Source organism: uncultured Butyricimonas sp. (genome assembly GCF_959596855.1).
Taxonomy (GTDB): domain Bacteria; phylum Bacteroidota; class Bacteroidia; order Bacteroidales; family Marinifilaceae; genus Butyricimonas; species Butyricimonas muris.
In genome coordinates this window covers 1-43,074 of the sequence record NZ_CAUFYA010000046.1, presented here as the reverse complement: position 1 = coordinate 43,074, position 43,074 = coordinate 1, and the positions used below count along the sequence as shown (strand labels likewise).

The following is a 43,074-nucleotide window of genomic DNA, read 5'->3' as shown; positions in this document are numbered from 1 at the left end:
TCCATGCTCCATAATATTCGTAGAAATAAAATTCACCGACAGTGAATGATGCCTGTGGTTTTCCAAGTTGCGTGATAAAAAATAAACCGGGAAGTTATTGTGTTGTGCAATAAACTTCCCGATCGGTGTATAGTTCAAATTAAAGTATCCTTAAAAATGGTGGAAGACCCTAGCAATCTTCCACCGCACTCTCTGTCTTTGCTTTACACCAACTCAGCATCACGCCGATTTTTGAAAATTCTAGTTTGTCTGAAAGTGGATATTCATTTCACTTCATGCTTTTAACAGTTTGAGTCAAAACTATGACATATCCCGAAAGTAACGGGAATAAGCGGCAATTTCCGTGTAAAGTCAATGTAACAAAGAACGCCCTTTTGACAAAATAGTGTCAATATTGGATAACAAAGAAATAAATAATTTTTGTTATTCGCAACAATAAGCATATAAAATTGTCAATATTCGGCATTTTTTTTAGCGAGGGGTATTATTTATCTTAACGTGTAATTGTGGTGGTTGATAGTTTAATATTTGATATATCGGTATTTAGGTGAAATTGGAAGTGTCCGTTTATTGGTTGTGTTACACGAGTATATTTGATAATATTAAGAATTTTCGTTGAATAGTTTGGTGCAATGTTGGATTATTGTATTTGTTTTTAATATTGCTGGCTTTATTGATACCGTAATTCTTGATAGCCGGTATTGTAATTTTACATTCCATGTGCTGGAATCTGTATTTTAAATTTTAAGATAAGATTCGTCTTTAGAGAGGGAAAGTCCGTGAACGGGTGAAATTTATTATAACTAAATTATTTGCCCTACGTTTATATGAGGTATTCTAACTAAACTAAATACGATATATGGCAGATGCAGTAGGAGTCTCCAAGAAAGGAGAGAAGAAGAAAATTATATTCTTGATTATTTTTATTATCGTGGCCATTGTTGCTGTTGTTCTATGGTGGCTGAATTACAGGAAGTATATTAGCACGGATGACGCGAATCTCGACACGTACCGGATCGGTGTTTCGTCACAGGTGATGGGGCAGGTGACCCGCTTGTACGTGATGGAGGGGGATACCGTGCGGCAAGGAGATCTGCTGCTGACTCTTGACGATAGCGTTGCTTTGGCTCGCGTAAGTCAAGCAGAAGCGCAAAGAGAACAGCAATTGGCTCAACTTGCCTCACGGCGGGTGAGCCTCGTGACGGCTCGTAAAGAGTTGAATATTGCCCGGTTGACCGAACAGTTGAACCTCGAGAATTATCAACGGGCGAAGGCGCAGTACGAGCGTAACGTGATTCCGCTCGAGAAATATCAAGACGTGGAACAGGCATGGAAAGCTTCGAAATTGCAGACAGAGATAGCCCGTGACCGTTTCCCCGCGGTCGAGGCGGAATTGAAAGCCGCGGAGGCCGCGATACGTGCCGTGGAGGCGACGATTGCCTCGGCACGTGCGGAGTTGGGATACTATCGGGTGTTGGCTCCCGCTGACGGAATCGTCGGCAAGAGGTGGGTGTTGCCGGGGGATATGCTCGAGGCGGGACAGACGGCGTTTACCTTGAACCGGGGAACGGATATCTGGGTGGCGGTTTATCTTGAAGAGACGAAGTTTAAAGAGATATACTTGGGACAAAAAGCCCAATTCACGCTGGACGCTTACGACAAACTGACTTTCGAGGGGCGGGTGTATTATATCGGGGATAACACGGCGTCGGAGTTCGCTCTCGTGCCGCCGAATAACGCTTCCGGTAATTTCACGAAAGTGACGCAGCGTATTCCTCTGAAGATTTCTATTGACAAGGTGGAGGGGGACGACGGGCAGAAAGCCCGGGTCAAACTGGTATCGGGAATGTCGGCAACCGTTAAAATCGTGAAGGAATGAGCGAAACTGCTGTTGCCGGGGGAGGAAGTTATAAATGGCTCGTGTTGCTTAACGTGATGCTTACCACCTTTATGGCGGTACTCGATTCGACGGTGGTCAACACGGGACTGCCCGTGATTATGGGTACGCTCGGGGCTTCGATGAATAGTGCCGAGTGGATTCTCACGGGGTATATGCTCTCCATGGCAACGATACTTCCGGCGGCGGGGTGGTTGTCTGACCGTTTCGGGTACAAGCGCATCTTTGTTTTCTCGTTGGTGGTCTTTACCGTCGGTTCGTTCATGTGCGGGAATTCCACGGCTATCGGGGAACTCGTGTTCTGGCGTATTATCCAAGGCGTGGGAGGCGGGTTGCTGATGCCCGTGGGGATGGCGGTCGTGACGACCGTTTTTCCCGTTGAGCAACGGGGGATGGCACTCGGTTTTTGGGCGATAGCTTCGGCGGCGTCCGTTTCGTTCGGGCCGCTTATCGGGGGATATCTTGTGGATAACCTGAACTGGAATTATATCTTTTTCGTGAATATACCTATCGGGATATTCAGTATTATATACACGCTGATCGTGCAACGGGAGTACAAGACGGGAGTGAGCAAAAAATTTGATATTCCCGGGTTTATCACTTCGGCGATCTTTCTGCCGGTATTCCTGTACGGGTTGTCGGAGGTGACGTCGAGCACGAACACGAAAGGGTGGTCCAGTCCCCTCGTGTTGGGGTGTATGTGGGTGGCGGTCGTGAGTTTCGTGTTGTTTCTTTACACGGAACTGACCGTGAAGAATCCCATGATTAACTTGAAGATATTCAAGGATCATAATTTCTCGTTGGCGAACTTGATCGTGTTTATTTTCGGTATCGGGATGTTTGGGAGTACTTTCTTGATACCCTTGTACATGCAGGATTCACTGGGGTATTCGGCTTACCAGACCGGGTTATTCTTTTTGCCCGTGGGATTCCTGCAGGCGGTGGCGTCGCCCATGGCGGGAAATATGACGCGGTGGGTGAATCCCAAGATTGTGATTATGACCGGGCTGATACTCCTGTGTAGCAGTTTCTACATGAACTACTCGTTTTCCTTTCTCACGGACAAATGGTATATTATGGTGAGTCTTTATTTGCGGGGTGTTGGGTTGGGTATCCTCTATCCCCCTTTGCTGAACGTGTCATTCCGGCAAATCGGTAACCGGCAGATGGCACAGGCATCGAGTGTCACGAATATCGTGCGGCAAATCGGGGGAAGTTTCGGCGTGGCGATGTTCAGTCACTTGTTGACTCAACGACAGACTTATCACACGGAACGCTATCACGAGGCGATAGCTTACACGGGGCAGACCTATTCGAATACGGTTGACGGGTTAGCCCGTTTCTTTGCCTCTAACGGGGGATTGGGACATTCCGAGTCGGTCAGTTACGCGAAAGAATATATTCTCGAACACGTGGATATGGAGGCGTATATTAGCGGGATCAACGATGTATTCTACGTGGCATTCGTGATCACGATACTTGCGATTATTCCCATGTTCTTTTTGAAAACAAAATGAATGATTATATGAGACGTATATTATCTGTTATTGTAATGTTGTCGGCTGTTTTTCAGGCAGGTGCTAAAAACGGTTACCAGCCCCATCTTGACCGCTTGAAGATGAATTATACCGCGGGTGTTACTTTGCGCATTCCCATTTACGATGGCGGTAACCGCCGGAGTGAAAAAATCATCGGTCAGTCCCGCACGGCTCAAGCCGATGCGGCTATCCGTCTGTTGGAAAAACAAGTGGAAAACGAGATAGTCGCCTGTTATAACGACCTTCATTCCTGCAGAACGAAAATAGAATTGCTTGCACTCCAAGTAAAGGTGGCGGAGGAAGCCTATCGCCAAGCGGAAGTGAACTATCGGGAAGGCGCGATCACGAATCTCGAATTGCTAACCAGTTCTACCAATGTCACGAATACCAAACTGCAATTGGAACAGGAAAAAATCAATTACACGCTCATGTACTATCAGTTGATGGTGGCTATCGGGAGAACGATAATCTATCCATAATCCAGAATAATACCGTCTGGTATGCCTTGTCCTGTTCGGACATGAGCGCGTTTATTTTTAAGTCTGTATTTTTTTGCAGTTCGTTGTACGGGACTAAGTCAAAGAAATTTCTGCTAATATCTTCACTCATTTTTTGTATTAGCAGTGGAAGGATGATGTCACCCATTTTTATCAAGGTTTTATATTCTTCAACTTCTTTGGAAGCATCAGAGCGGCTGCTTAATTTTACTCTGTGATTTGTATCGCAAGCATGTTTCCAGTCTTTATATCGTTTTTCAAAACGTTGACGAGTGGAGTCCGGGATTTCAGAAACCGCTTTCTCTATAACTTTTTTGTCCTTGGCGGTAAATGTCCATTTGTTTTCACCAAAAGTTAATAGAGAAAGTAAAACCAGAATAGATGTAATAGCTGTTTTCATAGTTGTATGTTTTTCTTATACGTTAAAGCAGTTGAACGAGTAAACCGTTTTATGACGATACACCTCGCCCGGCTTGAGTAATGTCGCGGGGAACGAGGGATGATGAGGACTGTCGGGGAACATTTGTGTTTCTAGGGCAATGCCCGAATAAGCCCCGTAATGTTTACCGTTTTTACCGTTTGGCACGTTGATGTGTTTGCCGGTATATACTTGCAGTCCGGGGTAGTCGGATAGAATGGTGAGCGTGATCCCGTTCTTCGGGTGGGACAATTCAGCCATGAGTTGCGGTACACCGAGGTCCCCGTACACGTAGCAATCGTCCAACCCGTCTTCCTGTAAGGCAAGGAAAAGCGGTTTGTTGAAATTGAAAGCGTACTTGTTTTCTGCAGGGAGGATATTGCCCGTGGGAATCAAATCGGGAGTTGTTTCGAGATAGCGTTGGGAATACAGGTGCAACTCGTGATTTCCTATATTCTCGTCATCCGGTTTGAGGTTGAAGTAAGGATGTTGCGTGAGGTTCACGTGGGTGGCTTTGTCGCAGGTTGCCTCGTGAATGACCCGAAACACGTTTTGTTCTATCGAGTACCGTACGGTGACATCCAATGTCCCGGGAAAACCGCCCTCTCCGTCTTGATCGGTAAGGCGAAGGATCAAGTGTTCGTCATCCGGTTGCTCGACATCCCAAATTCGCTTGTCAAATCCTGCCGAACCGCTATGCAGGCAATTCCCGTTGTCGTTTTTATCTAAAGAGAATGTTTGCCCGTTTATTTCAAAAGCGGCATCTTTTATCCGGTTACCATAGCGTCCGATAAGTGCGCCGAAATACGGGTAATTATTCAGGTATGCGGGCTCGGTGTATTGTTCGACAGTATCGAACCCGAGTACGACGTCCGTCTGCTTCCATTTGCAATCACGGACAAATAGATTTTTGATGATTCCGCCGAGGTTACAGACATGAATCTCAAGGCACTCGTTTTTCAAGATATATTCTTTCAGTTTCATGGTTCGTGATTTTTATCGAGTCATAAAAGTAAGCAATAGACGACGATTTTCATTCATGTACCGTCAAAATTTTAAAGAAAATACTTTAACTTTGTAAACAATGGTCGTGCAAAAGCTGTCAAAGCTCTTGTTACGTGTCATTTTAAACTCTAAATTTTAAATTCTACACCATGGATACAAGCGTGTTGGAACAGAGATTTCAAGAGATATACGGGGGAAAGGTGGAACATCTTTATTTTGCCCCCGGACGGGTGAATCTGATCGGAGAACATATTGATTATAACGGGGGACGGGTGTTCCCTTGTGCCTTGAGTTTCGGGACTTATTTATCGGTTGCCCGTCGGGGTGACCGTAAAAGCGGTTTTGCCAGTATGAATCTGCCGTATCAGGGCGTGTTGGATGAAAGTGCTTTCACGGGTAAACCGAACGAGTGGGTGAAATATCCCTTGGGCGTCATGAAAGAATTTGCGAACCGGGGATTCAACCCGTGGGGTTTCGATATATTGTATTTCGGGGATATTCCCAGTGGTGCGGGGCTATCTTCTTCCGCCTCGATGGAGGTGGTGACGGCGTATATGCTGAATGATCTGCTAGGAGCGAATTTAGACACGGTCGAGCTGGTAAAAATGTCCCAGCATGCGGAAAACGATTTCGTGGGGATGAATTGCGGGATTATGGACCAGTTTGCCGTGGGAATGGGAAAGAAGGAACATGCCATCGCGCTGGATTGTGCCACCTTGGATTACGATTTGATACCCTTGAATATTAACGGCTACAAATTGGTGATCACCAACTCGAACAAGAATCACGATTTGGTGACTTCCAAATATAACGAACGGCGAAGCGAGTGCGAACAAGCGTTGGCGGCTATCAACCGGGAAGTGAAAACCGCTCACCTTTGTGATCTCAGTCCCGTGACATTCGAGAAACTGGCGTATCTTATGCCGAACGATACGGTGTATAGAAGGGCTCGTCACGCCGTGACGGAAAACGAACGGGTAAACGAGGCGATCGAGGTGCTCCAAAAAGGTGAGCTGACTCGCTTCGGGCAATTGATGAACGACTCGCATCGTTCGTTGAAAGAGGATTACGAGGTCACTGGCAGGGAGATGGATACTCTGGCGGAAGAGGGGCAGAAACTGCCCGGAGTGTTGGGTTCCCGTATCACGGGCGGCGGTTTCGGCGGTTGCACGGTGAGCCTTGTGCAAGAGGATAACGTGCAGGATTTTATCGAGAGGCTTGCCGGGATTTACCATGACAAGATCGGTTTGAATGCCGAGTTCTACGTGGCGGATATTGGCGACGGGGTGCGGAAAGTTTACTAAAGTACAAACCTAAATAATTGGAAAGATGTTGAACACGAATTTTGAATTCTGGGATTATCTCATTTTCGGGCTATATGCCGTTATGATTATTGCCGTGGGTTTGTGGGTTTCGAGGGGAAAGAAAGGCGTACAAAAGACAACGGAGGATTATTTCCTCGCTAGTAAATCATTGCCGTGGTGGGCTATCGGGGCTTCTCTGATAGCGGCTAATATCTCTGCCGAGCAGTTTATCGGGATGTCCGGTTCGGGCTTTGCCGTGGGGTTGGCTATTGCTTCCTACGAGTTTATGGCCGCCTTGACGTTGATTGTCGTGGGTAAGTTTTTCCTGCCTGTTTTTATCAAGCAAGGGTTATACACCATCCCGGAGTTCGTGGAGAAGCGTTTTTCCAAGAATTTGAAAACGATACTTGCCGTTTTTTGGATTGCTTTATTTGTTTTCGTCAACTTGACATCCGTGCTTTTTCTCGGGGCAAAAGCGATAGACACGATTATCGGTACGGGCAACGGGGACTTGTTTATCCCTTCCATCGTGTGCCTTGCTTTCGTGGCGGCCGCTTATTCCATATACGGGGGACTGTCGGCAGTGGCTTGGACGGATGTGATTCAAGTCGCTTTATTGATTATCGGCGGTGTGATTACAACTTTGATAGCCTTGGATAACGTGTTGCCCGGCGGCGGAGTGGTGGAAGGCTTCAAGCACGTGGTGGATACGGCAGAGGACAAGTTTCACATGATTATTTCCAAGGATAACCCGGAATTTAAGAACTTGCCCGGAATCGCCGTTCTGGTAGGAGGTCTGTGGGTAGCGAATTTGTATTACTGGGGGTTCAATCAATATATCATCCAGCGTACACTGGCGGCGAAGTCATTAAAGGAAGCCCAGAGGGGAATAGCTTTCGCGGCATTCTTGAAATTGATCGTTCCGTTGATAGTGGTTATTCCGGGCATCGTGGCTTTCGTGATGTACACGGAGACAAAAGATCCCTCGGTAACGGCGATGTTCGAGATGACGGGTGGTAATGACAAGGCTTACCCGTGGCTGATCGGAACTTTCGTTCCCACGGGATTAAAAGGATTGGTTCTTGCGGCTTTGGCGGCGGCGATCGTGTCTTCGTTGGCTTCCATGTTAAATTCCACGTCTACCATTTTCACGATGGATATTTATAAACCTTACATAAATCACGGTGCTTCCCACAAAAAGTTGGTAAACGTGGGACGGTTAACTGCTGCTGCGGCTTTGATTATAGCCGGTTTTATCGCTCCTTTGATGGCGAATTTCGATCAGATGTTTGTGTATATTCAAGAGTACACGGGATTGGTGAGCCCTGGTATTCTGGCAGTGTTCCTGATGGGATTGTTCTGGAAGAAAACGACCAACCGGGGAGCCATTATCGGGGTGCTGGTTTCTATCCCGGTAGCGTTGTTGCTGAAATTCTTGCCGATACAAATGCCATTCCTCGATCAGATGATGTACACCTTCCTGTTGACGATGGTAACAATCGGTATGGTTAGTCTGGCAACCTGTGAAACCGACGATGACCCGAAAGGCTTGGTGTTGACTTCCGAGTTATTCAAAACAGATAAAGTATTTAATATCTGTGCCTATATTATCTGTATTCTTTTGGCGGTGATATATACGTTGTGCTGGTAGGAGAGAATTAAAAAGCCCCGCCGGAGCGGGGCTTTGTTTTTATAGTTGGTTTACAACTTCAACGTTGTCCATTCCCATTTGAATAGCCTCGATGTTCATCGGGATCATCTTGTGGTGACGGGCGGGCAATGATTTTGCTAACCCTTTTTCCACGTTATCCAATTTCACGATCGGTTTTACTTTCAAGAAGCCACCGAGAACGATCATGTTGAATACTTTCGGGTTACCTTTTTCAGCTGCGATGGCTGTTCCCTCGATTTTGTAGATGTTGATATCTTTTCTCGTGGGATTGTGGGTAATACCGTTCGGGTCGTAGATCAAGACACCACCGGGTTTTACCATGCTCTCAAACTTATCCATTGATTGTTGGTTAAGAATGATGGCAGTATCATATTTGGTTAAGATCGGGGAGCTGATGCGCTCGTCACTCAGGATGACGGTTACGTTGGCAGTACCACCGCGCATTTCAGGACCGTAAGACGGCATCCATGCCACCTCTTGATCTTGCATAATTCCGGAGTAAGCGAGAATTTTTCCCATGGAAAGAACTCCTTGCCCACCGAATCCTGCTATAATGATTTCTTCTGTCATAATTAGTAAATTGAAAATTGAAAATTGAAAATTGAAAATGATGATTGACAATCTTCAAGTTTCTTGTTATTGTTTTAATTCGTCTAATTTGTAAACTGCGATTGAAAATTGAAAGTTGAAGGATATTCATTTTCAATTTTCAATTCTGCATTTTCAATTATCTTTGATGTCTCCTAACTGGTATTTCGGGAACATGTTGTCAACCATCCACTTGTTGGCGTCAACCGGGGTCATTTTCCAACCGGAGTTACAAGTACCGACGATTTCCACGAAAGAAGTACCTTTTTCTTTCCGGGTATTCTCGAATGCCTTGCGGATAGCGGCTTTTGCTTTGCGCACGTTAGCCGGGGTATGTACCGACTGACGGGTTACATAGCAAGTTCCGTCCAATTGAGCGAGTAATTCGGTCAATTTCATCGGGAATCCGTTCAACTTGGCGTCACGTCCGTAAGGAGTGGTAGCGGTAACCTGTCCCAGAAGGGTGGTCGGTGCCATTTGTCCCCCGGTCATACCGTAGATAGCGTTGTTGATAAAGATCACCACGATGTTTTCACCACGGTTGCAAGCGTGCATGATTTCCCCGCATCCGATAGATGCCAAGTCACCGTCACCTTGGTACGTGAACACGTAACGATCCGGGTGAATGCGGCTGATTCCGGTAGCAACGGCAGGTGCGCGACCGTGAGCTGCTTCCGCCCAGTCAATGTCCAAATAATTGTAAGCGAGCACGGAACATCCTACCGGAGATACACCGATGGTCTTGTCCTGAATACCCATTTCTTCGATCACTTCCGCCAAGATTTTGTGAACCACGCCATGGGAACATCCCGGGCAGTAGTGCATCACGTTGTCGGTAAGCACGGGAGTTTTCTTGTAAACAATATTCTCCTCTTTTATTATATCTTTTAATTCTACTGACATAGCTTATGCTCCTATAATTTGTTTTTCAAGTGCTTCAACGATCTCTTCCGGTGTCGGGATCACACCCCCGAAACGTCCGTAGTGTTCTACCGGGATGTCATGGTTTGCCACGTTCAATCGAACGTCTTCAATCATTTGTCCGGCACTCATCTCTACAGTCAAGATACCCTTAACTTGTTTTGACAGGCGAGCCACTTCTTTTTTCGGGAAAGGATAAAGCGTGATCGGGCGAAGGATACCCACTTTGATTCCTTTTTCACGACACAGTTGTACGGCCTTTTGGCAAATACGGGAAGCTGATCCGTAAGCCACGAACAGGTAGTCTGCATCCTCGCATTGGATCTCCTCGAAGCGAACGTCGTTCTCTTCCATTTCCTTGTATTTAGCCTGAAGTTTGTGGTTGAATTTTTCTTGTTTGTAAGAGTCAAGTTCAAGAGAAGTAACCGTGTTGTGGTAACGATGCGGTTTCTTTCCGGTCAATGCCCAACTGTCGGACATTTTTTCGATCTCTTCCTCTGTCCAGCGAGCTTTGGGTTCGCTCAATTGAACTTTTTCCATCATCTGTCCGATAACACCGTCGGCAAGGATCATGGCGGGATTGCGATATTTGAAAGCGAGGTCAAATCCAAGACCCACGAAATCATTCATTTCTTGCACGGAAGCGGGAGCAAGCACGATCAAGTGATAGTCACCATGACCACCACCTTTGGTTGCTTGGAAATAGTCACTCTGTGCCGGTTGGATGGTTCCCAATCCTGGGCCTCCGCGTACAACGTTCACGACCAGACACGGTAACTCGGCTCCTGCCAAGTACGTGAGTGCTTCTTGCATTAGCGACATACCGGGGCTGGATGAAGATGTCATAGCTTTTTTACCGCAAGCGGCGGCACCGTATACCATGTTGATGGAGGCCAATTCACTCTCGGCCTGCAACACAACCATTCCTGTTTCCTCCCACGGTTTGCGTGCCATGAGAGTTTCCATGACTTCGGATTGCGGGGTAATAGGATAACCGTAGTATGCGTCACATCCGCAACGGATTGCGGCCTCGGCTATTACCTCATTCCCTTTCATTAATTTTACTTCTGCCATTTTTGGTAGTTTTTATTCTTATTCTACATTCATTTTGTAAACGGTAATTACCGAGTCAGGGCATACCAGCGCACAGCTGGCACATCCAATACATGCTTCCGGATTTACCATCTCGGAGTAGTTGTATCCTTTACCGTTTACCTCTTTTGCCAAAGCAAGAGTTTTGGTAGGACACGCGACCACGCAAAGGTTGCATCCTTTACATTTTTCTTTGTCAACGACGACAGCGCCTCTAAATTTTGCCATAATTGAATAATAGGTTATGATTTATAAATAAATTCTCTATTTCTCTTCTAGTTTGTAACGCATTTACGGGATAAAATTACAAACTTAAATTGAATCTTGAAATAGTTTGTTACCATTTTAACATTGTTTTGCTTTTATCCCGAAATTGTTTTCTTTCAAGGCTTGAATCAATTGAAAATTGAAAGTTGAAAATTCAATTCTCCATTTTCAATTATTTGTGGTCCGCGGCGAAACGTTTCAACCGTTCTTCTAGGTCGGGCATGCGTTCGAGTCCCGTTTGGGATACGCAAGCGCGCAAACCTTGTTTTTTTGAGCCGGTATCCCGCAACGGAATCGCGGATATGCCATAATACAGGATTGCTTTTGCCAACTCGCCACCGGAGAATCCCGGGTAAATCAGCGTGAAGTAGAATCCGTCGGCAATCGGTTCCTCCAGATCCCGATCGTACACGATCTCGAAACCGTATTTGGTAAAGAGTGTTTTCATGGCGTTAGCCCGCTCGGCGTATTCCCGTACCCCGTCGAGGATGTTGATACGCCCCTCGTTGGCAGCCTTCAGAATTGCAGCCATAGCGTACTGGCAGGAGTGGGTGGTTCCGGATGACAGGGTATAGATGATGCGGTTTACAATCGTGTACCCGAGTGTGCCCATTCCCCCGAAACGGTCGTGCAGGTTGTCGTACTTGCGGTTGTAAAGGGCGTCGGAAATACACATGATACCCAGACGTTGTCCTGCGTAGCTGAATAATTTTGAACCGGAGATCATCACGATATAGTTGTCCGTGTATTTGCCGACTGTGGCTTGGAACGGGGCCTTGCCCGGTACGGAAAGATCACGGCGGAAGTCCATGGCGAAGTAAGCGAGGTCTTCCAGCACGATCACGTCATATTTGGTGGCGAGTTCCCCGATAATTTTTAATTCTTCGTCCGTGAAGCAAATCCATGCCGGGTTGTTCGGGTTGCTGTACAGGATGGCGGAAATATTTCCCTTGGAGAGGTGTTCTTCCAGTTTCTCCCGGAGTTTTTCCCCGCGGTAGTTGTACACGTCGAATGACTCGAACGGTTTACCGATGACCTGCATCTGTGTTTTCTGCACGGGAAAGCCGGGATCGATGAAGAGCACGGTGTCTTTTCCCTTCTTGCATTCGGTCACTGCCATAAAGGCGGCGAAACAGGCTTGCATGGAACCCACCGTGGGAATGATGCCTTCCGGTTTGATGTCAATGTCCATGAAGTTTTTCACGAACTTGGACCCTTCTTCCTTGAATTCCTTGTGTCCTTCCAGCATGGGATAGAATTGGGCACATCCGGCACGTAAAGCCTCTATTTCGGCGTCAATGCCGATCTTCGAGGGAGCCAATCCCGGTACACCCATTTCCATGCGGATGAATTTTTCCCCGCATTCGGCTTCAACCATGTTTACAACTTTCACGATGTCGCGTATCGTGGCATCTTCCATGTCACGGATCCCGCACGCTTCCAGCTTCCGGTCAACGATTTGTTTGTCAATTAGATTATTCTGCATGATTATATTTTATATGATTTATTCTCATTCTTTTAGCATGTACGCGAGTTTAATAAAAAATTGTCATTTAATATCCCGAAATCGTTTTAAATTTGAAGCCATCGGAGTAATTTAGTTTGATTCTGTAAAGGAGGGGTAGACGTGGCGCGTGTTTGCCCTATCTTCTCCGGCTCCTTTCTCTACCTTAAAAAGCTTTCATTAACAAACTAACTTCAAAGCATGAACGTTCGTTTACGTTCATGGTACGTTCATGATACGTTCATGCTTCGAAGATGAGGTAGAGTATGGGTAGACAAGGGGTAAACCCACGGTTATCCTATGGTAATTCTACCTCAACTTTCTTGCAGGCTGCTTCCGGAGAGCTTTCAGCCCCCTTGGGGACGGATGGTGTAAGAGTGGTAAAACGAGGGGGTAAGCGGGAAAAGGCAGGATTACGGTGGGATAACCGTGGAAACGGGGTTGAATCGTTCTGTACAAAAATTGTTTCGGGTGCGGAAATAATCGGGGCAAGTTTTTGAATCTGTTATTGTTTTCGTAGTTTCGCGTAATTAAAACCGGAAGATTGAAATATTGATATGGGTTTTGGCTTCATTTTCAGTTTTCAATTTTCAATTTTCAATTGTTATATGAATCTGGAATGGTATATTGCGCGTAGGTTGTTGAAAGGGGACGCGATGAAGTCCGTGTCGGTGCCGATCGTGAAGATCGCTATCGTGGGTATCGCGTTGGGATTGTGCGTGATGTTGTTGTCGTTGTTCATTATCACCGGGTTCAAGCAGGAGATCACGGAAAAGTTATCGGGTTTCACCGCGCATCTGAACGTGCTGCCTTTTATGCCCGGTTCAACGGGAGATGAGGGGGTTATCCGGGGGGCGGACACGCTGATGACGGAATTGAAACGGGTTGAGGGGGTGAAGGACGTGTACGGGTATATCGAGAAGCCCGCTATATTCAAGAGCAAGGAGGAGATTCACGGGATAGTGCTGAAAGGGGTGGACGCGGGTTATGATGCGGCTTTTTTTCAACGGAATTTGAAGGAGGGGATGTTTCCGGATTTTTCAACGGAGACGACCTCGAATGACATATTGATTTCCCGCTCTGTCGCTTCCATGCTAGGCTTGGGGTTGGGCGACCGGGTGACGTCGCATTTCGTGCAGGAACCGCCTCGGGCACGGGTGTTCACGGTAGCGGGTATATACGACACCGGGTTCAAGGAGTATGACGACGTGATGGTCGTGGCGGATGTCCGGCATCTGGCTCGTTTGAACGGTTGGAAAGCGGGAGAGGTGTCAAAGATTGCCGTGGAGTTGGACGACGTGGAACAGGTGAATGAAATGGCGGAGAAGGTGGACGACTTGCTTGACGAGCTGGGATGGTATTGCGAGGTGCGGACGCTTGCCGACGAGGCACCGCAGATTTTTGACTGGCTGGCGTTGTTGAACATGAACGTGTGGGTGATTTTGCTCCTGATCGTGACGGTGGCGGGATTTAATATGGTATCCGGTCTGTTGATTTTAATATTGGATAAGACAACATTTATCGGTATCATGAAAGCGTTGGGATACAAAAATGTATCTTTGCGTAAGTTGTTCCTTTATATTTCAGCCGGGTTGATTGCCCGCGGGATGTTGTGGGGCAACGTGTTGGCATTTGTGCTGGCAGGTGTACAGGCGGCTTTTAACGTGATACATCTCGATCCGGTGACTTATTACATGGATACTGTGCCTGTTAATTTTAGTATCGGGTACGTGATTTTGTTGAACGCGGGAGTGATTGCCGTGACGGTGCTGATGCTGGTGATTCCCACGATGCTGATTTCCAAGATCAGTCCGGTGAAGGCGATAAAATTTGAGTGAGATATTATATATGTATTATGGGAAAACGAATTGATTTTTCTGGGCTGAAAGAATCTTTGCTGTGCTGGCTGGACGAGCATCGCCACGGGGTGATGGGGACGGTGATATTTCATCTGTTGGTGGCGATTTGTCTGGTGAGTATGGGGATATCCCAGTTGGAGAATCACGTGGAGATGGAGATCGAGTTGGATATGCCGGAGCCGGAAATTATTCAGCAGAAACAGGAAGAGATCAAGAAGAAAGAGGAGGTGGCTCGCCAGAGCGCGGATGAAGAGGTGGAGAGGATGTTGCGTTCGATGGCGGTAAATGAAGACGCGGTGAAAAGTAATGAGGCGTCGGAGTCGCACGAGCGGATAGAGGAATATATCAACGAGATACAGGAAGAATTGCGGGGGGATTACGGGGATCGTTATAAGGCGGAGAAAAATAAACATTTCAAGGAGGATAGTATTCGTTTTAGCCGGGACGAGAAGCAGAGGCTGTTGGATTCGTTGCAATCCACGGTGTACGTGGGGAAGAGTAGCGTGTCCTATAATATCAAGGGGCGTTACAAGACTTATTTGCCGATTCCGGTTTACAAGTGTGAATTCGGGGGAAAGGTGGTTGTTGCCGTAGTGGTGAACCGACAAGGGCGGGTGTTAAAAGCCGAGGTCGTGGATAAGGAATCAAATCAGGATAGTAATTTACGGGAAGTGGCGGTAGACGCTGCATTGCGGTCGGAGTTCAATGTAGATGCGAGTGCCCCGGAAAGGCTGGCAGGAACGATTACTTATAACTTCGTGAAACAGTGAAGGGAATTTATGATTTTGGATTTATGATTTTAGATTGAAAGATATTGGATTTGTGATTAAGAGGTTGGGGAAGATATTTTTGGATTATTTGCGGTCGGGGGTTGGATTGTTGTTTCCGAGAGTTTGCGTGGTGTGTGGTGACGTGTTGGTACGCGGAGAACGGTTCATGTGCTCGGGATGTTTGTGCCGGATGCCGCTGAACGAGGGGGCGGATGAAGGGGCGGACGAGAGAATGAAAGAGGTGTTGGACGCGGAGAATTTGTTTTGGTTGTTCACGTATAACCGGGAGAGTGATTTTCATCAATTGATATATGCCATAAAATACAAGTCGAGGCGGGAGTTGGGTGTGTGGGCAGGACGGATGCTTGGAGAGAGGATCGGGACGGGATATGGAATTGATTGTGTTATTCCGGTGCCGTTGCATCCGGCACGTGAAAAAGAGCGGGGATTTAATCAGTCGTTGGCGATTGGCACGGGGATTGCAGGGGTTTTAGGGGTAAAGATTGTGCCGGATGTGCTTGAACGGAAGGAGAATACTCGTTCGCAGACAGGGTTGAGCCGGGAAGAAAGGGCGGATAACGTGATGAAGGCTTTCCGTTTAACGGATCCGGGGCGGTTGCGGGGGTGTCACGTGTTGCTGGTGGATGATGTCCTCACGAGTGGCGCGACAACCAAGGCTTGTCTGGCTGAGTTGCGGAAGATAGAGGGTGTGCGATGTAGCGTTGCTTGTCTCGGTAAAGCCGGTAAAATTTAAAAAACTGAAATCTTAAAACTGAATTTGAGAGGATTTTAGCTTTTTTTCCCTAGTTTTGTAAAGTTAATATTTGGAAGAGCTATGAATAAGATTTTTTGGAACGGATTCTGTTTTGTTGCTGTGATGATAGCGTTGGTAATTTATGCTTGCGCGAACCGGGGATACCCGCAAGGGGGGGAGAAGGACGAGACTCCGCCAAAAGTGATCAAGGAGGTGCCGGAATCGTATTCCACGAACTTTAAAGGGAAGTATATTGATATTTATTTTGACGAGTACGTGCAACTCAAGGAGATTAACAATAAATTCGTGATGTCGCCCCCGGCGAAGAAGAAAGCGAGAGTGAGCCTGCGGGGAAAATATATACGGGTGACCTTCCAAGACACGTTGTTGCCGGAAACGACGTACACGTTGGATTTTGCCGATGCAATCGTGGATAATAACGAGGGTAATCCGTTGGGGTTCTACCGTTACGTGTTTTCCACGGGACCGAAACTGGATTCGATGGAGTTGGCGGGACAGGTGATCGACATGGAATCGCAGTTGCCCGTGTTGGGGGCTATGGTGCTGTTTTACGAGAATCACGCGGATTCAGCCGCCATGTTGGAATTGCCGAATTACGTGGCAAGGACGGATAGCGCAGGAATGTTCCGGGTGACGAATATAAAAAATACTACCTACCGGATACTGGCGATCGATGACGCGAACCGGGATAACAAGTTTATGCCGGAGGAGGAAAAGGTCGGTTTTATAGATTCGCTGGTGACGACAATGGCTTTCCCGGTAGTCGTGTATGACACGATACGTCCCGATACCGTGGTATTGGAGGGACGTCGTACAAAGAAAGGTGTCGAGTTGAAAGTGTTGACACAGGACACGATCGTGCGGAGGGATTACACGGCGTTCGGGCCGAGTAACCTGTTTATCCCGATGTTTGACGAGGAGAAAACTCAGTTGTATCTAGTGGACGGGGATCGCAAGGAGAGGGAACGGTTGGATTTTATATTCAGTATCCCGGCGGAGAATCGGTTGAGTGTACGTCTGCGCGGGTTGCATTTGCTGGAAAAAGAAGATCAGAGTGACTGGTTCCTTGAAGAGCGTTCTGCCGGCAGAGATACTATTCAGTTGTGGATAAAAGATTCGCTGGTGTACAAGATTGATTCTTTAACGGCGTTAGTGACTTATTTGCGTTCAGATTCCCTCGGGAAACGGGAACTTTTTACCGACACGACTCGTTTCTATTTCAAGGATAAACCGGAACCTAAAGGAAGACGTAAGAAGGATAAGGACACGATTCCGGAGATCAAGTTTATGGAGGTGAATATCGGGGTTGGCGGAACGGCCGATTTGAATAAAGGGATTCGTTTTGATTTTGACCGACCGATTCACGAAGACGGGTTTAAGAATATTCATTTGTTCGAGAAGGTGGATACGATATGGGAACCCGCTGATTTCACGATGAAACGGGATAGCCTGAAGATTCGTAGATATGAACTTGGAACGAAATGGAAGCCGGAAACAGAGTATAAATTAGTTGTAGATTCTATGGGAATATATAGTATTTACGGGTTATATAACAATAAGATCGAGAAAACGTTCAAGACCAAGGCGGAGGAGGATTACGGGAAGATTTTCGTGCAGGTGAAGAATGCCCAAACGCCGATAATTATACAACTTTATCAAGGGGATAAGGAAGTGAAAGTGCTGGAAGAGCGTTGGATAGAGAAGGACGGGAAGGTGATGTTCGATTATTTGAACGAGGGGAAATATATGATTCGCGGGATACTCGACCGGAACGGTAACAAGAAGTGGGACACGGGTAATTACTTGAAAGGTATTCAACCCGAAGAGATAAAATATTTGCCCGTGGAGATTAATTTGAAGAAAAACTTCGACGTGGAGCAGGAATTTGACGCGAGCAAAACGTACAAGAGAGAAGACCCGAGTAAAAAGAAAAATACAGAGAACAAGGATAACCGGAGAAACAGAAACAATAGATGAGAATAATTATACTGATATTGGTATTGTTCGTCAGCCTGCCTGCCGTTTCGCAGAGGAAGGTGCCCAACGTGATAGAAAAACTGACATACAGGGGCTATTACAATTGGGGCTTTATCTGGATTAACGCCGGTGCGGTGGAGATGAGCGTGAAGCCTTCCGAAAAGTACCCGAACGCGGAGGAGGTGTTCGCCGTGGGGTATTCCAATCCCTCGTGGGATTGGGTGTTCAAGTTGCGCGATACGTTGATTTCTCACCATGATAGCGTGACTTATATGCCTTACGAGTTTTCCCGGAAGGCTCACGAGGGGAATTATCACAAGACGTTCGATTACGTGTGGGATTATGACAGTAACCGGATTCTGTCCGACGTGCATAAGATAGGAAAGTATAAGCGTAAGGATACGATTGCTTTGCAACCGGACACGTATAATATGTTGTCCGTGGCGTGGAAAGCCCGTGAATTGGATTTTGACAAGTACAAGAAAGGGGATATGATACCCATACGTATATTGTTGGATGACAAGATTTACGATTTATATATCCGTTATCTGGGACTGGAAAAGGTGAAGACGGATAGCGGACGCAGGCAATGTTACGTGTTCTCGCCTTTGCTTGTCGCCGGAGATGTTTTCAAGGGCGGGGAGAATATGAAGGTATGGGTGAGTAATGACGAGTACAGGATTCCCGTGATGGTGGAGGCGAAAATCCTCGTGGGATCGGTGAAAGGGATTCTGGATGAGGCAAACAGTAAATTTTAGCAATTGAAAATTGAAAATGCAGAATTGAAAATTGCTCTGTGTTTTTGATTTTCAATAATATATATAATGGGAAATAGATAAATGAAGTTTTTGGTAGGTTCATTTTCAATTTTCAATTTTTAATTTTCAATTGTATGCTATGAGAAAGATATTATTTGTTTTCGCGATGATTTTGGTGTTGGGTTCTTGTAAGAATGCCACGAAGAATTTGATGCCTTCTATTTCGGGCAAGATTAATCAGGTTTTGGTGATTGCCGAGAAAAACGTGTGGAACGGTCCGGTGGGAGATACGATAAAGGCTTTCTTCGGGCAGGAGCAGGACGGACTTCCGCAGGCGGAGCCTATTATGGATGTGATGAATTTGCCGGAGATGTATTTCGACAAGAATATGAAGGGGCATCGGAATGTACTGCAAATCAAGATTTCCCCGACGATTGATTCGGCGTACGTGCAATATGCGGATAGTCCTTGGGCAAAAACTCAGAAGTTTATAAAAATTGCCGCCCCGAATAACAAGGTGGCAATACAATTGTTCGAGGAGAACAAGATGAAGATATTGGGTATTTATGCGAAAGCGGAGCGCGATCGATTGGTGTCTATCTACAAGCGTACGGCGGATAGCCGGATATTTAACCTGTTCAAGAAGAAGTATGATATGTTGTTGTATTGCCCGACAGGTTATTATATCAATAAGGATACGACTGATTTCGTGTGGATTTCGAGCGAAACCAAGAAAGATAGCAAGGGGATTATATTTTTCACGGAGAAATACGAGCACGAGAGCCAGTTTAATCACGTGATTATCGTGGATCGGGTGAACGAGGAGTTGGAGAAGTTTATTCCCGGACCGAGGAACGGTTCGTATATGGCGCTGGACACGGAAATTCCTTATACTTTTGTGCAATATAAATATAACGGACATTACGCGGTGTCTGTTCGGGGACTGTGGACGGTGGTGAATGATTTTATGGCGGGACCGTTCGTGTTGAACGTGGTGTTGGACGAGGAACACCAGCGGGTGATCTACATGATGGGGTACGTTTATTACCCGAACGAGGAGAAACGGGATATGCTGAAACAAGTGGAGGCTATACTGAACACGATGGTGATCGATTTCAAGGAGAAAGAGCAGCAGCAGGAAACAAAGAAGTAATTGATGAGATATTTGATATTGATGTTGGTGATAGCATCCGCGTGTACGGATGCTATTTCCGTGAATTTACGGAACGGGATAGAGCGTTATGACGCATACCGTGATTTGTTGGCAGGTAAAAAGGTGGGAGTGGTGGCTAATCATACTTCCCGCGTGGGTGAACAACACGGGGTTGACTTTTTGCGGGAACAGGGAGTTGATGTGATTCGTGTTTTCGCACCGGAGCATGGATTCCGGGGTACGGCGGATGCCGGGGAGACGATAAAGAATGATACGGATGTGACGACCGGTTTGCCGATAGTGTCCCTTTACGGGAAAAACAAGAAACCCCAACCGGCGGATTTGAAAGGGATAGAAGTAATGGTTTTTGATATACAGGACGTGGGTGTCCGTTTTTATACTTACCTGTCGACGCTGCATTACGTGATGGAAGCGTGCGCGGAACAGGGAATCCCTTTCATTGTCATGGATCGTCCGAACCCGAATGCTTTTTACGTGGATGGTCCCGTGCTGGAAAAAGAATGCGTGTCGTTCGTGGGGATGCACCCGGTGCCTGTGGTGTATGGAATGACGATTGGCGAGTACGCGCGAATGATTAATGGAGAAGGATGGTTGAAGGGGCAGGTGAAATGTGATCTGACAGTCGTTCCTTGTGAGGGGTGGAATCGGGAACAACCCGTTGCTTTACCTTACGCGCCTTCGCCCAATTTGCCGGATTCGGTTTCCGTGATGCTTTATCCGTCAACTTGTTTTTTCGAGGGGACGGCGATTAACGAGGGGCGGGGCACTTTGCGGCCTTTTCAAGTCTTCGGTCATCCCGACCTGAAAGATATGCCGTATAGTTATGTCCCGAAACCGATAAAAGGGATGAGCATGACCCCGAAGTGTGCGGGGAAGACTTGTTATGGAATGGACTTGGCCAAAGAATATAACACGATATTTGAGATGAAACGGTTGGATTTGGCGTGGTTATTGTTGGCATACAGGAAGTACGAGGGGAAAGAGCCTTTCTTTAATGCCTTGTTTGACAAGTTGGTCGGGAATACCCGTGTCAGACAGCAAATCAAGGATGGCAAGACGGAAGAGGATATCCGTGCCGGTTGGCAGGAAGACGTGGCGAACTTTATGGATGTAAGAAAGAAATATTTAATTTATTGATAAATTGATTCCGTGATTGGCGGTTTAGTGATTCATTTTCAATTTTTAATTTTCAATTGTTATGTGGCGTTTTTTGAAGTATTTTTTAATAACGGTACTGATTGTTGTCGTGTTGGTTTGTGCGGCGGTCGGTATCGTGTTGAATTTCATTTTTACCCCGGAGAAATTGACTCCCGTGGTGGAGAGAACCGCGAATGAGTTGTTGGACGCAGAGGTGCATTTTGATTCGATTGAATTGACATTCTTTTCCACGTTCCCGAATTTCGGGTTGGAGATGCGAAACGGGAGTGTCGTGACGAAGGTGTTTCAAGACACGATTAACGGGGAAAATGTTTACTCGAAAACGGATTCTTTGATGAGTTTCGAGCGTTGTCTTTTGACGATAAACCCGATGGTATATCTCGCGAAGAAAGATATCGTGGTGAAAGAATTGCGGATAGAGAAACCCCGTATATATGCCTATATTAATAGCGACGGGATTCCCGCTTGGAATGTTATGCGGTCGGAGTCGGCTGATACATTGTCAGTGGAATCGGATACCGAGTCGGAAAAGTTATTCGAGGGTATTGATATCAAGAATATTCGTGTGGAGGACGGTTATTTGGTGTTTGACGACCGGGCGAATCGGCTTTATGCCTGTGCGGAAGGTTTCGGCTTAAAGATTGACGGTGATTTCACGGGGCGTAAGGCCAATTTGCAGTTAGGAATGAAAGCCAAGAATGTATTGTTGTGGCAAGAGGGGAATTTATTGGTCAAACGATTAGCTTTTGGCGTTCAGACCGGGATGCACGTGGACCGGGATTCTTTATTGTACACGTTAGACAGGGCGGTGATGAACGTGAACGGGATAAAATTCGGTGTCGGGGGACAGTTGCGAGGCGATACGGTAAGGCGGCAGTTGGCGGTAGATTTGACTTTCGGGGTAAAAATCCCGTCATTGAAAACGATTCTCGATTTGGTACCGGAAACCATATTGAAGCGGGACGATAGGGTGGAAGTTGCCGGGGAGGTTTCATGCAAAGGAACATTGAAGGGTATTTACGGGAAAGACCGGGTGCCTGTACTGGAAGCCCGTTTCCGGGTACGGGACGGGGCGGCAAAATATGCCGGGATGCCGTACGCTTTGGAGAAATTGGATGTTGATATGGAGGGGTTGATTGATTTGCAGAAAGAGCAGGCTTCATACGTGAAATTGAACCGTTTGCGTGTGAAAGGAACGGACGTGGATGTGGATATCGAGGGACGGGTGGACGAGTTAATCACGAATCCCAAGGTAGACGCGAAAGTGAAAGCGGATGTGAATTTTTCGATATTACCCAAGATATTCCCGTTGGAGGAGGGCGTGACAATGAAGGGGAGTTTGAGCGCGGCTTTGAGAACCCATATCCTGTTGGCGGATGTAAAGAATAAGAATTACGGGAAGTTGGATATCCGGGGCGGTTGTCGTTTGCGTGACGTGTTGCTGGCAAGCGAAAAAGATAGTTTGTCCCTGCGTTCGAAATCCGTGGGGTTGGGATTCGGGACGAATATGGAAGATACGACAATCATGCAGGGAAAGAATTTGCTGAACGGAATATTCGGTTTTGACAGCGTGGATATCAAGTGGAAGGAAGCATTGGTATTTCACATGGATACTTCTTACGTGAAGGTGAAAACTTCTCCGTTGAGAGATACTTCGGCTGTTGCATCCATGTCGGCGGATGTCAAATTCGGCTGGATTGATTTGACGGTGGGGGATTCCGTGCGTTTCCGGATGGGAAACAGTAAAGCGAGTGTGGCTCTGGCTCCTTCGCCGGAGAATAAAAAACTGCCGTTGGTGAAAGCACGGGTAGATATGGATAGCTTGCGCATACGTGCCAAGGGAAATCGGTTACGATTGGCTTTTGCCGGATTTGATTTGTCCGCCGTTCCGGGTAAAAAAGACGAGCGACCGTGGAACGTGGAGGGGATAATCGGATTTAAAGATATGCGGGTATATACGCCGCTGTTCCCGTTGCGCATGAGAATGCCCGGAACGAAGATTACCTTGAAACCGGGGCATGTTAAATTGAACGGGGCAAGGCTGAGAATGGGTAAGTCCGATTTGTTGTTGACCGGGGAGGTGTATAATCTTGCCGGAGCGTTCTTGCGGCAAGAGGAATTGGAAGCGAAATTGAAAGTGAAATCAAAGATGATTGATTGCAATCAATTGATGAAAGCGATGGAAGTCGGGGAGGCAAACCGGGCAAATATGAAGTGGGGGATGGATGAGGAATTGAGCGAGGAGGAGTTGTCTGATGTTGATCTGGCGGCAGATTCAACTTACGTGGCAGATTCAACGATGTCGGTATTCGTGGTTCCGCCGGGAATAGATTTCACGTTCGAGACGGATATTAATCGTGTGCTGTACGGGAAATTGGTTTTGGATAGTATTCATGGAGAGGTGAACATGAAAAATCAATGTATAGAGCTGTCCGATTTAAGGATGCGTTCTATGGCGGCGGACGTGAGGACGAGCATGTTGTACCGGGCGTCTTCGCCGGAGAGGGCTTATGCCGGGTTTGATCTTCAACTGGACGATATACACGTGGGGGCTCTGATTGATTTTATGCCTTCACTGGATTCTATCGTGCCGATGTTGAGGTCTTTTGACGGGTTGGTGGATTTCCACATGGCGGCGGAAACGGAGATGGATTCTTCGATGATGATTGATATACCGACTTTGCGGGCTGTCGCTCATATCGACGGGCAGGACTTGGTGCTGATGGACGGGGAAACGTTTGCCGAGATATCGAAAATGATGATGTTCAAGAATAAGGAACGCAATTTGATTGATAGTGTTTCGGTTGATTTCGCAATCAGAAATAGCACGATAGAGATTTTCCCGTTTATGGTCGAGATGGATCGGTACAAGGTAGCCGTTGGGGGTGAGCATAAAATAGATATGACTTTTAACTATCATATTTCTGTTTTGAAATCTCCCGTACCGTTTAAACTGGGCGTGGATATTCTCGGTTCTATGGAGAAGATGAAATTCAAGATAACAAAAGCTAAGTATAAGAACCTGTTTATCCCTTCCCGTAGAGCGAAAGTGGATAGTGCGCAAATTAACGTCCGCAACCGGATACAGGAGATATTACAGGCAGCGAGGAAATAAAATAATTAGACGAATATGTTTACAGGAGAATAATTCGTATATTTGTTGATACAAGTTTGTAATGATTATGAAGTCAATAAGTGAATATTTGCAGTTGTTGTCCGATTATATGAGGACGCATGCTTCTGTTTATCGCATCACACGAATGGGAATATTCGGTAGTGTGGCTCGTGGTGAACAGACTGAAACAAGTGATATTGATATTTGCTTTGAAGGAGATGCTCCGACTTTATTTACATTAGCTCGTATCAAGTATGAGCTGGAGGCTTTGTTAGGACGTCCCGTTGACTTGGTGCGTGTGCGTGAAAGAATGGATGAGGTATTGAAGCAAAATATTCAAAAGGAAGCTATTTATGTATGATGTAAAGGTTTTGCACTTGCTGGATAAAATCATAGAATCTGTGGCAATTATTCAGCAGAGAACAGTGGCAATTCATTGTGTAAATGATTTCTTGGATTCATCGGCAGGTACATTGTTATTAGATAGTATCTGTATGAAATTGATAGCGATAGGAGAAAGTGTTAAAAACTTGGATAAAGTGACAACCGGAAGTTTGCTTGTTCATTATCCCCAAATTCCGTGGCGAGAAGTAATGGGAATGCGTGATATAATTGTGCATCATTATTTTGAGGTTGATGCTGATGTTATTTTTAATACGATACAAGAAAATATTCCTTTATTGATGAGTTCATTAAAGCAGATACGAAAAGATTTATCTGAAAAATAGAAAAAGGATGCCCGAGAGCATCCTTTTTTTATATATATGATGTTTAAGAATGAAACCCACGGTCAGTATATGAACTTCCCGAGTTCGCTGATAATCGTGAGCTTATTACCTTGTCCCTCGTCGTTGTCGTAGCAGCGACCGACGATCCGGGCGTCAATATTGAAACTTTTGGATATGGCGATGATGTCTTCCGCGATCTCTTCGTTCACGTAGATTTCCATGCGGTGTCCCATGTTGAACACTTTGTACATTTCTTCCCACGGGGTGCCGGATTGTTCCTGAATCAATTTGAAGAGAGGAGGTACAGGGAACATATTGTCTTTTACAATATGTAGATTTTCCACGAAGTTCATCACTTTGGTTTGGGCACCGCCGGAGCAGTGTACCATACCGTGAATTTGTTTCCGGTATTTGTCAAGAACTTGTTTAATAACAGGGATGTAGGTGCGTGTCGGGGATAATACCAGTTTCCCGGCATCAATACCCAAATCGGCAATCTTGTCGGTTAATTTGCACCCACCGGAATACACGAGGTCTTCGGGTAGAGAGTTGTCATAACTCTCCGGGTATTTTTGCGCTAAGTATTTGGCGAACACGTCATGACGTGCGGAGGTCAAGCCGTTGGAACCCATTCCGCCGTTGTATTCGGTTTCGTAGGTTGCCTGCCCGTAGGATGCCAGACCGATAATTACATCGCCTGTTTGAATATGGTCGTTGGAAATCACGTCGGAACGTTTCATGCGACAAGTGACCGTGGAGTCCACGATAATCGTACGCACGAGATCGCCCACATCGGCTGTTTCTCCCCCGGTAGAGTAGATGTTCACGCCTAATTTGCGGTATTCTTCTATCAATTCTTCCGTGCCGTTGATGATAGCTGCGATGACTTCGCCCGGAATCAGCCGTTTATTGCGTCCGATAGTGGAAGAGAGTAGAATGTTATCTACCGCACCCACGCAAATGAGGTCGTCAATATTCATGATGAGTGCATCTTGCGCGATACCTTTCCACACGGAAAGATCACCGGTTTCTTTCCAATACATGTATGCCAGTGATGATTTGGTACCTGCGCCGTCGGCGTGCATGATGTTGCAATAACTTTTCTGACCCCCTAAATAGTCCGGGATGATCTTGCAAAAAGCTTTCGGGAATATTCCCTTGTCAATGTTTTTGATGGCGTTGTGAACGTCTTCTTTGGATGCAGATACACCCCGTTGATTATACCTTTCGTCTTTTCTCATGCGATACAATTGAAAATATTTTACCCGCAAAGTTAGGTATAATTTTCAATTTTCAATTTTCAATTTTCAATTTATTGCTCGTTTGTCGAGCAATTCCGTGAAGCGGTCTTTGTAGGAGTCCGATATCGGGATATAGACTTTACCGAAAATGATACGGTTGCGTTCGATCGTTTTGATTTTGTTCATGTTGACAATATACGAACGATGTACCCGGACGAAAGTGTCGGCAGGCAGGAAATCTTCGATAGATTTCATGCTCATCAAGGTAAGGATACCTTGTCCGTCTTCGGTTTGGATGCGGATATAATCTTTCAATCCCTCGATGTAGAGTATATCTTTTAATTGAACTTGGACGAGTTTGTAATCGCTTTTCACGAAAATAGATTCCGGGGCGGGGTGGGTGCGCAATGCTTTGGTGGCTGCCCGCAGAAATTCCGAGTAATTGAACGGTTTCAGCAAATAATCCAGAGCATCTACACGAAAGCCTTCGATGGCGTACTGTTCGAATGCCGTGGTGAATATGATTTTTACTTTATTTCCTACCAGTCGGGAGAGTTCCAGCCCGTTCAGTTCCGGCATCTGTATATCCAGAAATATCAAGTCTACCGGGGTTTCTTCAATGACGGACAAGGCTTTGATGGCACTGTCACACCGGTCTACAAGATGCAGGAAAGGGGTACGACTCACATAACTTTCCAGTAATTCGAGAGCCAGAGGCTCGTCATCCACGATCAGGCAGTTTAGTGTCATGAGAGTTTGTGTTTAGAGGTGAATATTCAGTTCCGCGATGAAGCGGTCGTCTTCCGTGCGGGTGGAAAACAGGAAATTACCCGGGTAAAGTAATTCCAACCGGCGTTTCAAATTCTTTATTCCTATGCCGGAGCCGCTGCGATCGTTATCTTTCTTGGGGAAATTGCTGTTCGCGACGAGGCAATGCAGCCAATGGTTTTCGTGCAATTCCAATTGTATATGTATGAACGAGTCCTGCGTGTTGCTGACCCCGTGTTTGAATGCATTTTCTATCAGCGGGATAAAAAGCAATGGGGCTATCATTGCACCTTTTCCGGTTTCGGGAATGGAAACATCCAGATGGGTGGTTCTCGAGAGGCGTAAGCTCATTAATTTGATGTAACTCCGCATAAAATCAAATTCCCGATCTAAAGAGACCAGATTGTCGTTATTTTCGTATAGCACGTGGCGAAGCATCTTGCTTAAATCTTGTACGGCGTATTGTGCTTTGTCTTGATTGATTGCAATCAAAGAATAGATGTTATTCAACGTGTTGAATAAGAAATGCGGGTTGAGTTGGCTTTTTAGATTTTGTAATTCAGCCTCCGCTTGTGCTTTTTGAAGTTCTTGTTTTTCGCCTTCCGTTTTATACCAACCGCTTGTCATTTTAATCGCCACGCTAAGTCCCACGGTGAGTCCCATGAGTAGTATGTCGCGACTGATGAAAAGCAATACCGGCGGTTTGGGCAGTGCATCTTTGAGGGCTTTCAAGTTTTCCGGCATGGGTTCGCTCAAGTGTACCCGGTGGAAGTTCTGCCAACTATGGAGTAAAATGCCTAGAAGTATGATAAACAATAGATTTGTCAATATGAATTGTACAATCTTTCTGCGGAATAGCAAGCAATCTATCAGTTTGCCGTAATTAATGTAGAAGATAATCAGGCAGGAAAGCGGCATAAAACAATACCCGAGGTATCGGTTTAGGGTAATAGCTTGTTCCCCGCGATACATGAAGAAAGGAAGGGTAAAAAATATACCCCATCCAATCACGTGGATTGCGATTTGTAACACATTCTTGTTGATCCTCTTGGGCATTATATTATTGTTGGTTGTCTGCAAAGGTAGAAAAATTAGAGTTTATAAGGTTTATAAAGTTCATAAAGTTTTTAAAGTTTATATTGTTTGAAAGAACCTGCAACTCGCTGCGGGCGAACGAATAAAGTTGTTTTACCAACTTTATTCGTACCGTATGGCGTCAATCGGGTTGAGGCGGGATGCCTTTTGTGCCGGATACCACCCGAAGAATATACCGGTAACGGTACAAACCAGAAAGGAGAGTACTACCGAATATAATTGGATGTATACAGGCCACCCGATCACGTATTTAATAACTAAAGAAGAGCCTATGCCGAGAACAACCCCGATGAGTCCGCCCGTGATGCTGATAATCACAGCCTCGATAAGGAACTGAAACAGGATATGGCGTCCCTTTGCCCCGATGGACATACGGAGTCCGATCTCCCGGGTTCGTTCCGTGACGGAAACGTACATGATGTTCATGATACCGATACCACCGACCAGCAGGGATATTCCCGCGATACAAGCCAATAGCACGGTCATAAGATCGGTCGTGGTACTCATCATGGAACTTAGTTCCTCTTGCGAGCGCACGTTGAAGTCATCTTCGGCTCCCGCGGCAATCTTGTGATTCTGCCGCAGGATAGCGGATATTTCTTCTATTGCCTCTTGCGAGTCTTCTTCCGTGACCGCGGATGCATATATTCCTTGAATATAAGTGATTGCCAGTAATCGTTTCTGTATAGTGGTATAAGGAGCGATAATCATATCGTCCTGATCTTGTCCCATGGAATTGTATCCCTTGGGTGCCAATACGCCGATAATACGGAATGGGGTTTTGTTGAACCGAATGGTTTTGCCGAGCGGTTCTTCGCCCTTGGTGAAAAGGTTGTCGACGACGGTTTGCCCCACGATGCAAACTTTGGCAGATGTTTTGATGTCATGATCCGTGAACATTTCACCCTCTCCGACACTGAATTTCCGAATGTCGAGATAATCTTGGTTTACCCCGTAGATTGAGGTCGGGGCGTTGTTGGCCCCGTAGATAACTTGACCGCTGGAGTTCACGGAAGGGGTACATTTATCAATCAATTCAACTTCCCGTACAATGGCTTCATAATCTTCCATTTTCAGCGTCTGCATACTGCTGGCACTTTGACGTACACCCCCGAAGCGACCGTTACCGGGATGTACCATGATCATGTTGGAACCCATTTCCGATATTTGTTCACGAATACTACGTTTTGAGCCTTGACCGATAGCCAACATGGAGATCACGGATGCTACCCCGATGATGATTCCCAACATGGTAAGGAATCCCCTGAACTTGTTATTAGCAAGGGCTCGTAATGCGATTCGTATTAAATTTCCGTAATTCATGTATCCATTTATGATTTAAGATTTGAGATTTATGATTTTAGATTAGATGACCAATGTTTTTATTAATCGTAAATCGTGATTCATAAATCTTAAATTAGTTAGTTTTCAATTGTTTCGTCGTTCTCTTTCGGTAGCGCTGCCAGTGCTTCCTTGGCAGAAGCGACATTCGGGTTGATGGTGTCTTCCGTGATATGTCCGTCCCGCAACACGATGTTCCGGCTACTGAATTGTGCTATTTCCGGGTTATGGGTAACGAATATAATGGTTCGTCCCTCCGAATGTAACCGTTGGAAAAGCGTGAGGATCTCGAAAGAGGTTCTCGTGTCGAGGTTCCCGGTCGCTTCGTCTGCAAGCAGGATTACCGGATCGTTCACGATTGCCCGTGCGATGGCAACACGCTGCTGTTGTCCCCCGGACATCTGGTTGGAACGATGGTTTATCCGGTCGCTCAAACTTACTTCTGCCAGTGCTTGCATGGCTTTTTCCTTGCGCTCTTTGGCAGAAAAGGTCGGGTTGTAGAGCAACGGGAGTTCCACGTTTTCCAAGGCTGTTGTTTTCGGGAGTAAGTTGTAAGATTGGAACACGAAACCTATCTTGCGATTACGTAATGTGGCACGATCATTTTTCCCCATGTCCCTGACGGCGATCCCGTCAAGGTAATAGTCACCCGAGGTAGGGGTATCAAGGCATCCGAGGATATTGAGCAGAGTGGATTTCCCGGAGCCACTGGTACCCATTATCGTTACGAATTCCCCCGGTTGGATGGAGAATGATACACCGCGTAAGGCGTGTACAACTTCTGAACCGACCGTAAAATCCCTCCTCAGGTTCTCTATTTTTATGATATCGTTTGTCATGTCTTTTGTTTTACTTATTTTCTTTTTTGTCCGGGACGGGGCGGCATGAACGGGTTGGATTCTCCGCCGTTATCGCCGGATGCCGAGGCTGCACGTGCGCGTTGTATTCCGACTACCATGCGGGCTCCTTCCTGTATTCCTTCTTTTACCTCCATGTAAATACCGTCGCTTACCCCCGTTTTAATGACTTTCGGGACAATGCCTTCTGCTGTCAGTATCCATACCGTTTTTTCTCCTCTTCCGGCTTCCGGTGCTTGCATGGCTTCCGGCGTGAAGCGGAATGCTTTCAGCGGGGCAAGCAAAATATTGTCTTTTTCCATCGTGTACACGGTAATGTTTGCCGTTAATCCCGGTTTCAGCTTCAAGTCCGGGTTCGGTGCATCAATGACAACTTCGTAAGTAACCACGTTTGACTCGGTCGTCGGGTTCAGGCGTACTTGTGTCACATCGCCCTCGAACGTATCTTCCGGGAATGCGTCCACGGTAAATGTTACGCGTTGTCCTTCTATTACTTGACCGATGTCGGCCTCGTCCACGTTGGCGATTACCTGCATCTTGCGCAAGTCGTTGGCAATCGTGAACATGGTTGGCGTTTCGAAGCTGGCGGCAACGGTTTGTCCTTCTTCTACTTCTCTCGATAGTACCACCCCGTCAATGGGAGAGTAAATTGTAGCGTATTCGAGATTCGATTGGGCTTTAACCAAGGTAGCTTGCGCTTTCTCGTAAGTCTGTTTTGCATTCTCGTATTGATATTCGGCTTCCTCGAATTCCGTGTCACTGATTAATCTCTTCTCGTGCAATTGTTTGAGGCGTTTGTAATTCTTTTGCTGGTATTCATACGAGTTTTTGCTAGACTTCAAGTTCGCCATCTCGGATTTTAATTCTGCCTCCAGCAATTTTCTGTCAAGTTCGGCTAGCAGTTGCCCTTTCTTTACTACTGAATTATAATCTGCGTAAATGCGTGAAATTGTTCCGGAAACTTGTGTACCCACGTCTACTTTGGTAATAGGTTCAATAGTTCCCGTGGCGGTGACTGTATTATTGATAGCTCCTCTTTTCAATTCGACGGTTTCGTACGTTACGGCTTTTTTATCTCCCGAGCGGAAGAAGAAAAAGGCTCCTACAATGACTGCAAGGACAATGATTATGGTTACAATCTTTTTCATTCTGATTATTGTTAATATTTTATACTATAATTCGATGGGTTGATTCCGGTAGAAGTTCAACAGTTTGAGCGAAAGAATAGCTTCGAATTTCGCTTGAATCTGTTCTTGCAGGGCGGAAAGATAGTTGTTCTTTTCCGTGAGTAACTCTACCGTGTTCTTCATGCCTTCGTTAAACTGTTCCTGCACGAGGTTGTAGCTCATCGTGGCGGATTTGACACTGTTCGTTGCCGCGAGATAACGGCTTTGCGAAGCTGTCACGTTCTGGTGCAGTGTTTCTATCGTTTTCCATAGTTCCTTGCGGGTATTCAGTTCCTCCAGTTGAGCCGTTTCGGTTTGTAGCTTTGCTTTTTCCACTGCCGATTTCGTTTGGCGGTTTCGAGAAATGGGGATACTTACGTTAATCCCCAAATTCTCGTTCAATCGGTTATTTATTTGTTTTGAAAAAGAATGATCCGATTCGGAATCATGGTTCGTGGAAACAGACGCGCTGAAAGTAACACTCGGTAAACGATCGCCGGCTGCTATTTTTTCATTCAATTGGGAGGCTTCCACGTTCAATTGACTGTTTTTCATCTCGGGCATTGTTTCAAGGGCAACCCGATAAACCTCGCTCAATGAAGGGACAAGGCTGAGGACTTGTGTGCTGTCCAGTTCCGGGAAGTATATATCGAAGCTGTCATTCGGTTCCAGTTCGAGGATTTGTTTCAGTTGTAATTTATTTAGAGCAAGCGTGTTCTCTGCCATGGTCACGCTATATTTATCGTTACTGTTTTGTGCTTCAATCTGCGCGAAGTCGCTGATGGCAATGGAACCGGCATCCAGTAATTCTTTGGAGCGGGCTAGTTGTGCTTCCGAGGTTTCCAGATTCTGACGGTTTGTCTTTAATGATTCGTTCGCGTAAAGTATTTGCAAATAAGCCTCGGTAACGGCAATCTCGATATCATTTTCCGCCATATTTACTTGATATTCTTGAGCTTCATTTGTCATTTCCTGTTTGCGTATGGAACGGGTTAATTTTCCCCCGTTGTACAGTGTCAACCCGCTGTTTAGCGTGTAACTGCCCGTGTATGCGCTTTGTGATTTGAATTTACCGTCGCTTTGTTCTATCTTCTGGTGTCCCCAGCCTTGAGAACTGCTGAATGTGAGAGAGGGGAAGAGTTGGGCTTTGGCTTCCAATAAATCCACGTTACTGCTTTTTTGGCTTACTCGTGCCGATTGTACTTGGATGTTATTTTTCCGGGCATAATCAATACAATCCTTGAGAGTCCATGAAGAAGTGGGCTTTTCTTCTTGAGAAAAACCCACTAAGGACGGAATGATTATAAAAAGGATGGTTGCAATGTAAGTACGTTTTATTTTGTTCATAGCCTTTGTTCATTTTGTTTGATACAAACATAAAGCATCCGACAAAGGCCTACAAATCATTTAGATGTTCGGGGAAAGCGACTCGACAAAAAGGGATATTTTATCGACGAATGGAATTGCACGTAAAGAAAAAAGCCCACAACAACATTGTGGGCTTTGCTAGCTCCTCAGGTAGGACTTGAACCTACGACCTACGGATTAACAGTCCGCCGCTCTAACCAACTGAGCTACTAAGGAATTTTCTCAAATCGTGGTGCAAATATAGAGCCTTCCGGGGAATTTGCAAAATATTTCGGCAAAAAAATATGCCCAAAATGTAAATAAAATGCAGCCTGTATAACGATATCCGTTATAATCAATAAAATAGCTTTTGAAAAAAAACTTTCAAAATAAGAATACTTGCGCTTTTAAGCGTGTAAAGCTGCGAAAAGTTGTAGATTTGCGGAATCAATCAAAAATATAACAGCTATGGATTACATGAAAGAATTGAACGTGGCGGTCACGGTATGCGATAAAGAAGGTAAGATACTTCAGATGAATGAGAAATCCCAGAAAACAAACCACGGTAATCTGGTGGGGCAAAACGTGTTTGATTGTCATCCGGAACCTGCACGGACGAAGTTGGGCGAGTTGATGGAACAACATGCCACGAACGCGTACACGATAGAGAAGGGTGGGGTGAAGAAATTGATTTATCAGACACCGTGGTACGAGAACGGGGAGTTCATGGGATTGGTAGAATTCTCTTTGGAGATACCGTTTGAAATGCCGCACTATATCCGGAAACCGAAAATAGAATAATATTTATCTTCGATTTGTAAAACATTTTAATGGTTTTATAGGTATACACTTTATAACTATAAATAACGATAATACCTATAGAACTATGGAACAAAAGAAAAAACTTACGACGGAAGCCGGAGCGCCGGTCGGTGATAACCAAAATATTCAAACGGCTGGTCCTCACGGTCCGGCATTGTTGCAAAATGTGTGGCTGCTGGAAAAGTTGGGGCATTTTAACCGGGAACGTATTCCGGAACGAATCGTGCATGCTAAAGGAAGCGGGGCTTTCGGAACTTTCACGGTAACAAATGATATCACTCGATACACGAAAGCGAGCATTTTTGCCCAAGTAGGTAAAAAGACCGACGTTTTTATGCGTTTTTCCACGGTAGCGGGAGAGAGAGGAGCCGCGGATACCGAACGGGATGTACGGGGTTTTGCCATGAAGTTTTACACGGACGAGGGCAACTGGGATTTGGTGGGCAATAACACGCCTGTTTTCTTTATTCGTGATCCTTTGAAATTCCCCGACTTTATTCACACGCAAAAGCGTGATCCGAAGACGAACTTGAGGAGTAACACTGCCATGTGGGATTTCTGGAGTCTTTCGCCGGAATCGTTGCATCAAGTGATGATTTTGATGAGCGACCGGGGTATTCCCCAAGATCTGCGGCATATGCATGGATTCGGTAGTCATACATTTAGTTTCTATAATGCCAAGAATGAACGTCATTGGGTGAAATTCCATTTGCGTTGCATGCAAGGTATCGCCAATTTCACGAACGAGGAGGCAGAGCAAATCGTGGCAAAAGACCGGGAACATTCGCAGCGGGATTTGTTCGAGAATATCGAGAAAGGAAATTTCCCGAAATGGAAAATGTGCGTTCAGATTATGCCGGAGGAAGATGCTAAAACCTATCGTTTCAATCCTTTTGATTTAACTAAGGTGTGGAGTCATAAAGATTACCCGTTGATTGAGGTCGGAATTATCGAGTTGAATCGTAATCCGGAGAATTATTTCGCGGACGTGGAGCAGTCGGCTTTCAACCCGGCTAATGTTGTTCCGGGAATATCGTTTTCGCCGGATAAAATGTTACAGGGGCGTTTGTTCGCGTACGGGGATGCTCATCGTTACCGTTTGGGTGTCAATGCTGATTCGATTCCGGTAAATACACCTCGTTGTCCCGTGCATAATTATCATCGTGACGGGCATATGCGGGTTGATGGCAATAACGGCGGGGACGTGAATTACGAACCGAATAGCTTTGGTGGTCCCGTGGATGATAATAAATACAATCAACCGGCTTTTGATATTGAGGGTAAGGGGGATCATTACAAGCAAGATAAAGATTACTACACCCAACCGGGAGATTTGTATCGCTTGGTACCCGAGGATGAAAAGAAACGGATACACACGAACGTGGCTACAGCTATGGAGGGTGTTCCCGTGAATATTAAAGTCCGGGTAGCTGCTCGCTTTTATCAAGCAGATGAACGTTGCGGTAAAGGTATTGCCGAAGCTGCGGGATTAAATATGAACGATGTACTTGCCGAGGTGAAACGCCAACAGCAAGAATAATAATTGATTTATTCTGTACGAGGGTGACCTAAAAGTCACTCTCGCTAACTCTTTCTATTGGACTCTGTCAAAGAGAATTCCGGAAAGTTCTTCTGCACGAAACTTTTGGGTAGTTTCTTTATTACTTCCCTGTAAGAATGTTCGACGAGTTCCTCGATAAACTTGTCGGAAAGACTACCGTGCATGTAGACACCGTTCCAATGTTTTTTGTTGGAGTGATAAGCGGGGGTGATTTCCGGGTATTTTTCCCGTAGTTCGATAGCCCGGTCCGGATCACATTTCAAGGCGATTGTTTCGAAGGGCATGATATCTGCGTACGTGAACATTTTATTGAACACCTTGAATACCAACGTCGTTTCGTCAAACGGAAATTCTTCCGTCGTGTGTGGGAAAGAAAGACACAATTCTCTAAATTCTTCAATATTCATATTTGTCGTGTTGCTCGGGAACAAAGATAAAGATTTTTATTGAAAGGTTACATGTGCCAACTCGAACTCACGGGAGAACCCGGATTGTTGAAAATGGCATATTATGCCGGCTTGGGACGGAGCGATAGCCAAAGTTTCGAGTATATCGAGGTGTTGATCTATCGGGAATCTATTTGAGATAGTATATAAATAAGATAAATAGTGTAATCGTAATTAGAATAAGAAACAAGAAGAGAGAGCCGATAAAAGCAGACATGTGGTAATCCCTATCCTCTCGAATCGTGTTCACGAGCGGGGGAATGCTAATGGCCAGAAGGGGAACCAATACGCAATTGGCCAATAAAAAAGTTAGGCTTTCAATAGAGAAGCGAAAGGTGAAGAATGCCACAATAGAGAGTATGCCGGAAATAATACCGGCAATCAACGCTTTTTTGATGGCAGTTTTTGAAGGTTCCATACATGAATGTTTTGGAAGACAAATGTAATCATAGTAAACGAAAAAACGACCTACAAATGGTCGTTTTTCTTGAAAGGGTGGAGCAGCGGGGAAACTGCTGTCACTGAATAGTTAATTCATTATTAATCTGTTATAAAGTAGGGCGTTTTGTCTTATATGTCCATCTTAATATTTTGTAGCCTTCTTAATTCCATTTATCCAGCGGCATCTGCACATTCTGCATTTTCCGTGTGGACAGGTGTTTTTTTGCCTATTAGTTCAAGTAATTTAATTTTCTCTTCCAAAAGTGCTATTCTTGCATTTTTTTCTTGAATCAATTCTTTTAAAAGCTGCTCTTTATCAGAAGAAATAACTTCCGGTATATTTCCTTCGTTATTATCGAAAAAGAAATTGACGGGTACATTAAGTTTGTCAGCGATTGTAACAATTGTATCTACATCAATTTTCGAGGTACCTTTGAACCAATTTGCAACAGTGGGGCGCGAAAAACCAATTAAGTCAGCAAGTTCGTTGTAAGTTATTTTTTTAACCTTTATCAAGTTTTTGATTCTTAGGTATATAGTTGAAATATTTAAATTTTCTGACTTTTTCATGTAAAATATTTGCCTTTTTAAAAGTTATATATTTATATTTGTGGTATAAATATACGCAAAAGATATGGAAGAAAAAACGGTAAAAAGTATGAATTTAGCTTTTATGCAATCAACGGAGAGATTGTATGTGCTGATCTCTAAGCAGATGAAAGAAGAAATAAAGAAGAGGGCTAAAAAGGACAATATGAAGGAATCTGTAGTTGTTCGTTTGGCGCTGGCTGAGTATCTGACAAAATAAAGTTAAACAAAAGATCCCGCCTCAGGTCTGGAAAACTTACAGCGGGATCCTAATCTTTACGATTATGGGAACAAATGTAATTATTTATGCAGGAACCAACAAGCTTCCGGCGGGTTTATTTAAAGGAACGGAAGTCTTTGTAGAAGATTATGAAATTTACGCTATGTACCAAGGGCAATGCATGGCTTTTGAAAATTTACCAAGTATGGAAAAACGAGCGTTTTTAAACGAGTATCTTCTTGATAAAGAAGGTCAGAAATTTATCAAAGAGAAATTAGGGATTACAGGTTTTGAATCAGCATTTAAGCAATGGTTGTTTTGTAAATTTGGTGATATGGATGGGGATCCGGATTATTTCGATGGTAAAATTACCCCAGATAAATATAATTCTGTTTGTACCCGAAAGGATTGTCCTGGTCGTGGAGTTTTCTGTGGACAGGCTTCTGGACTAAAAAGTCGTGATGTAGAAACCTTGCATGAGTTTGTTACCGGTTACCCGGTGAAGCAAATAGCGGATCATCTTAGCTTATCAACGGCAGCAGTAAAAAGTAGAGTAGAGAAATTGAAAGAAAAAATGGAAGCTTCAAATGGGGCAGCTTTAGCGGCAAAAGCTGTTGCGTTGGGTATTCAACCATTATAAAGATACCGGGTAAAGTAAACCCGGTACTGGAGAGAATCTGATTGGATGAAGTAAAATGTGAGAGCAAGGCCATACCGGTACGTGCTAACAGAAGTTGCTCATGCGGGTTCGAATCCCGTTCTCTCCGCCCCCAACTTTAAAATTAAGAGTATATGAAAGGAAATCAAAAAGAATCTAAAGAACCTGTTGTGTGCGCAAAACACCGGGTTTATGAGTATGAGGAAGCATCGTTAAAAGCCAAAGAACGAGGTTTTGAATGTTTGTTTGTCGAATTTAAGTATCAAGAAAAATCTCTTTTTATCGAGAAAGCAAATGGAACGGTTGAAACCGATCGTTTCCGGATCTTGGTTACATGGGATGATGATGGCCGGGCTTTTGTCCAAGGTTCCCGTGCTAAAGAGTTTGATCTGTTGTTGTCAAATTAAAACAGTAAGAAACATGAAATTGAAAGAATTTTCAACACGAGGACGTAAAGCCCTCAAAGGAATAGCAACGATAACGTTTAGTAAATCCGGTTGTATAGGATTGAATCAAAAGGCGGTTGAAGCTATGGGAGTAAAATCTGGAGATAAGCTTATATTTTTTCAAGATGAAGAAAATCCCACAGATTGGTATCTTCAGGTGGCTCAAGATAAAGGAGCGGAATTGCGTCTTGGAAGTGGGACATCCGGTGGCTTGTTCTGCAATTTCGCTTTTGTCGTGCAGGAAGTTTTTGACTCGACAAAGACGAAAGATCGTGCTAAATTCCAAATTTCTACCCAGGCGGAGAATGGAATGTATGCTATAATAACCAAAAACGAAATTTAGAAATGGAATTGACAAAAGAAAATATGGAACGTGGGATTCGTTCTATTGATAGTATTGTTTCTATTGCACTTGTGTGGATGAGAGCAAATAAAGCATTTATGCGAGAGGAATTTGAGAGCGTGTTTTCAGAAGCTGGATTAGAACTCCGTTCCCATTACTGGGATAAATGGATAGAACATAAAGATTTTGCAAGTTTCTATCTCGGTGCGGATGAAACAATGAAACGGAAAATCTTCTCGTATTATGAGATCCCCTTGGAAGATGATAAATATTCAGATTCTTGTGACTTGAGTATAGCGATAATTAGGGGTGTTCCTAAAATAGAGGTTTTCCCGTTTGAATCTTATATTGTAAATTTATTTTACTTGTTGGCGTATAATAATTCATTAGAACTACTTCGTAATGTTCTCCCTCAAGCCTTGGAAAGAGTAAAAAAGAAGAGAGTGAATCTTTATGGTAATGGGATGAATTGGTCAAAAGCTTGGATGTTATTCACTCTGCCAGAAAAAGAGATGTTCGTGAATTATATTATTAACAATGCCTGAATATATAGCAAGGAAAACATTTTATTTATGACCAGTGATAGAATTAAGATATGCCAAGAATTTCGTATGCACAAATGATCGATATCTCTCCGGAGAGATTTCTTGAAGCTTGTTCCGTGGATGAGCTTCAAGAAACTCTCTTGTTGATAAACAGTGCAAGGTTTATCGATAAGATAAAGGAGGCGGAGAAGATGGCAAATGTAGAGGAGGAGCCGGAAGATCCACGACAAGTTCAATTTCCATGGTGGGATGAAGTTAAACGATTAAAAGAATAGTATGGACGTGATTACTATAAAACATAGTATTCCGAAGCATTCTTGTTTCGCGATTATTCAGCCGGCACGAGGTCAATATACTGCTCGTTGTCGGTTGGTGAATGGACGAGAGGGAGAACTTTACAGGTTGACGAATGAAGGGGAGGAAGTTTATGCCGAGTTGTTGGATATGTTCGTTTACACGTTAAAGGACATCCCGGAATCGAATTGTTTCTGGGCTTACGGGATAAGTAAAGAGAAACTGGTACAGGCTTTAATGAGCAAGTATCCCCGGTTACGTGAAGATTCTGAAATAGAATTGTTATTGTTGCGTAAATGTAAGTTGAAAAATGAGTGATAGGGTAATAATAAAGAAGGTAAAGCCCAGGGGACCGAATCGTCCCAAACCGGGCTTGATTAATCCACTTTTTTTCCGTGTATTTGTTTCGGCTGCCGTTGGAGGGGGAGAGATAGTTTTAACCAGGGAGTTTTACAGGTCAATCGGGATAAAGCAGAAGAGATGGGGATTGTTGATGAAAGGAGAACTTTCCCCGGAGATTGACGAAATACAACGTGTTGCCCGCTATTTTAGCAAGAAGTTATTTTTTAAGACAGGGTTTGTGCATTTGGATCTTTTCTCCCAGAATGAAAAGGTTTTAACGATAGAATTATGAGTGAAAGTAGAATCGAACTAGAGGAATTGTGGTTAGCTACTGATGGTGGTCGAGTTGTGATCGAGCAGCTATACCCGGAATCAAAAGTGGGGTTTGAGAAGAAAAGAAATTTCCGGATCCGTCCGGAATCGGAAGATAAATCTCCCTCGTGTTCGGTGTTCAAGCATAAAAGTGGAAAGTATTGGTTGCTCCAGGATAAAGGTGGGGCGGACACGACGGCTAAGAACGCGGTACAGCTTATTATGAACGAGCAGCAACTCGATTTCGTATCTGCTATTCGTTGGATTGCGGAAAAATTCGCCCCGGAATTGCTGAAAGATGTTGCGGGAAAAAAGAATTTACGGCAGCCGGATATCTCAAAGGCTCCACAATCGTCAGAAGATATTCAGGTTGGGATACGAAAAGGCGGAAAATTCACGGAAATGGAGTTGCGTTGTTTGGGGTACAAGATCACCCAGGAGGATTGCGATAAGATGGGTTTGTGTCCGCTTGATTACTATATAACGGCGAGAAATGAAAAAGGAGATTCCTGGATCATATCTGCGACGGAGAATTACCCGATTTTCTTTTGGGATTACAAGGATTGGGGGAAAATATATCAACCGTTGGGGGACGTGCGTTTCATGTATTACAAGCAGAAACCGGAGGATTTTATTTTTGCTGATCGACATACCGAGAAGTTGCTCCAAAACGCACGTTCCGGGAAATTTCCGGAGGTCGATGAAGAGAATAGTATTGATGAGCGGATTCAGGAACTTGTTATTTGTTCGGGAGGTTCTGATGCCTTGAATGTTTACGCTTCCGGATTTTCTGTTTGTTGGCTAAACTCGGAAACGGAGCCGTTGAGTTTGGCCGCGTACAAGATTCTATCTAAAATAGCGAAAAATATTTACATTCTCTATGATCAAGATTATACCGGTATGCAGGCCATGTATAGAGTCGCTCTACGGTATTTGGATATATACGTGATATCGCTTCCGGAAGATCTTGCTCGGTTCAAGACACCGAAGGGTAAACCAAGTAAAGACGTGAAGGATTTCTTCATGTACTATCGGAATAATGAAGTACGAGATCCCAGGAAGGCGTTTAAAAATATCGTGAAGATATCACAGCCATTGCGTTTTTGGAACAAGAAATACGACAAGAAAGGCAATTTCACTGGTTTTGATATAAATAACGAGTGCCTCTACGGTTTTCTTCAGGCGAACGGTTTTTATTGCCTTGATATGCCTTCCGGTCGTAGGAAAATAACCTATATTCAGATCGTGGATAATATCGTGCGAATTATCGCGGAGGATGATTTCGTGAAGTACGTGAATGACTTTTTAATTCGATGGGTAAAGAAAAATCCGGAGTATTATGATATTAATTTGCTAAATGCTATTCACCGGAGCAACCAGGTAAAACTATCAAGTCTTGACCGGATTAAGGTTATAAATCTCGATTTTAAGACTTACGGTCCGGATTTTGATTTTCTATTCTTCCGGAATACGGCGGTGCGGGTGACTAAGGAGCGTATAGAGAGGGTTGCTCTTGAGAAAATCGGTAAATACGTGCTTGATCAAAAAATAATAGATCATGATTTTGGTTTAGAAGATCCGTTATTTGATGTTGAGTATTCTGATAAGTACCGGGAACTTCAAAACAAGATATCCAGGTATTCCCCGTTTTCCCCTGTTTACAAGGAGGTAAAAGAACAAATTGACGGGTTGCCGGATGCTGAAAAATACACTTTAAGAATTCATGATAATACATTCTCGATGCTGAAGTATTTTTATAATACCGGTAGAGTATATTGGAAAAAAGAAGAAGCGGGCAAACAGCTTTCCGAGGACGAGCGTTTGGAGCAGGATCTGCATTTTATTTCAAAAGTTGCGGCGTTAGGGTATTTGATGTTTCGTTACAAGGAGGAAGGAAAAGCGTACATGGTTTACTGCATGGAAACCGAGATTAGCCAAGAGGGAAAACATTTGGGAGGTACCGGGAAATCATTATCCATGAAAACGCTGGGAAAAGTACGAACACAATATGTCCGGGATGGGCAGAGTAAAGCCATGGATGACGTGGAGAAGTTATTTGATGGCGTACAAAAAGGACGCACGGAGCAAGTGTATATTGACGACGTGAAAGAAACTGTGGATTTACATCGGTTTATGCCGAAAGTGACGGGGGATTTTGAAGTACGTTCATTATATTCAGACACTCAGATAATTCCCTTTGATGAAGCCCCGAAGCTTAGTTTTACATCTAATCACGGTATAAAGAAGTTTGATAGTTCTCTCCGGAGACGTACATGGTTTAGTGCGTTTTCAGATTATTATCATCCGGAGGATCGTACCATGGGAATCATGGAGCGAAGTCCGTATACGGAATTTGGAAAGAATCTATTAAGTGACTACACGCCGGAAGAAATGAATAAGTTTTATAACTTCATGACGCAATGCTTGCACGTGTATTTGAAATTCCGGTGTAGAATAAACCCACCCATGGAGTCGATAGAGAAGAGAACTATTCAACGGGAGATCACGGACGAGTTCATTTGGTGGGCAGAGGAATGGTTCACGCCAGAGCGATTGAATTGTAATCAAGATAAGCAAGTCGCTTATGATGCCTATCAACAAACAATGCCGGAGAAATTTCGCGGTAGCTTGAAGATGAATACATTTAAAGAACGTTTGCGCTTGTATTGTCGGTTTGCCTCGAATAAAGAGAAGGAATACATTTTTAATCCCGTGGATCTATTCAAAACCGAGACAGAAAGGAAGCGGGATGATATACGCGAGTACCGGGACGGGAAGGATGTTTATTGTTTCCATGTTCGTCTTGTGGAACGAAATTCCCCGTACCCCCAGGATGGTGATAAAAAGGAGCAAAAAATTGACGGTTCACGGATAGAGATCGAGGAGCCGGATACGCCGTTTTGATACGGCTTTTTTTTGCGCCTTCTATAATACTATTTATTTATAATATTATTTTTTCATTTTCTTTGACGGGGTTGACGGAGTAAAGAATAAATAAAAGATAATCAGATTATTAACCTCCGTCAAATGCTCCGTCAAAATTCCGTCAAAATATTTGCTTTGACGGATTGAATTCGGGAGGTCCAAAATTTTGACGGAGTAAAAAAGTGGTTTAATTATTTGATTTATAAATGTTTGTGATTCTTGTTTTTACACTCCGTTAAGCCTGTAAATTCGTTGATTTGAACTTTGACGGAATTTGACGGAGATTGACGGGGTTGATA

Annotated in this window: 45 protein-coding genes and 1 tRNA gene; 28 read left to right on the top strand and 18 right to left on the bottom strand. The window is 44.8% G+C overall.

Going from position 1 to position 43,074, the window contains the following annotated elements; translation table 11 throughout:
* Positions 1-859: 859 nt before the first annotated feature.
* From Q5866_RS16955 to Q5866_RS16945, 3 genes are read left to right on the top strand one after another with little or no spacing between them, the layout of a single operon-like run.
* Positions 860-1,879, top strand: a complete 1,020-nt coding sequence (locus Q5866_RS16955) for an HlyD family secretion protein (RefSeq protein WP_303181443.1) — start codon at positions 860-862, stop codon at positions 1,877-1,879.
* A complete protein-coding gene (locus Q5866_RS16950) occupies positions 1,876-3,414 on the top strand; it encodes a DHA2 family efflux MFS transporter permease subunit (protein WP_186977333.1) in 1,539 nt (512 codons plus the stop codon). Before Q5866_RS16955 ends, Q5866_RS16950 begins: the two co-directional genes overlap by 4 nt.
* An 8-nt stretch (positions 3,415-3,422) precedes the next feature.
* Positions 3,423-3,914 (top strand): TolC family protein, encoded by a 492-nt coding sequence (locus Q5866_RS16945; RefSeq protein WP_186977331.1) that lies wholly within the window; start codon positions 3,423-3,425, stop codon positions 3,912-3,914.
* Here the strand turns inward: Q5866_RS16945 and Q5866_RS16940 are convergent.
* Both Q5866_RS16940 and Q5866_RS16935 read right to left on the bottom strand, forming a co-directional pair.
* Positions 3,886-4,332, bottom strand: coding sequence for a hypothetical protein (locus Q5866_RS16940; RefSeq protein ID WP_303181440.1), 447 nt, complete (start codon positions 4,330-4,332; stop codon positions 3,886-3,888). The two genes, Q5866_RS16945 and Q5866_RS16940, sit on opposite strands and share 29 nt — an antisense overlap.
* Positions 4,333-4,347: 15 nt before the next feature.
* Positions 4,348-5,334, bottom strand: a complete 987-nt coding sequence (locus Q5866_RS16935) for an aldose epimerase family protein (RefSeq protein WP_303181439.1) — start codon at positions 5,332-5,334, stop codon at positions 4,348-4,350.
* A 170-nt stretch (positions 5,335-5,504) separates the two neighbouring features.
* On the opposite strand from Q5866_RS16935, the gene Q5866_RS16930 reads away from it, so the two are divergent.
* Entirely contained in the window at positions 5,505-6,659 is a 1,155-nt protein-coding gene (locus Q5866_RS16930) for a galactokinase (RefSeq protein WP_303181437.1), read from the top strand.
* Between the two features lie 25 nt (positions 6,660-6,684).
* The gene (locus tag Q5866_RS16925) at positions 6,685-8,310 is read left to right on the top strand and encodes a sodium/sugar symporter (protein ID WP_303181436.1); all 1,626 of its coding nucleotides are present in this window, start codon (positions 6,685-6,687) and stop codon (positions 8,308-8,310) included.
* A 39-nt stretch (positions 8,311-8,349) separates the two neighbouring features.
* Here Q5866_RS16925 and Q5866_RS16920 read toward each other — a convergent pair whose 3' ends face one another.
* The 5 genes from Q5866_RS16920 to Q5866_RS16900 form a co-directional block, all read right to left on the bottom strand.
* Positions 8,350-8,901 (bottom strand): 2-oxoacid:acceptor oxidoreductase family protein, encoded by a 552-nt coding sequence (locus Q5866_RS16920; RefSeq protein ID WP_099289946.1) that lies wholly within the window; start codon positions 8,899-8,901, stop codon positions 8,350-8,352.
* 153 nt (positions 8,902-9,054) lie between these two features.
* The gene (locus Q5866_RS16915) at positions 9,055-9,822 is read right to left on the bottom strand and encodes a thiamine pyrophosphate-dependent enzyme (RefSeq protein WP_186977320.1); all 768 of its coding nucleotides are present in this window, start codon (positions 9,820-9,822) and stop codon (positions 9,055-9,057) included.
* Between the two features lie 3 nt (positions 9,823-9,825).
* On the bottom strand, positions 9,826-10,914 hold the full coding sequence (locus tag Q5866_RS16910) for a 3-methyl-2-oxobutanoate dehydrogenase subunit VorB (RefSeq protein ID WP_303181433.1): 1,089 nt from the start codon (positions 10,912-10,914) through the stop codon (positions 9,826-9,828).
* A gap of 18 nt (positions 10,915-10,932) precedes the next feature.
* On the bottom strand, positions 10,933-11,160 hold the full coding sequence (locus Q5866_RS16905; RefSeq protein ID WP_099289949.1) for a 4Fe-4S binding protein: 228 nt from the start codon (positions 11,158-11,160) through the stop codon (positions 10,933-10,935).
* Between the two features lie 211 nt (positions 11,161-11,371).
* On the bottom strand, positions 11,372-12,685 hold the full coding sequence (locus tag Q5866_RS16900) for a pyridoxal phosphate-dependent aminotransferase (protein ID WP_303181431.1): 1,314 nt from the start codon (positions 12,683-12,685) through the stop codon (positions 11,372-11,374).
* A gap of 284 nt (positions 12,686-12,969) precedes the next feature.
* Here Q5866_RS16900 and Q5866_RS16895 point away from each other — a divergent pair, with 284 nt between their 5' ends.
* The 11 genes from Q5866_RS16895 (at position 12,970) to Q5866_RS16845 (ending at position 25,017) form a co-directional block, all read left to right on the top strand.
* Positions 12,970-13,203: a hypothetical protein gene (locus Q5866_RS16895; RefSeq protein WP_292270143.1), complete on the top strand. Its 234-nt coding sequence runs from the start codon at positions 12,970-12,972 to the stop codon at positions 13,201-13,203.
* Between the two features lie 108 nt (positions 13,204-13,311).
* Entirely contained in the window at positions 13,312-14,541 is a 1,230-nt protein-coding gene (locus Q5866_RS16890; protein WP_303181429.1) for an ABC transporter permease, read from the top strand.
* Between the two features lie 17 nt (positions 14,542-14,558).
* Entirely contained in the window at positions 14,559-15,332 is a 774-nt protein-coding gene (locus Q5866_RS16885; RefSeq protein WP_227217197.1) for an energy transducer TonB, read from the top strand.
* Positions 15,333-15,384: 52 nt separating this feature from the next.
* Positions 15,385-16,086, top strand: a complete 702-nt coding sequence (locus Q5866_RS16880; protein WP_303181427.1) for a ComF family protein — start codon at positions 15,385-15,387, stop codon at positions 16,084-16,086.
* Positions 16,087-16,167: 81 nt separating this feature from the next.
* The gene (locus Q5866_RS16875; protein ID WP_227217199.1) at positions 16,168-18,084 is read left to right on the top strand and encodes an Ig-like domain-containing protein; all 1,917 of its coding nucleotides are present in this window, start codon (positions 16,168-16,170) and stop codon (positions 18,082-18,084) included.
* Positions 18,081-18,842 (top strand): DUF3108 domain-containing protein, encoded by a 762-nt coding sequence (locus Q5866_RS16870; RefSeq protein WP_099289954.1) that lies wholly within the window; start codon positions 18,081-18,083, stop codon positions 18,840-18,842. Before Q5866_RS16875 ends, Q5866_RS16870 begins: the two co-directional genes overlap by 4 nt.
* 139 nt (positions 18,843-18,981) lie before the next feature.
* Positions 18,982-19,995 carry a DUF4837 family protein gene (locus Q5866_RS16865; RefSeq protein ID WP_292270152.1) on the top strand — a complete coding sequence of 338 codons (1,014 nt, stop codon included), beginning with the start codon at positions 18,982-18,984 and terminating at the stop codon, positions 19,993-19,995.
* Between the two features lie 3 nt (positions 19,996-19,998).
* A complete protein-coding gene (locus Q5866_RS16860; RefSeq protein WP_227217201.1) occupies positions 19,999-21,153 on the top strand; it encodes an exo-beta-N-acetylmuramidase NamZ domain-containing protein in 1,155 nt (384 codons plus the stop codon).
* A 61-nt stretch (positions 21,154-21,214) separates the two neighbouring features.
* Positions 21,215-24,289, top strand: a complete 3,075-nt coding sequence (locus Q5866_RS16855) for an AsmA-like C-terminal region-containing protein (RefSeq protein WP_303181425.1) — start codon at positions 21,215-21,217, stop codon at positions 24,287-24,289.
* Between the two features lie 67 nt (positions 24,290-24,356).
* On the top strand, positions 24,357-24,650 hold the full coding sequence (locus tag Q5866_RS16850; RefSeq protein WP_099290048.1) for a nucleotidyltransferase family protein: 294 nt from the start codon (positions 24,357-24,359) through the stop codon (positions 24,648-24,650).
* Positions 24,643-25,017, top strand: a complete 375-nt coding sequence (locus Q5866_RS16845; RefSeq protein ID WP_292270161.1) for a DUF86 domain-containing protein — start codon at positions 24,643-24,645, stop codon at positions 25,015-25,017. The genes Q5866_RS16850 and Q5866_RS16845 overlap by 8 nt, the downstream gene beginning before the upstream one ends.
* Positions 25,018-25,079: 62 nt before the next feature.
* Here the strand turns inward: Q5866_RS16845 and Q5866_RS16840 are convergent, their stop codons facing one another.
* The 8 genes from Q5866_RS16840 to Q5866_RS16805 form a co-directional block, all read right to left on the bottom strand.
* Positions 25,080-26,258, bottom strand: a complete 1,179-nt coding sequence (locus Q5866_RS16840; protein WP_099289959.1) for an AIR synthase related protein — start codon at positions 26,256-26,258, stop codon at positions 25,080-25,082.
* Between the two features lie 66 nt (positions 26,259-26,324).
* On the bottom strand, positions 26,325-27,008 hold the full coding sequence (locus Q5866_RS16835; RefSeq protein ID WP_292270162.1) for a LytTR family DNA-binding domain-containing protein: 684 nt from the start codon (positions 27,006-27,008) through the stop codon (positions 26,325-26,327).
* A gap of 12 nt (positions 27,009-27,020) precedes the next feature.
* Positions 27,021-28,082 (bottom strand): sensor histidine kinase, encoded by a 1,062-nt coding sequence (locus tag Q5866_RS16830; RefSeq protein ID WP_292270164.1) that lies wholly within the window; start codon positions 28,080-28,082, stop codon positions 27,021-27,023.
* 141 nt (positions 28,083-28,223) lie between these two features.
* Positions 28,224-29,444, bottom strand: a complete 1,221-nt coding sequence (locus Q5866_RS16825) for an ABC transporter permease (RefSeq protein WP_099289962.1) — start codon at positions 29,442-29,444, stop codon at positions 28,224-28,226.
* A 98-nt stretch (positions 29,445-29,542) separates the two neighbouring features.
* Positions 29,543-30,301, bottom strand: a complete 759-nt coding sequence (locus Q5866_RS16820; protein ID WP_303181423.1) for an ABC transporter ATP-binding protein — start codon at positions 30,299-30,301, stop codon at positions 29,543-29,545.
* Positions 30,302-30,315: 14 nt separating this feature from the next.
* Positions 30,316-31,473, bottom strand: a complete 1,158-nt coding sequence (locus Q5866_RS16815; protein WP_099289964.1) for an efflux RND transporter periplasmic adaptor subunit — start codon at positions 31,471-31,473, stop codon at positions 30,316-30,318.
* Between the two features lie 18 nt (positions 31,474-31,491).
* Positions 31,492-32,832, bottom strand: coding sequence for a TolC family protein (locus tag Q5866_RS16810; protein ID WP_303181421.1), 1,341 nt, complete (start codon positions 32,830-32,832; stop codon positions 31,492-31,494).
* A 163-nt stretch (positions 32,833-32,995) separates the two neighbouring features.
* A tRNA-Asn gene (locus Q5866_RS16805) sits at positions 32,996-33,069 on the bottom strand.
* A gap of 231 nt (positions 33,070-33,300) precedes the next feature.
* On the opposite strand from Q5866_RS16805, the gene Q5866_RS16800 reads away from it, so the two are divergent.
* Together Q5866_RS16800 and Q5866_RS16795 are read left to right on the top strand one after the other, a co-directional pair.
* Positions 33,301-33,633, top strand: coding sequence for a diguanylate cyclase (locus Q5866_RS16800; RefSeq protein WP_186977289.1), 333 nt, complete (start codon positions 33,301-33,303; stop codon positions 33,631-33,633).
* An 85-nt stretch (positions 33,634-33,718) separates the two neighbouring features.
* The gene (locus tag Q5866_RS16795; protein ID WP_303181420.1) at positions 33,719-35,194 is read left to right on the top strand and encodes a catalase; all 1,476 of its coding nucleotides are present in this window, start codon (positions 33,719-33,721) and stop codon (positions 35,192-35,194) included.
* A 44-nt stretch (positions 35,195-35,238) separates the two neighbouring features.
* Here Q5866_RS16795 and Q5866_RS16790 read toward each other — a convergent pair whose 3' ends face one another.
* The gene (locus Q5866_RS16790; RefSeq protein WP_099289968.1) at positions 35,239-35,622 is read right to left on the bottom strand and encodes an MmcQ/YjbR family DNA-binding protein; all 384 of its coding nucleotides are present in this window, start codon (positions 35,620-35,622) and stop codon (positions 35,239-35,241) included.
* A gap of 39 nt (positions 35,623-35,661) precedes the next feature.
* On the opposite strand from Q5866_RS16790, the gene Q5866_RS16785 reads away from it, so the two are divergent.
* Entirely contained in the window at positions 35,662-35,799 is a 138-nt protein-coding gene (locus Q5866_RS16785) for a CRISPR-associated endoribonuclease Cas6 (RefSeq protein WP_301332221.1), read from the top strand.
* Here the strand turns inward: Q5866_RS16785 and Q5866_RS16780 are convergent.
* Positions 35,792-36,079 carry a hypothetical protein gene (locus Q5866_RS16780; RefSeq protein WP_186977283.1) on the bottom strand — a complete coding sequence of 96 codons (288 nt, stop codon included), beginning with the start codon at positions 36,077-36,079 and terminating at the stop codon, positions 35,792-35,794. The two genes, Q5866_RS16785 and Q5866_RS16780, sit on opposite strands and share 8 nt — an antisense overlap.
* A gap of 194 nt (positions 36,080-36,273) precedes the next feature.
* Positions 36,274-36,672 (bottom strand): helix-turn-helix domain-containing protein, encoded by a 399-nt coding sequence (locus Q5866_RS16775; protein WP_303181417.1) that lies wholly within the window; start codon positions 36,670-36,672, stop codon positions 36,274-36,276.
* Positions 36,673-36,736: 64 nt separating this feature from the next.
* Between Q5866_RS16775 and Q5866_RS16770 the strand changes: the two genes are divergently transcribed.
* The 9 genes from Q5866_RS16770 (at position 36,737) to Q5866_RS16730 (ending at position 42,754) form a co-directional block, all read left to right on the top strand.
* Positions 36,737-36,910: a hypothetical protein gene (locus Q5866_RS16770; protein ID WP_294141640.1), complete on the top strand. Its 174-nt coding sequence runs from the start codon at positions 36,737-36,739 to the stop codon at positions 36,908-36,910.
* 64 nt (positions 36,911-36,974) lie between these two features.
* The gene (locus Q5866_RS16765; protein ID WP_303181415.1) at positions 36,975-37,550 is read left to right on the top strand and encodes a LuxR C-terminal-related transcriptional regulator; all 576 of its coding nucleotides are present in this window, start codon (positions 36,975-36,977) and stop codon (positions 37,548-37,550) included.
* A 152-nt stretch (positions 37,551-37,702) separates the two neighbouring features.
* Positions 37,703-37,975 (top strand): hypothetical protein, encoded by a 273-nt coding sequence (locus Q5866_RS16760; RefSeq protein WP_303181414.1) that lies wholly within the window; start codon positions 37,703-37,705, stop codon positions 37,973-37,975.
* A 13-nt stretch (positions 37,976-37,988) separates the two neighbouring features.
* Entirely contained in the window at positions 37,989-38,357 is a 369-nt protein-coding gene (locus Q5866_RS16755; RefSeq protein ID WP_303181412.1) for a hypothetical protein, read from the top strand.
* Between the two features lie 2 nt (positions 38,358-38,359).
* Positions 38,360-38,902, top strand: a complete 543-nt coding sequence (locus tag Q5866_RS16750; protein ID WP_303181410.1) for a hypothetical protein — start codon at positions 38,360-38,362, stop codon at positions 38,900-38,902.
* Between the two features lie 50 nt (positions 38,903-38,952).
* Positions 38,953-39,177, top strand: coding sequence for a hypothetical protein (locus tag Q5866_RS16745; protein WP_303181408.1), 225 nt, complete (start codon positions 38,953-38,955; stop codon positions 39,175-39,177).
* Position 39,178: 1 nt separating this feature from the next.
* Entirely contained in the window at positions 39,179-39,514 is a 336-nt protein-coding gene (locus tag Q5866_RS16740; protein WP_303181406.1) for a hypothetical protein, read from the top strand.
* Positions 39,507-39,830 (top strand): hypothetical protein, encoded by a 324-nt coding sequence (locus Q5866_RS16735; RefSeq protein ID WP_303181405.1) that lies wholly within the window; start codon positions 39,507-39,509, stop codon positions 39,828-39,830. Before Q5866_RS16740 ends, Q5866_RS16735 begins: the two co-directional genes overlap by 8 nt.
* A complete protein-coding gene (locus tag Q5866_RS16730) occupies positions 39,827-42,754 on the top strand; it encodes a toprim domain-containing protein (RefSeq protein ID WP_303181404.1) in 2,928 nt (975 codons plus the stop codon). The genes Q5866_RS16735 and Q5866_RS16730 overlap by 4 nt, the downstream gene beginning before the upstream one ends.
* Positions 42,755-43,074 lie beyond the last annotated feature (320 nt).

Excerpts from the sequence above, each read along its gene's own strand:
- Q5866_RS16945 (WP_186977331.1), top strand. The coding sequence starts at position 3,423 with ATGAGACGTATATTATCTGTTATTGTAATGTTGTCGGCTGTTTTTCAG.
- Q5866_RS16870 (WP_099289954.1), top strand. The coding sequence starts at position 18,081 with ATGAGAATAATTATACTGATATTGGTATTGTTCGTCAGCCTGCCTGCC.
- Q5866_RS16810 (WP_303181421.1), bottom strand. The coding sequence starts at position 32,832 with ATGAACAAAATAAAACGTACTTACATTGCAACCATCCTTTTTATAATC.
- Q5866_RS16850 (WP_099290048.1), top strand. The coding sequence starts at position 24,357 with ATGAAGTCAATAAGTGAATATTTGCAGTTGTTGTCCGATTATATGAGG.
- Q5866_RS16910 (WP_303181433.1), bottom strand. The coding sequence starts at position 10,914 with ATGGCAGAAGTAAAATTAATGAAAGGGAATGAGGTAATAGCCGAGGCC.
- Q5866_RS16820 (WP_303181423.1), bottom strand. The coding sequence starts at position 30,301 with ATGACAAACGATATCATAAAAATAGAGAACCTGAGGAGGGATTTTACG.
- Q5866_RS16915 (WP_186977320.1), bottom strand. The coding sequence starts at position 9,822 with ATGTCAGTAGAATTAAAAGATATAATAAAAGAGGAGAATATTGTTTAC.
- Q5866_RS16955 (WP_303181443.1), top strand. The coding sequence starts at position 860 with ATGGCAGATGCAGTAGGAGTCTCCAAGAAAGGAGAGAAGAAGAAAATT.
- Q5866_RS16900 (WP_303181431.1), bottom strand. The coding sequence starts at position 12,685 with ATGCAGAATAATCTAATTGACAAACAAATCGTTGACCGGAAGCTGGAA.
- Q5866_RS16750 (WP_303181410.1), top strand. The coding sequence starts at position 38,360 with ATGGAATTGACAAAAGAAAATATGGAACGTGGGATTCGTTCTATTGAT.
- Q5866_RS16895 (WP_292270143.1), top strand. The coding sequence starts at position 12,970 with ATGGGTAGACAAGGGGTAAACCCACGGTTATCCTATGGTAATTCTACC.
- Q5866_RS16755 (WP_303181412.1), top strand. The coding sequence starts at position 37,989 with ATGAAATTGAAAGAATTTTCAACACGAGGACGTAAAGCCCTCAAAGGA.
- Q5866_RS16730 (WP_303181404.1), top strand. The coding sequence starts at position 39,827 with ATGAGTGAAAGTAGAATCGAACTAGAGGAATTGTGGTTAGCTACTGAT.
- Q5866_RS16735 (WP_303181405.1), top strand. The coding sequence starts at position 39,507 with ATGAGTGATAGGGTAATAATAAAGAAGGTAAAGCCCAGGGGACCGAAT.
- Q5866_RS16865 (WP_292270152.1), top strand. The coding sequence starts at position 18,982 with ATGAGAAAGATATTATTTGTTTTCGCGATGATTTTGGTGTTGGGTTCT.
- Q5866_RS16940 (WP_303181440.1), bottom strand. The coding sequence starts at position 4,332 with ATGAAAACAGCTATTACATCTATTCTGGTTTTACTTTCTCTATTAACT.
- Q5866_RS16780 (WP_186977283.1), bottom strand. The coding sequence starts at position 36,079 with ATGGAACCTTCAAAAACTGCCATCAAAAAAGCGTTGATTGCCGGTATT.
- Q5866_RS16795 (WP_303181420.1), top strand. The coding sequence starts at position 33,719 with ATGGAACAAAAGAAAAAACTTACGACGGAAGCCGGAGCGCCGGTCGGT.
- Q5866_RS16925 (WP_303181436.1), top strand. The coding sequence starts at position 6,685 with ATGTTGAACACGAATTTTGAATTCTGGGATTATCTCATTTTCGGGCTA.
- Q5866_RS16935 (WP_303181439.1), bottom strand. The coding sequence starts at position 5,334 with ATGAAACTGAAAGAATATATCTTGAAAAACGAGTGCCTTGAGATTCAT.
- Q5866_RS16890 (WP_303181429.1), top strand. The coding sequence starts at position 13,312 with ATGAATCTGGAATGGTATATTGCGCGTAGGTTGTTGAAAGGGGACGCG.
- Q5866_RS16930 (WP_303181437.1), top strand. The coding sequence starts at position 5,505 with ATGGATACAAGCGTGTTGGAACAGAGATTTCAAGAGATATACGGGGGA.
- Q5866_RS16770 (WP_294141640.1), top strand. The coding sequence starts at position 36,737 with ATGGAAGAAAAAACGGTAAAAAGTATGAATTTAGCTTTTATGCAATCA.
- Q5866_RS16855 (WP_303181425.1), top strand. The coding sequence starts at position 21,215 with ATGTGGCGTTTTTTGAAGTATTTTTTAATAACGGTACTGATTGTTGTC.
- Q5866_RS16825 (WP_099289962.1), bottom strand. The coding sequence starts at position 29,444 with ATGAATTACGGAAATTTAATACGAATCGCATTACGAGCCCTTGCTAAT.
- Q5866_RS16765 (WP_303181415.1), top strand. The coding sequence starts at position 36,975 with ATGGGAACAAATGTAATTATTTATGCAGGAACCAACAAGCTTCCGGCG.
- Q5866_RS16950 (WP_186977333.1), top strand. The coding sequence starts at position 1,876 with ATGAGCGAAACTGCTGTTGCCGGGGGAGGAAGTTATAAATGGCTCGTG.
- Q5866_RS16760 (WP_303181414.1), top strand. The coding sequence starts at position 37,703 with ATGAAAGGAAATCAAAAAGAATCTAAAGAACCTGTTGTGTGCGCAAAA.
- Q5866_RS16745 (WP_303181408.1), top strand. The coding sequence starts at position 38,953 with ATGCCAAGAATTTCGTATGCACAAATGATCGATATCTCTCCGGAGAGA.
- Q5866_RS16905 (WP_099289949.1), bottom strand. The coding sequence starts at position 11,160 with ATGGCAAAATTTAGAGGCGCTGTCGTCGTTGACAAAGAAAAATGTAAA.
- Q5866_RS16885 (WP_227217197.1), top strand. The coding sequence starts at position 14,559 with ATGGGAAAACGAATTGATTTTTCTGGGCTGAAAGAATCTTTGCTGTGC.
- Q5866_RS16830 (WP_292270164.1), bottom strand. The coding sequence starts at position 28,082 with ATGCCCAAGAGGATCAACAAGAATGTGTTACAAATCGCAATCCACGTG.
- Q5866_RS16860 (WP_227217201.1), top strand. The coding sequence starts at position 19,999 with ATGAGATATTTGATATTGATGTTGGTGATAGCATCCGCGTGTACGGAT.
- Q5866_RS16845 (WP_292270161.1), top strand. The coding sequence starts at position 24,643 with ATGTATGATGTAAAGGTTTTGCACTTGCTGGATAAAATCATAGAATCT.
- Q5866_RS16835 (WP_292270162.1), bottom strand. The coding sequence starts at position 27,008 with ATGACACTAAACTGCCTGATCGTGGATGACGAGCCTCTGGCTCTCGAA.
- Q5866_RS16920 (WP_099289946.1), bottom strand. The coding sequence starts at position 8,901 with ATGACAGAAGAAATCATTATAGCAGGATTCGGTGGGCAAGGAGTTCTT.
- Q5866_RS16875 (WP_227217199.1), top strand. The coding sequence starts at position 16,168 with ATGAATAAGATTTTTTGGAACGGATTCTGTTTTGTTGCTGTGATGATA.
- Q5866_RS16740 (WP_303181406.1), top strand. The coding sequence starts at position 39,179 with ATGGACGTGATTACTATAAAACATAGTATTCCGAAGCATTCTTGTTTC.
- Q5866_RS16790 (WP_099289968.1), bottom strand. The coding sequence starts at position 35,622 with ATGAATATTGAAGAATTTAGAGAATTGTGTCTTTCTTTCCCACACACG.
- Q5866_RS16800 (WP_186977289.1), top strand. The coding sequence starts at position 33,301 with ATGGATTACATGAAAGAATTGAACGTGGCGGTCACGGTATGCGATAAA.
- Q5866_RS16840 (WP_099289959.1), bottom strand. The coding sequence starts at position 26,258 with ATGAGAAAAGACGAAAGGTATAATCAACGGGGTGTATCTGCATCCAAA.
- Q5866_RS16775 (WP_303181417.1), bottom strand. The coding sequence starts at position 36,672 with ATGAAAAAGTCAGAAAATTTAAATATTTCAACTATATACCTAAGAATC.